At 65.1% G+C, this 54,787-nt stretch carries 59 protein-coding genes and 1 tRNA gene (1 of these 60 cut by a window edge); 32 read left to right on the top strand and 28 right to left on the bottom strand.

Annotated features, from left to right (window positions below):
• Positions 1–1,222: 1,222 nt before the first annotated feature.
• From ASD05_RS30910 to ASD05_RS09060, 4 genes are all read left to right on the top strand, one after another.
• The gene (locus ASD05_RS30910) at positions 1,223–2,131 is read left to right on the top strand and encodes an RHS repeat domain-containing protein (RefSeq protein ID WP_268810530.1); all 909 of its coding nucleotides are present in this window, start codon (positions 1,223–1,225) and stop codon (positions 2,129–2,131) included.
• Between the two features lie 9 nt (positions 2,132–2,140).
• Complete coding sequence (locus ASD05_RS30045; protein ID WP_157610053.1) at positions 2,141–2,614, top strand: hypothetical protein; 474 nt, start codon at positions 2,141–2,143, stop codon at positions 2,612–2,614.
• Between the two features lie 328 nt (positions 2,615–2,942).
• Complete coding sequence (locus ASD05_RS09055; RefSeq protein ID WP_056590687.1) at positions 2,943–4,859, top strand: SurA N-terminal domain-containing protein; 1,917 nt, start codon at positions 2,943–2,945, stop codon at positions 4,857–4,859.
• 114 nt (positions 4,860–4,973) lie between these two features.
• A complete protein-coding gene (locus tag ASD05_RS09060) occupies positions 4,974–5,648 on the top strand; it encodes a histidine phosphatase family protein (protein WP_007830713.1) in 675 nt (224 codons plus the stop codon).
• Between the two features lie 16 nt (positions 5,649–5,664).
• On the opposite strand, the gene ASD05_RS09065 is transcribed toward ASD05_RS09060, so the two are convergent.
• Together ASD05_RS09065 and ASD05_RS09070 are read right to left on the bottom strand one after the other, a co-directional pair.
• The gene (locus ASD05_RS09065; RefSeq protein WP_007830714.1) at positions 5,665–6,000 is read right to left on the bottom strand and encodes a hypothetical protein; all 336 of its coding nucleotides are present in this window, start codon (positions 5,998–6,000) and stop codon (positions 5,665–5,667) included.
• Between the two features lie 40 nt (positions 6,001–6,040).
• Positions 6,041–6,289 carry a GlsB/YeaQ/YmgE family stress response membrane protein gene (locus tag ASD05_RS09070; RefSeq protein WP_007830716.1) on the bottom strand — a complete coding sequence of 83 codons (249 nt, stop codon included), beginning with the start codon at positions 6,287–6,289 and terminating at the stop codon, positions 6,041–6,043.
• Between the two features lie 275 nt (positions 6,290–6,564).
• Between ASD05_RS09070 and ASD05_RS09075 the strand changes: the two genes are divergently transcribed.
• Positions 6,565–6,640 (top strand) — tRNA-His (locus ASD05_RS09075).
• Between the two features lie 286 nt (positions 6,641–6,926).
• Positions 6,927–7,271 carry an H-NS family nucleoid-associated regulatory protein gene (locus ASD05_RS09080; protein ID WP_056590690.1) on the top strand — a complete coding sequence of 115 codons (345 nt, stop codon included), beginning with the start codon at positions 6,927–6,929 and terminating at the stop codon, positions 7,269–7,271.
• An 84-nt stretch (positions 7,272–7,355) separates the two neighbouring features.
• Here the strand turns inward: ASD05_RS09080 and ASD05_RS09085 are convergent, their stop codons facing one another.
• Positions 7,356–8,342 carry an NADPH:quinone oxidoreductase family protein gene (locus tag ASD05_RS09085; RefSeq protein WP_007830720.1) on the bottom strand — a complete coding sequence of 329 codons (987 nt, stop codon included), beginning with the start codon at positions 8,340–8,342 and terminating at the stop codon, positions 7,356–7,358.
• Positions 8,343–8,469: 127 nt separating this feature from the next.
• On the opposite strand from ASD05_RS09085, the gene surE reads away from it, so the two are divergent.
• The 5 genes from surE to rlmD are packed head-to-tail and all read left to right on the top strand — an operon-like array spanning position 8,470 to position 13,456.
• Positions 8,470–9,228: a 5'/3'-nucleotidase SurE gene (surE, locus tag ASD05_RS09090; RefSeq protein ID WP_056590693.1), complete on the top strand. Its 759-nt coding sequence runs from the start codon at positions 8,470–8,472 to the stop codon at positions 9,226–9,228.
• Position 9,229: 1 nt separating this feature from the next.
• On the top strand, positions 9,230–10,003 hold the full coding sequence (locus ASD05_RS09095) for a protein-L-isoaspartate(D-aspartate) O-methyltransferase (protein ID WP_056520707.1): 774 nt from the start codon (positions 9,230–9,232) through the stop codon (positions 10,001–10,003).
• An 11-nt stretch (positions 10,004–10,014) separates the two neighbouring features.
• On the top strand, positions 10,015–10,926 hold the full coding sequence (locus tag ASD05_RS09100; protein ID WP_056590696.1) for a peptidoglycan DD-metalloendopeptidase family protein: 912 nt from the start codon (positions 10,015–10,017) through the stop codon (positions 10,924–10,926).
• 4 nt (positions 10,927–10,930) lie between these two features.
• Positions 10,931–11,977 (top strand): sigma-70 family RNA polymerase sigma factor, encoded by a 1,047-nt coding sequence (locus ASD05_RS09105; RefSeq protein WP_056590699.1) that lies wholly within the window; start codon positions 10,931–10,933, stop codon positions 11,975–11,977.
• Between the two features lie 30 nt (positions 11,978–12,007).
• Positions 12,008–13,456: a 23S rRNA (uracil(1939)-C(5))-methyltransferase RlmD gene (rlmD, locus tag ASD05_RS09110; protein WP_056590702.1), complete on the top strand. Its 1,449-nt coding sequence runs from the start codon at positions 12,008–12,010 to the stop codon at positions 13,454–13,456.
• A gap of 45 nt (positions 13,457–13,501) precedes the next feature.
• On the opposite strand, the gene ASD05_RS09115 is transcribed toward rlmD, so the two are convergent.
• Positions 13,502–14,203, bottom strand: a complete 702-nt coding sequence (locus tag ASD05_RS09115; protein ID WP_056590706.1) for a Bax inhibitor-1/YccA family protein — start codon at positions 14,201–14,203, stop codon at positions 13,502–13,504.
• Between the two features lie 165 nt (positions 14,204–14,368).
• On the opposite strand from ASD05_RS09115, the gene ASD05_RS09120 reads away from it, so the two are divergent.
• Complete coding sequence (locus ASD05_RS09120) at positions 14,369–14,776, top strand: GlcG/HbpS family heme-binding protein (protein ID WP_007830736.1); 408 nt, start codon at positions 14,369–14,371, stop codon at positions 14,774–14,776.
• A gap of 181 nt (positions 14,777–14,957) precedes the next feature.
• On the opposite strand, the gene hemP is transcribed toward ASD05_RS09120, so the two are convergent.
• The 13 genes from hemP to bfr all read right to left on the bottom strand — a co-directional run bounded on the left by hemP (position 14,958) and on the right by bfr (position 26,023).
• On the bottom strand, positions 14,958–15,170 hold the full coding sequence (gene hemP, locus ASD05_RS09125; protein WP_056590709.1) for a hemin uptake protein HemP: 213 nt from the start codon (positions 15,168–15,170) through the stop codon (positions 14,958–14,960).
• 93 nt (positions 15,171–15,263) lie between these two features.
• Positions 15,264–15,677 (bottom strand): ExbD/TolR family protein, encoded by a 414-nt coding sequence (locus ASD05_RS09130; RefSeq protein ID WP_007830740.1) that lies wholly within the window; start codon positions 15,675–15,677, stop codon positions 15,264–15,266.
• Positions 15,678–15,682: 5 nt separating this feature from the next.
• On the bottom strand, positions 15,683–16,396 hold the full coding sequence (locus ASD05_RS09135; protein WP_056590712.1) for a MotA/TolQ/ExbB proton channel family protein: 714 nt from the start codon (positions 16,394–16,396) through the stop codon (positions 15,683–15,685).
• Positions 16,397–16,418: 22 nt separating this feature from the next.
• Complete coding sequence (locus ASD05_RS09140; protein ID WP_414930041.1) at positions 16,419–17,102, bottom strand: energy transducer TonB; 684 nt, start codon at positions 17,100–17,102, stop codon at positions 16,419–16,421.
• Between the two features lie 125 nt (positions 17,103–17,227).
• Positions 17,228–17,500: a bacterioferritin-associated ferredoxin gene (locus tag ASD05_RS29420; RefSeq protein WP_081502622.1), complete on the bottom strand. Its 273-nt coding sequence runs from the start codon at positions 17,498–17,500 to the stop codon at positions 17,228–17,230.
• 116 nt (positions 17,501–17,616) lie between these two features.
• Positions 17,617–18,297, bottom strand: coding sequence for a Fe2+-dependent dioxygenase (locus ASD05_RS09145; protein ID WP_056590715.1), 681 nt, complete (start codon positions 18,295–18,297; stop codon positions 17,617–17,619).
• Between the two features lie 47 nt (positions 18,298–18,344).
• Complete coding sequence (locus ASD05_RS09150) at positions 18,345–20,741, bottom strand: catecholate siderophore receptor Fiu (RefSeq protein WP_056590719.1); 2,397 nt, start codon at positions 20,739–20,741, stop codon at positions 18,345–18,347.
• A gap of 234 nt (positions 20,742–20,975) precedes the next feature.
• The gene (locus ASD05_RS09155; RefSeq protein ID WP_056590880.1) at positions 20,976–22,337 is read right to left on the bottom strand and encodes a sulfite reductase subunit alpha; all 1,362 of its coding nucleotides are present in this window, start codon (positions 22,335–22,337) and stop codon (positions 20,976–20,978) included.
• A complete protein-coding gene (locus ASD05_RS09160; protein ID WP_056590721.1) occupies positions 22,334–23,338 on the bottom strand; it encodes an FAD:protein FMN transferase in 1,005 nt (334 codons plus the stop codon). The genes ASD05_RS09155 and ASD05_RS09160 overlap by 4 nt, the downstream gene beginning before the upstream one ends.
• Positions 23,339–23,355: 17 nt before the next feature.
• Positions 23,356–24,165: a DUF4198 domain-containing protein gene (locus ASD05_RS09165; RefSeq protein ID WP_056590723.1), complete on the bottom strand. Its 810-nt coding sequence runs from the start codon at positions 24,163–24,165 to the stop codon at positions 23,356–23,358.
• 50 nt (positions 24,166–24,215) lie between these two features.
• A complete protein-coding gene (locus ASD05_RS09170) occupies positions 24,216–24,716 on the bottom strand; it encodes a DUF2271 domain-containing protein (RefSeq protein WP_371127353.1) in 501 nt (166 codons plus the stop codon).
• Positions 24,717–24,781: 65 nt separating this feature from the next.
• On the bottom strand, positions 24,782–25,426 hold the full coding sequence (locus ASD05_RS09175) for a PepSY-associated TM helix domain-containing protein (RefSeq protein WP_056590727.1): 645 nt from the start codon (positions 25,424–25,426) through the stop codon (positions 24,782–24,784).
• A 120-nt stretch (positions 25,427–25,546) separates the two neighbouring features.
• Positions 25,547–26,023, bottom strand: a complete 477-nt coding sequence (gene bfr / locus ASD05_RS09180) for a bacterioferritin (protein ID WP_007830763.1) — start codon at positions 26,021–26,023, stop codon at positions 25,547–25,549.
• A gap of 263 nt (positions 26,024–26,286) precedes the next feature.
• Here bfr and ahpC point away from each other — a divergent pair, with 263 nt between their 5' ends.
• Positions 26,287–26,850: an alkyl hydroperoxide reductase subunit C gene (ahpC, locus tag ASD05_RS09185; protein ID WP_007830764.1), complete on the top strand. Its 564-nt coding sequence runs from the start codon at positions 26,287–26,289 to the stop codon at positions 26,848–26,850.
• A gap of 89 nt (positions 26,851–26,939) precedes the next feature.
• On the top strand, positions 26,940–28,511 hold the full coding sequence (ahpF, locus tag ASD05_RS09190; RefSeq protein WP_007830766.1) for an alkyl hydroperoxide reductase subunit F: 1,572 nt from the start codon (positions 26,940–26,942) through the stop codon (positions 28,509–28,511).
• Positions 28,512–28,571: 60 nt separating this feature from the next.
• Here the strand turns inward: ahpF and ASD05_RS09195 are convergent, their stop codons facing one another.
• Positions 28,572–29,393, bottom strand: coding sequence for a pyruvate, water dikinase regulatory protein (locus ASD05_RS09195; RefSeq protein WP_007830768.1), 822 nt, complete (start codon positions 29,391–29,393; stop codon positions 28,572–28,574).
• A 185-nt stretch (positions 29,394–29,578) separates the two neighbouring features.
• On the opposite strand from ASD05_RS09195, the gene ppsA reads away from it, so the two are divergent.
• From ppsA to dnaB, 7 genes are all read left to right on the top strand, one after another.
• Entirely contained in the window at positions 29,579–31,972 is a 2,394-nt protein-coding gene (gene ppsA, locus ASD05_RS09200; protein ID WP_056590729.1) for a phosphoenolpyruvate synthase, read from the top strand.
• A gap of 164 nt (positions 31,973–32,136) precedes the next feature.
• On the top strand, positions 32,137–32,613 hold the full coding sequence (locus tag ASD05_RS09205; RefSeq protein ID WP_056590731.1) for a hypothetical protein: 477 nt from the start codon (positions 32,137–32,139) through the stop codon (positions 32,611–32,613).
• Positions 32,614–32,727: 114 nt separating this feature from the next.
• Positions 32,728–33,102: a 30S ribosomal protein S6 gene (gene rpsF / locus ASD05_RS09210; RefSeq protein WP_007830775.1), complete on the top strand. Its 375-nt coding sequence runs from the start codon at positions 32,728–32,730 to the stop codon at positions 33,100–33,102.
• Between the two features lie 4 nt (positions 33,103–33,106).
• Positions 33,107–33,421, top strand: coding sequence for a primosomal replication protein N (priB, locus tag ASD05_RS09215; RefSeq protein WP_056590733.1), 315 nt, complete (start codon positions 33,107–33,109; stop codon positions 33,419–33,421).
• Between the two features lie 21 nt (positions 33,422–33,442).
• On the top strand, positions 33,443–33,724 hold the full coding sequence (rpsR, locus tag ASD05_RS09220) for a 30S ribosomal protein S18 (RefSeq protein WP_007830781.1): 282 nt from the start codon (positions 33,443–33,445) through the stop codon (positions 33,722–33,724).
• 12 nt (positions 33,725–33,736) lie between these two features.
• Complete coding sequence (gene rplI / locus ASD05_RS09225) at positions 33,737–34,189, top strand: 50S ribosomal protein L9 (RefSeq protein ID WP_007830783.1); 453 nt, start codon at positions 33,737–33,739, stop codon at positions 34,187–34,189.
• 178 nt (positions 34,190–34,367) lie between these two features.
• A complete protein-coding gene (gene dnaB / locus ASD05_RS09230; RefSeq protein WP_056590735.1) occupies positions 34,368–35,774 on the top strand; it encodes a replicative DNA helicase in 1,407 nt (468 codons plus the stop codon).
• Positions 35,775–35,783: 9 nt separating this feature from the next.
• On the opposite strand, the gene ASD05_RS09235 is transcribed toward dnaB, so the two are convergent.
• The 8 genes from ASD05_RS09235 to ASD05_RS09265 all read right to left on the bottom strand — a co-directional run bounded on the left by ASD05_RS09235 (position 35,784) and on the right by ASD05_RS09265 (position 41,098).
• A complete protein-coding gene (locus ASD05_RS09235) occupies positions 35,784–36,533 on the bottom strand; it encodes a helix-turn-helix transcriptional regulator (protein WP_056590738.1) in 750 nt (249 codons plus the stop codon).
• Complete coding sequence (locus ASD05_RS30915; protein WP_268810529.1) at positions 36,533–36,664, bottom strand: hypothetical protein; 132 nt, start codon at positions 36,662–36,664, stop codon at positions 36,533–36,535. The genes ASD05_RS09235 and ASD05_RS30915 overlap by 1 nt, the downstream gene beginning before the upstream one ends.
• Positions 36,661–37,110 carry a GyrI-like domain-containing protein gene (locus ASD05_RS09240; RefSeq protein WP_056590742.1) on the bottom strand — a complete coding sequence of 150 codons (450 nt, stop codon included), beginning with the start codon at positions 37,108–37,110 and terminating at the stop codon, positions 36,661–36,663. Before ASD05_RS09240 ends, ASD05_RS30915 begins: the two co-directional genes overlap by 4 nt.
• Positions 37,111–37,121: 11 nt before the next feature.
• Positions 37,122–37,571 (bottom strand): EVE domain-containing protein, encoded by a 450-nt coding sequence (locus ASD05_RS09245; protein ID WP_056590745.1) that lies wholly within the window; start codon positions 37,569–37,571, stop codon positions 37,122–37,124.
• Between the two features lie 7 nt (positions 37,572–37,578).
• Positions 37,579–37,956 (bottom strand): VOC family protein, encoded by a 378-nt coding sequence (locus tag ASD05_RS09250; RefSeq protein WP_007830797.1) that lies wholly within the window; start codon positions 37,954–37,956, stop codon positions 37,579–37,581.
• Between the two features lie 145 nt (positions 37,957–38,101).
• Entirely contained in the window at positions 38,102–39,877 is a 1,776-nt protein-coding gene (locus ASD05_RS09255; RefSeq protein WP_056590748.1) for a PhoH family protein, read from the bottom strand.
• Positions 39,878–40,088: 211 nt separating this feature from the next.
• Positions 40,089–40,565: a peroxiredoxin gene (locus ASD05_RS09260; RefSeq protein WP_007830801.1), complete on the bottom strand. Its 477-nt coding sequence runs from the start codon at positions 40,563–40,565 to the stop codon at positions 40,089–40,091.
• A 149-nt stretch (positions 40,566–40,714) separates the two neighbouring features.
• On the bottom strand, positions 40,715–41,098 hold the full coding sequence (locus ASD05_RS09265) for an Mth938-like domain-containing protein (protein WP_056590750.1): 384 nt from the start codon (positions 41,096–41,098) through the stop codon (positions 40,715–40,717).
• A 121-nt stretch (positions 41,099–41,219) separates the two neighbouring features.
• Between ASD05_RS09265 and ASD05_RS09270 the strand changes: the two genes are divergently transcribed.
• Genes ASD05_RS09270 through ASD05_RS09295 form a run of 6 tightly spaced genes read left to right on the top strand, consistent with a single transcriptional unit; the run spans position 41,220 to position 47,345 of the window.
• Positions 41,220–42,452, top strand: coding sequence for a pyridoxal phosphate-dependent aminotransferase (locus ASD05_RS09270; protein WP_056590753.1), 1,233 nt, complete (start codon positions 41,220–41,222; stop codon positions 42,450–42,452).
• Between the two features lie 58 nt (positions 42,453–42,510).
• Positions 42,511–43,833, top strand: coding sequence for a homoserine dehydrogenase (locus ASD05_RS09275; RefSeq protein WP_056590756.1), 1,323 nt, complete (start codon positions 42,511–42,513; stop codon positions 43,831–43,833).
• Positions 43,830–45,245, top strand: a complete 1,416-nt coding sequence (thrC, locus tag ASD05_RS09280) for a threonine synthase (protein ID WP_056590761.1) — start codon at positions 43,830–43,832, stop codon at positions 45,243–45,245. Before ASD05_RS09275 ends, thrC begins: the two co-directional genes overlap by 4 nt.
• A gap of 18 nt (positions 45,246–45,263) precedes the next feature.
• Positions 45,264–45,809, top strand: a complete 546-nt coding sequence (gene mobB, locus ASD05_RS09285) for a molybdopterin-guanine dinucleotide biosynthesis protein B (protein WP_056590763.1) — start codon at positions 45,264–45,266, stop codon at positions 45,807–45,809.
• Entirely contained in the window at positions 45,802–47,088 is a 1,287-nt protein-coding gene (gene glp, locus ASD05_RS09290) for a gephyrin-like molybdotransferase Glp (RefSeq protein ID WP_056590766.1), read from the top strand. Before mobB ends, glp begins: the two co-directional genes overlap by 8 nt.
• Before the next feature lie 5 nt (positions 47,089–47,093).
• Positions 47,094–47,345 (top strand): MoaD/ThiS family protein, encoded by a 252-nt coding sequence (locus ASD05_RS09295; protein ID WP_056590769.1) that lies wholly within the window; start codon positions 47,094–47,096, stop codon positions 47,343–47,345.
• Here the strand turns inward: ASD05_RS09295 and dapA are convergent.
• Entirely contained in the window at positions 47,332–48,228 is an 897-nt protein-coding gene (dapA, locus tag ASD05_RS09300) for a 4-hydroxy-tetrahydrodipicolinate synthase (RefSeq protein ID WP_056590771.1), read from the bottom strand. The two genes, ASD05_RS09295 and dapA, sit on opposite strands and share 14 nt — an antisense overlap.
• Before the next feature lie 255 nt (positions 48,229–48,483).
• Here dapA and ASD05_RS09305 point away from each other — a divergent pair, with 255 nt between their 5' ends.
• Complete coding sequence (locus tag ASD05_RS09305; protein ID WP_056520632.1) at positions 48,484–48,960, top strand: molybdenum cofactor biosynthesis protein MoaE; 477 nt, start codon at positions 48,484–48,486, stop codon at positions 48,958–48,960.
• A 133-nt stretch (positions 48,961–49,093) separates the two neighbouring features.
• On the opposite strand, the gene ASD05_RS09310 is transcribed toward ASD05_RS09305, so the two are convergent.
• Positions 49,094–50,086, bottom strand: a complete 993-nt coding sequence (locus tag ASD05_RS09310) for a Bug family tripartite tricarboxylate transporter substrate binding protein (protein ID WP_056590882.1) — start codon at positions 50,084–50,086, stop codon at positions 49,094–49,096.
• 109 nt (positions 50,087–50,195) lie between these two features.
• On the opposite strand from ASD05_RS09310, the gene clpB reads away from it, so the two are divergent.
• The 4 genes from clpB to arfB all read left to right on the top strand — a co-directional run.
• Entirely contained in the window at positions 50,196–52,817 is a 2,622-nt protein-coding gene (gene clpB, locus ASD05_RS09315) for an ATP-dependent chaperone ClpB (RefSeq protein WP_056590775.1), read from the top strand.
• Between the two features lie 9 nt (positions 52,818–52,826).
• Entirely contained in the window at positions 52,827–53,168 is a 342-nt protein-coding gene (locus tag ASD05_RS09320; RefSeq protein ID WP_235507915.1) for a hypothetical protein, read from the top strand.
• 109 nt (positions 53,169–53,277) lie between these two features.
• A complete protein-coding gene (locus ASD05_RS09325) occupies positions 53,278–54,462 on the top strand; it encodes an acetyl-CoA C-acyltransferase family protein (RefSeq protein WP_056590782.1) in 1,185 nt (394 codons plus the stop codon).
• 4 nt (positions 54,463–54,466) lie between these two features.
• Positions 54,467–54,787 carry the 5' portion of an alternative ribosome rescue aminoacyl-tRNA hydrolase ArfB gene (gene arfB, locus ASD05_RS09330; RefSeq protein ID WP_056590785.1) on the top strand. It continues 87 nt past the right edge of the window, so only the first 321 of its 408 coding nucleotides appear in the window; its start codon is at positions 54,467–54,469; the stop codon falls past the right edge of the window.

The raw sequence follows: 54,787 nt of genomic DNA on the forward strand, positions 1-54,787 counted from the left end.
CAGCTACGACACCGCGGGCCGCCTGACCGCCACCGAGTTCAGCAGCTACGTCTACGACGCAGCCGGGCGCATCACGAGCCTGACGCAGAACCTCTGGCAGCCCGGCGACGCCGATCCGACCCACAGCACCCTCGCCAATGCCGACGTGACCTGGAGCGTGGGCTACAACGCCGTGGGGCGCCTCACCGGCTTCAACGCCACGGGCAACACGGCAGGNGACCCACAGCACCCTCGCCAATGCCGACGTGACCTGGAGCGTGGGCTACAACGCCGTGGGGCGCCTCACCGGCTTCAACGCCACGGGCAACACGGCAGGAGATACAACAAGTCTTGGCTACGACGCCAACGGCAACAGGGCCAACAGCACGCGACTGCTGAACGGGCAGACCACCAGCCGCACCTACACGGTGGGCTCGACCAGCAACCAGCTCACGGGCTTCAGCCAGACCCTCAACGGTGCGAGCAGCACGAGCGTGGCTTACGGCTACAACGCCAACGGCGACATGCTCACCGATGGGCTGCGCAGCTACGCCTACGACGCCGAGGGGCGGCTGGCGGCGGCGACGACAGGCGCCACCGACACGAGCCCGACCACGCGCTACGCGCACAACGCGCTGGGGCAGCGGGTGTTCAAGACCGAGCCGCTGTATCCGCCTAGCCAGGGGGACGAGGCCGATCCCACCTTCATGCAGAGCTTGATTGCGTTCTTCTCGAAGCTGTGGAATCCGAGCACCTTACGGCTACAACGCCAACGGCGACATGCTCACCGATGGGCTGCGCAGCTACGCCTACGACGCCGAGGGGCGGCTGGCGGCGGCGACGACAGGCGCCACCGACACGAGCCCGACCACGCGCTACGCGCACAACGCGCTGGGGCAGCGGGTGTTCAAGACGGAGCCGCTGTATCCGCCTAGCCAGGGGGACGAGGCCGATCCCACCTTCATGCAGAGCTTGATTGCGTTCTTCTCGAAGCTGTGGAATCCGAGCACCACGCAGGCCGAGCAGCTCGGTTATGCCTATACCTACGATGAGCAGGGCAGCTTGATCGCGGAGGTGGGCAGCGGGGGNGAAGCTGTGGAATCCGAGCACCACGCAGGCCGAGCAGCTCGGTTATGCCTATACCTACGATGAGCAGGGCAGCTTGATCGCGGAGGTGGGCAGCGGGGGCACGAACAGTGCGGGGCAGGCCAGCTACATCTACCTGCCGACGGCCAATGGGCCGATGCCGATTGCGGCAGTGATCAATGGCGCCATCTACGCGGTGCACAGCGATCACCTGAACACGCCACGCCGGCTCACCAACGCGGATGGACAGGCGGTCTGGCAGTGGACCTACAGCGCGTTCGGGGAAGACAAGCCCACCACGGCCGGGAACCGCTTCGCCAACAAGGAGACAACACCCAACCCGGGCACGACCGGCACCGCCGAAGTGAAGTTCAACCTGCGGTATCCGGGGCAGTATGCGGATGAGGAGTCGGGACTGTTCTACAACTACTTCCGCAGCTATGACCCAAAGACAGGGAGATATCCACAGTCTGATCCGATAGGGTTGCTCGGAGGCGGAAACCGCTATCTCTATGCCAACGGCAGTTCGTTGATATACACGGACCCGTACGGGTTGTGGCCTACCTTAGACGACATTGGGTTCTTGACACCTAAGAAAGCTGCAAGTGCGGCTGATTATTGGGCTGGTAAACAGAACGAAACGGGCAACTGGGGATATGCCATTCCTGGTATGGCAGCGGCCCTGGTGGCCGACTACTACGACACCGCTATGATGGCCATGTGCTCTGTGCGTGGCGTGGGTGCCGCGAAGGGCGGCCTTGCCGAGGCACGTTCTGCGCGTGACGCTCTAGCCGCCGAGTTGGCGCCGCTGGGGTCCAAAGCACCAGCGACGGTGACGGGCGGGTACAACGTCAAAACCGGCGATGTTGCCGCGCGTGCGTGTAGCGGTGGAAAGTGCGCGGAGGACCACGTTGTCGACGCGTTGGGTGGTGCGAAAGGTGACGTGCGATTCAGCGAGGCAATTCGTCCTAGAACGGGGAGAGAGGTGCCTGTATGTCCCCGCTGCGAAGCAAATTTCGGGCGTTCGCCGTTTCCTCGGAACACTCGCTTCAAATCTGACGAATAAGGGGAAAGAATGATCGTGCGACCTTACCCGGAAGGGATCGACTGCGTGTGGCTGGCCTCTGATAAAGACGGTCATTTAGGGGCGTTTATTACTGCCGGCGTTGGGCCGATCCCGGCACCAATGCTCGATCCCCTCTGCATGCTCGTCGAAGAAATCGAAGGTGAACTTCATAAGCTACCTACGATTTCACAGGCTAGGCTCTTGTTGGCGGTCCCGCGTCCGGATAGCTACATAGAGTTGGCTGAGCGTGGAATGTTCGTGTACGACTGGAATGATGTACACCGGACCGTTCGAGAATCACTGCACGTCTATGAACCCGTGGCTGTTCCTACCAAGCCGGCGACTATCGGCTCGCTCCCCTCTGATTTGATGGCCTTGGTCAAGATGCTGAATCTCCCGGGTGTGGCTTTTTCAGCGGAAAAGGAAGTAGACGTTCACAAGCATTTCAAGTGCGTCGAAGTAGGGTCGTCTGGCTCATCTTGATTCTTAGGGTCACTTGGGTCGAGTCGCGCGGGATGTCTGGTCTTCGAAAGAGAGCGGCGAACTGCTGCTGAAAAGGATCGAAGCCTTGATATGGGGTCTTTGGAGCGAGCCTCACGAGTAGAATCTGCCGTCGCTACATGCCTGAGTTGGTAGCGAATGGCTGGCAGGGTTTCTATGTCATTGATTCATATGGGGATTCTGATCCCTTACAAGGCGTAGGTCGGGGGTTCGAGCCCCTCAGCACCCACCACCCACCCGATGCAAAGGCGAACCGCAAGTTCGCCTTTTTTATTGCCGTCCGACAGCCGTCGAAAAAGAGTGTTCAAGCATGTTTGATACCTTCCGCAAGTACAACAAGGTCGTCATGATTTTCTTGTTCTTGCTGATCATTCCCTCGTTCGTGTTCTTCGGCGTCGAGCGCTATCAGGGATTCGGCCGCGATGAGAAGGTCGCCCGCATCGAAGGGCACGACATCACGAAGCCCGAATGGGATCAGCAGCACCGCGTCGAGACGGACCGCATTCGCCAGCAGTCGCCCAACGTCGACCCGACCTTGCTCGAGTCGGATGCATTGCGCTACGCCACGCTGGAGCGCATGGTGCGCGACCGCGTGCTGGCCGCCGCGGCGGCCAAGGTCAACATGACGGTATCCGAAGAGCGCCTGTCGCGCATCTTCGCGCAGGACCCGGGCCTGGCCGCATTCCGCACACCCGACGGCAAGTTCGATCGCGAGGCCTTCCAGCGCGTGACCGGCCGTACGCCGGAGCAGTACGAAGCTTCGGTGCGCTCCGACATGGCAACGCAGCAGGTGCTGCTGGGCGTCTCCGGCACTGCCTTCACACCGCCTGCATTGGCCGCCACGACCATCAATGCCTTCTACGACAGCCGCGAAATCCAGGTGGCGCGCTTCGGCCCCGACAGCTTCGCTTCGAAGGTGACGGTGAGCGATGCCGACATCGAGGCCTACTACAAGGGCCACACGGCGCAGTTCCAGGCGCCCGAGCAGGCCAGCATCGAATACCTCGTGCTCGACCTCGACGCGGCCAAGAAGAACGTCGTCGTGAACGAGGCCGACCTCAAGACCTACTACGAACAGAATGCCTCGCGCTTCGGCACCAAGGAAGAGCGCCGTGCAAGCCACATCCTGATCACCGCGCCGTCCGGCATGCCCGCGGCGGATCGCGAAAAGGCCAAGGCCAAGGCCGAGCAGTTGCTGGCCGAAGTGAAGAAGTCGCCTGCCAGCTTCGCCGACGTTGCACGCAAGAATTCGCAGGACCCGGGTTCGGCGGAGAAGGGCGGCGACCTCGACTTCGTGACGAAGGGCGCCATGGTCAAGCCTTTCGAAGACGCGATGTTCGCGCTCAAGAAGGGCGAGACCAGCGGCGTCGTCGAAACCGAATTCGGCTATCACATCATTCGCCTGACCGACATCAAGCCGGCCGTGGTGCCGCCTTTCGAGCAGGTGCGCGCGACCATCGAGAACGACATGCGCTCGCAGCAGGCCACGCAGGAGTTCGCGAAGGCTGCCGAAGCATTCACCGACGCCGTCTACCAGTCGCCCGACAGCCTCAAGCCCGCTGCCGAGAAGCTGAAGCTCACGATCCAGACGGCCAACAACGTTGCGCGCGTGCCCGCACCGGGCAGTACCGGCCCGCTGGCCAGCCGCAATTTCCTGAGCGCGCTTTTCGCAACCGATTCGCTCGAACGCAAGCAGAACACCGAGGCGATCGAAGTCGGCCCGAGCCAACTCGCATCAGGCCGCGTGACGAAGTACACGCCTGCACATCCGGTGCCGCTGGCCGACGTCAAGGACAAGATCCGTGCGCAACTCATTGCCGAGCGCGCCTCGGTGCTGGCCAAGACCGAAGGCGAAGCCAAGCTCGCCGCGTGGACTGCCAAGGCGGATGGTGCGACCTTCGGCGCGCCCCTGACCGTGTCGCGCCGCGAAGCTCAATCGCAGCCACTGCCGGTCATCGATGCTGCGCTGCGTGCTGACCCTGCCAAGCTGCCCGCACTCGTGGGCGTGGACCTCGGCGCGCAAGGCTATGCCGTGGTCCGCGTCACCAAGGTCGTTCCGCGCACGCCGCCTGCGCCCGAACTCGCGAAGCAGGAACAGGCACAGGTCGGCCAGTCCGTGGCTGCCGCAGAAGACGCTGCCTACTACAACCTGCTGAAGGACCGTTTCAAGGCCGAGATCCTGGTGCCGAAGCCGACGGAGACGCTGCCGCCCGCCGCCGGCCGCTGACGTACACAGCGCTGCCAGACAGCCCGAGCCGACCGCTCGGGCTTTTTTTTGGGCCCCATGAGCCGGTCGCCCGAGGGACAAGCTGCGCTTCGGCTTCTTGCCAGAATCCTGTGCATGGGAACCCTCTATCTCGTGCGCCACGGACAGGCCAGTTTTGGCGCTGCCGACTATGACAACCTGAGCGAACTCGGACACCGGCAGTCCGTTCGCCTCGGCGAGTACTGGCGTGAGCGCGGCATGAAGTTCGATGCCGTCATCACCGGCACGTTGAAGCGCCATCGCCAGACTTGGGAGGGCATCGCCAAGGGCCTCGGCCTGGAGCGCGACGACGTGCTGCCGTGGCCCGGCCTCAACGAATACGACAGCGAGGCGGTCATCGCCACCATCCACGAAGGCAAGCTGGAGAAGCCCGATTCGCCGGAGATGTACCGCCATCACTTTCGCCTGCTGCGCGAGGGGCTGGGCGCGTGGATGCAGGGCAGGACGACGCCGGCCGGAATGCCGAGCTATGTCGACTTCATGGCGGGCGTGACGACGGCGCTCGATCATGTGCGCGGCAAGCACCATGGCGCAAAGGTGCTGGTGGTGTCGAGCGGGGGGCCGATCAGCACTGCGGTGGGCCATGTGCTGGGGACGAGCGCGGAGACGACGATCGAACTCAACCTGCGTATTCGCAACACCTCGGTGACGGAGTTCGCCTTCACACCCAAGCGGCACATGCTCGTGACCTACAACACGCTGCCGCATCTGGACGGCCCCGCCTACGAAAGTTGGGTCACCTACTCCTGAAGTCCTTGCCGTCGCGTCAGGCCTGCCACACGCCGTAGCCGGCCTTGCGCAGTGCGATGCCGAGATCGACCTCCATCAGGCGCGCGTCCTCGTAGGTCATGGGGTTGTAGCGTTCGTAAAGCGCCGGCAGCAGGTGCAGGCCGAACTCCTGAACGAAGCTGTTGGCCTGGATGCCGGCCTTGTGCTTGTCGAAGCGGATGTCGGGGTCCAGGCCGGTCATGCCGACGTAGACGAAGGGCTTGCCGAGTTGGTAGTCGGGGTTGGCCCGCCTGAAGCGGCGGTTGTTCCATACGCGGTCATCGAGCTCGACCACGTAGACATGATGCTTGGCGCGCGCTTTGCGGGGCATCATGATGGCCGTGCGCGTGAAGCGGCACGGCCCATTCTTCGCATCAGCTCTTGCGCTTGATCAGGCCGTAGATGATGAGCAGCACGATCGCGCCCAGCACCGATGCGATGAAACCCGCGCCCTGGCCGGCGGTGTACCAGCCCAGCGATTGGCCGACGTAGGTGACGATCAGCGAACCGGCAACGCCGATGATGGTCGTGACGATGAAGCCGGCGGAGTCATCGCCTGGCTTGACGGCCCGCGCCACAAGACCCACGACGAACCCGATCAGGATGGTCCAGACGATGCTCATGAAGAAATTCCTTTGAGATGTGGTGAAGTGGAGATGGCCAGAAGCCATGCCCGTCGGCGCGGGTCGCATTCATGATAGCGGAGCAATATGCCTGTCGGCGCCGGCGATGAAGATCGGACAGGGGGGCGAGAATTTTTGCCGATCACTGCGATCGCGAGAGGCATCGAAGCGCCAGCGCCGATCCCGGCGGGGAGGCAAAATGTAGCTTTCGAGCCTCGCCATTGATTGCCGTCGTCAAAACAGCGATTTTTAACGCTACAATCGTAGGCTCTACGGTGGCTGTAGCTCAGCTGGTAGAGTCCCAGATTGTGATTCTGGTCGTCGTGGGTTCGAGTCCCATCAGCCACCCCAAAATATCTCCTTTGTGCTATTGCGCAATAGCGCTCAAAAGGACAGCAACGCCGGGTTTTCCCGGCGTTGTCATTTCCGGCCGCCGCATCTTCTTCTGCCTGCGCGCCGCTCTCCTCTCTCTTTTTTCTCGTCTTGCTCGTATATAAAGCGCCCGTGGCGGCTGGCTTTATGTTGCGAGTTGTTGCAATAACGCAATGTGCCGCCGTTTTTTTCGCCCGGCAGGACGCTTGTGGCAAATGTAAACTGAATTAAAATCCACCCGTTTTCAATTTTCAGGAGTCCAACAATGGCTTCGACCCTCGCCGATATCAATTCCCAGATCAAGAAGCATGACGAGCAGATTGCGCAATTGCGCAAGCAGGCCGAAGACCTGCGCAACCAGGAACGCGCGGGCGTGGTCGAAGAGTTGCGCAAGAAGATCGCCGAATACGGTTTGACGGCCTCCGATCTGAAACTCACCGGCCGTGCGGGCGCCATGAAGCGCAGTGCAGGCGTCGCACCCACCAAGGCTGCCGCCAAATACCGCGGCCCGACGGGCGAAACCTGGTCGGGTGGCCGTGGCCGCAAGCCGCGCTGGGTGACCGAGGCATTGGCTGCGGGCAAGTCGCTTTCCGAGTACGAGATCAAGTAAGCGCCCCTGGCTTCCCCGGGCTGTGGCCCAATAAAAAAGCCCGCATGCGCGGGCTTTTTTATTGGGTGTTCGCGGGTGGGGCGCTCAGTTCACCATCACCAGTTTTCCTTTGACGCCGCGCGAGCCCATGTGCGCGTATGCAGCCTTCAATTCCGCCATGGGCATCGTACTGTCGATCACCGGCTTGATCTTTCCTTGGCCGTACCACTGTGCCAATTCGGCCATCATCTGTGCATTGGCCTTGGGCTCGCGCCTGGCGAAATCGCCCCAGAACACGCCGACCAGCGAAGCGCCTTTCAGCAGTGTCAGGTTCAATGGCAGTGATGGAATCGGGCCGGACGCAAAACCGACGACCAAATAACGGCCGCGCCACCCAATGGAGCGAAAGGCAGGCTCTGCAAAATCGCCGCCTACCGGGTCGTAAATGACATCCGGTCCTTTGCCGTCGGTGGCGGCCTTGACGGCATCGCGAAAACCGTTGGGCAGTGCATGCGTCGTGTAGTTGATCGTCGCGTCGGCGCCGATGGAACGGCAAAGCTCGCATTTTTCGTCGGTGGAGGCTGCTGCAATCACTCTGGCCCCGGCAGCCTTTGCGATCTGGATGGCTGCCGTGCCCACGCCGCCTGCCGCGCCGAGCACCAGCACGGTTTCGCCGGCCTTGAGTTGCGCTCTGTCCATCAGTGCGTGCCACGAGGTGGCGTAGATCATGATGAAAGCCGCGGCATCGACGTGGCCGAAACCTTCGGGCAACGGCATGCACAAGGCCGCGGGTGCCAGTGTGTGGGTGCCGAAGCCGCCGGTGCCCGACAGGCAGGCCACGTTCTGCCCGACCTTGAGGTGCGTGACGCCGTCGCCGACCGCCTGGACCACGCCCGCGTATTCGGAGCCCGGCACGAAGGGCAGGGGTGGCTTCATCTGGTATTTGTTCTGCACGATCAGCAGATCGGGGAAATTCAGGCTCGCAGCCTTGATTTCGATCAGCACCTGGCCCGGGCCCGGGGTCGGGGTCGGCAGTTCCTTCCAGGTCAGCGCGTCGACGCCGGTGGGGTTTTCGCAAAGCCATGCGTGCATGCTCGAGTCTCCTTCGTGTGAGTCGGATGGGGCCAAAGAATGCGGGCGATGATAGGCGGCGCGGCAGGGTGGGCTTGTCCCTGCTGCGACGCACCCGGCGCCTACAATCCCGGGCATCCAGGACACCATGAAGATACTAATTTCCAACGACGATGGCTTTCAGGCGCCGGGCATCGTCGCACTGCACGACGCGCTCAGGGACATCGCCGATGTCGAGGTGGTCGCGCCCGAGCACAACAACAGCGCCAAATCGAACGCGCTGACCCTGGCGGCACCGCTCTATGTGCGCGAGGCGCACAACGGCTTTCGCTACGTGACGGGCACGCCGGCCGACTGCGTGCACATCGCGCTCAAGGGCCTGCTCGACTACCGGCCCGACCTGGTGGTCTCCGGCATCAACAACGGCGCCAACATGGGCGACGACACCATCTATTCGGGCACGGTCGGCGCGGCGATGGAGGCCTATCTGTTCGGCATTCCGGCCATCGCGTTCTCGCAGATCGAAAAGGGCTGGGCGCATGTGGATGCGGCCGCCCAGGTGGCGCGGCGGCTGGTGCAGCAGATCGAGCGCGAGCGCATGCTGGGGGGCGCCGCCTTCCTGCTCAACGTGAACGTGCCGAACCTGCCTTTCGACGAGCTGAAGCCCGTCAAGGTCTGCAGGCTCGGCCGCCGCCATGCGGCGGAGAAGGTAATCACCCAGGACAGCCCGCGAGGCGAAACCATGTACTGGATCGCCGGCGCAGGCGGCGCCAAGGACAGCGGCGAAGGCACCGACTTCCATGCCGCTGCAGCCGGCCACGTCGCGCTGACACCGTTGCAGGTCGATCTGACCGACCACGCCAACCTTGGCCAATGGCGCGAGACGGTGGCCCGTCTCGGCAATTGACATGGCCACGCAGCGGCCGAGTTTCCCAGTTCGCCTGACACCCACCGCTTCGGCCGCCACGCGAGGGCGCATGCCCGCCGTGCCGGCCAAGCCCATGGTGCCGTCCACGCCTTCGATGGCTTCCGATGCCGTGCGCGCGCGCATGGTGCAGAGGCTCGCGGCGCAGGGCATCTCCGATCCGCGGGTGCTGCGCGCAATGGGCGCCGTGGAGCGGCATCGTTTTGTCGACAGTGCGCTGGTCAACCAGGCCTACGAAGACACGAGCCTGCCGATCGGGTTGGGACAGACCATCTCGAAGCCCAACGTGGTGGCCCGCATGATCGAGCTGCTGATGGGCGCACCCGCGCTGGCTGGAAAGCCGCAGGACAAGCTCGGCCGCGTGCTCGAGATCGGCACCGGTTGCGGCTATCAGGCTGCGGTGTTGAATCATGTGGCCACCGAGGTCTACAGCATCGAGCGCCTGCGCGGCCTGCACGAGCGCGCGCGCGCCAATCTGCGGCACTTCCGCCTGGCCACGGTTCATCTGATGCTGGGCGACGGGATGATCGGCTATGCCAAGGGCGCGCCCTACGCCGGAATCATTGCCGCGGCTGGCGGCGAAGCCGTGCCCGAGGCCTGGATTGCGCAGCTCGCGGTGGGTGGCCGCATCGTGGCACCGACCCATTCCGCAAGTGGTGGCCAGGCCCTTGTCGTCATCGACAAGACCCCACGGGGACTGGAGCGCCTCATTCTTGAGGCGGTTCACTTTGTCCCCCTAAAATCAGGCATCGCTTGAAGGAATAACAAATGCAGGGTTTTGGCAATCGGAGTTGGTTCGCTGGCGTCACGTTGGCCTTTGTGCTCGTGATCGCGGGCTGTTCCACACCGCGCGGGCCGGCGCCGGTCGAAGACCGCGGCACCATGTCGCGCGCGCCTGGCGCAGCAGTGCCCGGCGGCCCGCCCATCACCACCGACGCCAACGGCAAGCCGCTCGCCGGCATCGAAAATTATGGCAAGCCCGGCTACTACGCCGTGCGTCCCGGAGACACCATTCGCCGCATCGGTGCCGACACCGGCCAGCGCTGGCAGGACATCGTTCGCTGGAACAACATCGAGAACCCCGACCTGATCGAAGTCGGCCAGGTGCTGCGCGTGATTCCGCCGGCAGGTTCGGGAACGGTCGTCGCGGCCGCGCCTGCAACGCCGCCCGCTGCTTCGCCCGAAGGTGTGGTCACGAAGCCCGTGACGCCGCAGCCTGCGGTGGTGCCCTCGGCGCCCGCCAGCAGCGCGACGACCAAGCCGCCGGTCACGGCTTCGCCGGCCGGTCCCGGCAGCGGAAATGTGGGTGATGAAGACATCGGCTGGATCTGGCCTGCGAGCGGTTCGCTGATCGCGGGCTTCGATGAGGCCAAGAACAAGGGCTACGACATCAGCGGCAAGGCGGGCGACCCCGTGCTGGCCGCCGCCGACGGTCGCGTGGTCTATGCGGGCGCAGGCCTGCGTGGCTACGGCAACCTGATCATCCTGAAGCACAACAACACCTACCTCACGGCGTATGCCCACAACCAGACGCTGCTCGTGAAGGAAGACCAGTCGGTTCAGAAGGGCCAGAAAATCGCCGAAATGGGCAACAGCGACGCCGATCGCGTGAAGCTGCATTTCGAGATTCGCCGCCAGGGCAAGCCCGTCGATCCTTCGCGCTACCTCCCCGGCCGGTGATGCCATGGCTGCCTCCCGCCCCCGCCGCACGCTGTTGCCCGTGCGCGGGTTGGCGGGCAGGGGCAGCCCTTCTCCCGACAACGGTCGGCATGAGTTCAACGGTGAGAGCGTTCACCCGGCACCGGAAGAGGGCTTAGAACCACCAACGGCAGACAGCGTGCTGCCTGCAGGCACTGCGAGCGAACAAATCGGCGGCGAGGGCGCGGATGCATTGACCATCTACCTGCGCCAGGTCCGTCGCACCGAACTCTTCACGCCTGCGCAGGAGTATCAGACCGCATGCGCCGCGCGAGCCGGCGACTTCGCGGCGCGGCAATCGATGATCGAGCACAACCTGCGGCTCGTGGTCAATATCGCCAAGAGCTACCTGGGCCGTGGCGTGCCGCTGTCGGACCTCATCGAGGAAGGCAATCTCGGACTGATGCACGCCATCACCAAGTTCGAGCCCGAACGCGGTTTTCGCTTTTCCACTTACGCGACCTGGTGGATCCGGCAATCCGTCGAGCGCGCGGTCATGACGCAGGCGCGCGCGATCCGGTTGCCGGTGCATGTGGTGCGTGAGCTGCAGCAGGTGCTGCGGGCCCGTCGCACACTCGAAGGCGATGCCGAATTCCTCGCGCACCGGCCCGATGGCGTGCGTGTGGAAGACATCGCTGCGCTGCTCGGCCGCGAGGTGCAGGCGGTGGCCGACCTGCTGGCCCTGTCCGAAGCCCCGCGTTCGCTGGACGCGGGTGACGCGCGCGGGGACGAAGGCTTCACGCTGGCCGACACCGTGGCTTCCGAGGACGGGCAGGGCAGCCCGACTGACGTGACGCACATGCACGAGGTGGAGCGCCTGCTCGACCAGTGGGTGCTCGCCCTTGATGCACGCGAACGCGAGGTGCTGGAGGGGCGTTACGGCCTGCACGACCGCGAGCCCGAAACGCTGGAGGTGCTGAGCGTGCGCCTCGGCCTCACGCGTGAGCGCGTCAGGCAGATCCAGAACGAGGCGCTGGCCAAGATGCGTCGCCAACTGGCCCGCTCCGGCGTGGGGCGCGACGCGCTGTTCTAGCTGCCTCGGCCACGCTGAGACAATGGGGGGATGACGGAATCCATCGAAGAAAACAAAGCCCCCGCGAAAGTCCCCACGAATCCTGGTGAAGAGTGGCTGCAGGTCGAGTCTCTCGACCTCGACGCGCAGGGCGTATCGCACAAGGCCGACGGCATGGTCGTGTTCATCGAAGGCGCACTGCCTTTCGAGGAAGTGCAGTTCAATGTCCATCGCCGCAAGAACAACTGGGAGCAGGGCACGGTCACGGCCATCCGCCACGAATCGTCGCAGCGCGTGCGTCCGGGCTGCCCCCATTTCGGCCTGCACACGGGCGCCTGCGGCGGCTGCAAGATGCAGCACCTGGATGCAGCCGCCCAGGTGGCCGTGAAGCAGCGCGCACTGGAAGACAACCTTTGGCACCTCGGCAAGGTCAAGCCCGAGAACCTGCTGCGGCCGCTCGAAGGGCCGACCTGGCACTACCGCTACCGCGCGCGCCTCTCGGTGCGCCACGTGGTCAAGAAGGGCACGGTGCTGATCGGTTTCCACGAGCGCAAGAGCCGCTACCTGGCCGACATGCAGGTGTGCCCCGTGCTGCCGAAGCAGGTCAGCGAGATGCTGATGCCGCTGCGCGCGCTCATCGGTTCGATGGATGCGCGCGAAACCTGCCCGCAGATCGAACTGGCCTGCGGCGACGCCCCCGACTCAACGCGGCTCGGCACCATCGCGCTGGTGCTGCGGCATCTTGAACCGCTCTCGCGCGCGGACATTGATAGGCTGAAGGCCTTCGCCGAGAAGAACGAGGGCGTTCAATGGTGGCTGCAGGCCAAGGGGCCGGACACCGTGAAGCTGCTGGAAGAGGGCGGCACGCCGCTGGCATACCGGCTGCCCGAGTTCGACGTCACGATGCCGTTCAAGCCCACTGACTTCACGCAGGTCAATCCGCACATCAACCGGGCGCTGGTGGGCAAGGCACTGCGTTTGCTCGACATGCAGCCCGACGAGCGCGTGATCGACTGGTTCTGCGGTCTTGGCAACTTCACCTTGCCGCTGGCGAGCCGGGCCCGCGAGGTGCTGGGCATCGAGGGCAGCGACACGCTGGTGGCACGCGCAACCGACAACTTCAACAGGAATCAGCCTGCGACGTCGGCCCGGCGGGCACTGTCGCCCGCCGCTTTCGTGGCGCGCAACTTGTTCGACATGACGCCGGCAATGCTCGTGGCCGACGGCAGTGCCGACAAGTGGCTGGTCGATCCGCCGCGCGAAGGCGCCTTCGCGCTGGCCAAGGCCATGGCCGACCTTCATCAGCAGCCCGAACTACGGACCGATGGCTGGACACCGCCGAAGCGCATCGTGTACGTGAGCTGCAATCCGTCGACGCTTGCGCGCGATGCCGGCTTGCTGGTGCACCAGGCGGGCTACCGCTGCACCTTCGCGGGGGTGGTCAACATGTTCCCGCACACCGCGCACGTCGAGTCGATTGCAGTCTTCGAGCTGGAATGAAAAAAGGGCCCTTCCGGGCCCTTTTTCTTGCTGCGCGTTATTCGCTCAGTCGCGTTCGCCGCCGAAGATGCCCAGCAGTGCCAGCAGGCTCTGGAACACGTTGAACAGGTCGAGGTACAGCGCGAGCGTGGCGCTGATGTAGTTGGTTTCGCCACCGTCCATGATCTGCTTCAGGTCATAGAGCATGTAGGCCGAGAAGATGCCGATGGCGGCCACCGAGATGACCAGCATGCCCGTGGTCGAACCGACGAACACGTTGATGATGGCGCCGAACATCAGCACCAGCGCGCCGACGAACAGGAACTTGCCCATGCCCGACAGGTCGCGCTTGATGACCGTGGCCAGCGAGGCCATCACGAGGAACACGCCAGCGGTGCCGCCAAAGGCCGTCATGACGAGTTCGGAGCCGTTCTTGAAGCCCAGCACCATCGCGATCAGGCGCGACAGCATCAGGCCCATGAAGAAGGTGAAGCCCAGCAGCACGGGCACGCCGGCGGCGGAGTTCTTGGTCTTTTCGATGGCGAACATGAAGCCGAACGCGCCGCCGAGGAAAACCATGAGGCCCAGCCCGCCCGTGAGCGAGCGGGTGATGCCGGTGCTGACGCCGATCCATGCGCCCAGCACGGTGGGCAGCATGCTCAGCGCGAGCAGCCAGTAGGTGTTGCGCAGCACGCGCTGGCGTTCAGCCTGCGCCAACGGCTGGCCATAGCCAGCGGAAGTGTCTAGGGTGGTAACGCGGTCGTTCATGGCCGGAGCTCCTGTGGTTGCTGCAGTGACGCAGTTTGGGCGCATTCTAGGGGGCTGCAAGAGGGGGAGTCGAAAAGACCGTATGCGGGGTGTTCCCAAGCCCCGAAGACACCCCTGGCGGCAGGGCCGTTATGCTGTCGGGTTTTCACGAAACCAGAGCCCATCATGAAGACCAAGTCATTCCTCGAACTTGCCGACGTCAAGGCCGTGGCCGCAGCGGCCGAAGCCGAGGCCCTCAAGAACAACTGGGCGGTGACCATCGCCATCTCCGACGACGCGGGCAACCTGCTCTGGCTGCAGCGGCTGGATGGTGCTGCGGCATTGTCTTCGCACATTGCGCCTGCCAAGGCCCACACGGCAGCCATGGGCCGGCGCGAAAGCAAGGTCTATGAAGACATCATCAACGGCGGCCGCACGGCGTTCCTGACGGCGCCTGAAGTGCAGGGCCTGCTCGAAGGCGGCGTGCCGATCGTCAAGGACGGCCACGTGATCGGCGCCGTCGGCGTGAGCGGCGTGAAGTCGAACGAAGACGCGCAGATCGCCAAGGCAGGCATCGCCGCCCTCGGCCTCTGAGTTTTTCTTCCGCACCAAGCAAAACGCCGACTTCGAGGTCGGCGTTTTCTTTTTGGTGCTTCAGCGTGAAAAAAAGCTTGGCTAGTCGGCGAACCGTTGGCTAGCAAAAAACGACCCTTCGGAGATGAATCTCCTCGAGTCGCCCCACGATGAAACTTGCGCGAAGGGCGGACTGGACGACCTACTTGGTCAGGATCAGCTTGCCGAGTTTGGTGGCCTGAAGCCGGTAGAGGGAGCCGTTGTGCATGATGCTCACGGTCTTGCTTCCCTTCAGAAGCTCGGTGCTCTCGAGCATTGGCGCCGGACGCATTGCCTGGATGGACGCATGGCCGCCACCCGACTGGTCGAGCGAAGGATGGTTCAGGACAGAAAAGGCATTCGGTGTGGCTGGCATCTGGATTTCCCTATCGAAGCGATGAGTTAATGATAATGATTCGCAATAAAAAGTCAATCGTCGCGATCGACTTTTTTGACTTGCGATGTCAGATCACTTCGCTTCGGGCTCCGTGATGAAGCCGATCTTGCGCACGCCGGCTTCGCGGGCTTCCGACATCGCCTTGGCCACGCGCTCGTAGCGCACGGCCTTGTCGCCGCGGATGTGCAGCTCGGGCTGCGGTTCCTTGGCGGCTTCGGCGGCGAGGCGGTTGGGCAGCTCGCTGTCGTCGATCTTCTGTTCGTTCCAGTAGTACGAGCCGTCGGCCGTCACGCTGAACAGGATGTTCTGCGGCTTCGGCTGCTCGGGTTCGCTGCTGGCGCGCGGCAGGTCGATGTTGACCGCGTGCTTCATCACCGGCACGGTGATGATGAAGATGATGAGGAGCACCAGCATGACGTCGACCAGCGGCGTCATGTTGATCTCGTTCATCACCTCATCGGGTTCGTCCTGTGTACCGAAGGCCATGGTGCTCAGCCCTTCTTGAGCGGAACCACGACGGCGTCGCTGCCGCTTTGAACGCGGGCGCCGGTCACGAAGTAGGCATGCAGGTCGTGCGCGAAGGCGTTGAGCTTGGTCAGCACGAACTTGTTGCCGCGCACCAGGGCGTTGTAGCCCAGCACCGCGGGGATGGCCACGGCCAGGCCCAGGGCCGTCATGATCAGCGCTTCACCGATCGGGCCGGCCACCTTGTCGATGGTTGCCTGGCCGACCGAGCTGATGCTCATGAGCGCGTGGTAGATGCCCCAGACCGTGCCGAACAGGCCGATGAAGGGGGCGGTCGAGCCCACCGATGCCAGCACGGCCAAGCCGGTTTGCAGGCGAGCGGTGAAGGCGTCGATGCCGTTGCGCAGGGCGCGCGTGATCCAGTCGCTCACGTCGAGCGCGTCATGCAGATGGGCCTTGGTGTTGCGGTGGTGCGCTGCTGCTTCGCGGCCTTCGAGGGCCAGCGCACGGAACGGGTTGCTGTCGTCCTTGCCGAGCTTGTTCAGCGCGGTGGCGAAGTCTTCGCTGTGCCAGAAGTCTTGCGAATGCTTGGCGAGGCGCTTGTATTTGATGACGTCGAGCGCCTTGACGATGATGACGATCCACGACGCGAGCGACATGCCGATCAACAGTACCGCGACGGCCTTGGTGACGAAGTCGCCCTGATGCCAGACGTTCATCAGGCCAAATTGGGAATCCATACGAAGTTGCTCCAGAGAAAAATTAGTTCAGGACGTAGTTGACGGGGGCGTCATAGGACATGGCCTGCACCACGCCGTTGATCTTGCCGGGCACGAAGCGGCATTTCATGATGTATTCGACTGCGGCTTCGTCGAGGCGATCGAAGCCGCTGGATTTCTTGACCTCGGCACTCTTGGGCAGGCCGTCGACGCCGACGAGCACCCGCACGATGACCTTGCCTTGCTCGCCGAGCCGCTTGCTCATGGCGGGGTAGGTTGCCTTGGGGTTTTGAAGGTAGTCGGCGTTGCTCGAGGGCATCTGCACCGCTGGAGGCGCCGGGGGTGCAGGTGGTGGCGCGGGCGGCGTCGGCGGAGCGGGAGGTGCCGGCGGCGTTGCCGGAGGCGGCGGTTCGGTGGTGCCGACGGGCGCCTGGGGCGCCGGCGTGGGCTTCGGCTCGCGGATCGCCTGGGGCCGCGGCGGAGGCGGGGCCTTGGCTTTGGGCTGAGGCGGTGGTGGGGGCGGCGGAGGCGGATCTGCCTTCGGCTTCGGCGGTTCGACGAACTGGCCCAGTATTTCGACTGGAATCACCACCTCGGCGGCGCGGCGTAGCAACCCGCTCTGCAGCGCCCAGAGCGCAGCCGCATGGAACAGGATGACGCCGCCGGCAATGACGACATTGCGCGAAAGGCCGAGGACGGAAGGGGGGGGGGCAAAGCGGTCAGACACGATCAACCATTCGAATGCGGGCGCCGTGAAAGGTGCCCCGATTTCAGCAAAACCGCTACGAAGACAGCACTTGCGCCAGTTGCGCTACTTGCGAAAGATCCACCAGACCGAGCCTGCAACCAGGATCAGGCTGCCGCCGAGTGTCGAGAAGAGTTCCATGCCTTGCTTTCCTTGATGGAGTTGGCAAGCTGGATCGCCCTCGGACCCGATTCGCAGCTCAGTGCTGCGACCGGATGCGAAGCGCTGCACTGCGCGACGATATCTCGCGCGCACCCTTCACATTGGCCACACTGGGTGGCCACGCCAAGTTCGAACTGAACCTCGTCGAAAGTCATGCCGGCCCGCACGTGGCGTGCGATTTCTCGGTCGGAGACTCGGCGGCAGACGCAAACGATCATGGCTGTGAAAGCGGCAGTTGGCTGGCTGTTGGATTTGCTTGATTATAAATAAGAATCCGTCGCATTCACAATAACCATGTGTTACTGATTCATGCAGGTGAGCCAGATCCCTGGATTCAGACCTCGGACCAGAGCCGAAGCAGGTTGTGATAGTGGCCGGTCAGCGCCACGGTTTCCTCGCATTCGCCCAGGCGCGCACGAAGTTTCTGGATGTTCTGGTCGAGTTCGAACAGCATGCCGCGCTGCTGGTCGCTGCGCACCATGCTCTGCAGCCAGAAAAACGAACAGATCCGCGCCCCCCGGGTCACGGGGCGGACGCGGTGCAGGCTGCTGGCCGGATAAAGAATGAGGTCGCCGGCCGGCAGCTTCACTTCGTGCGAGCCATAGGTGTCGATGACCTCCAGCTCGCCGCCCTCGTAGTCCTCGGGGTCGCACAGGAAAAGCGTGCACGACAGGTCGGTGCGCAGTTGCTGGTTGACGCCGGGCAAGGCCCGCACCGCACCGTCGACATGAACGCCGTAGTGCTCGCCTCCCTCGTAGCGGTTGAACAGCGGCGGCACGAAGCGCAGCGGCAGCGCGGCCGAGAAGAACAGCGCGTGCCGGGCCAGCGCGGCCAGAACCGTGCTGCCGAGTTGCCGGCCCACCGGGGACTGCTCCGGCAACTGGCGGTTGCGCTTGACCTGTGCGCCTTGTGCACCGACCGTCTCGCGACCGTCGGTCCATTGCGTGGCGTCGAGTGCGGCGCGCATTTCGCGCACCTGGTCGGGACTCAGCACATCGGGCACATGCAGCATCATTTTTCAGGATCTCCGCAATGAGAAAAGCCTCGGCGCGCGCAGGACCGTCAGAACGCGAAGTTCGCGGTGATCTTCGCCGAGCGCGGCGTGCCCGGCGTGTAGCGGTAGCCGCTCTTGTTGACGGCTGCCACGTAGTCCTTGTCGAACAGGTTGTACAGGTTCAGCTGGATGTCGATGTTCTTGTTGATGCGATAGGACGCCATTGCATCGACCACCCAGTATGAATCGACGTAGGCCGGCGTTCCCACCGCGCTGTCGGTGCCGCGCTGCAGCTTGCCGTTGTAGCGTGCGCCGCCGCCGATGGTCAGGCCGAACGGAAACTGGTAGGTGGTCCAGAGCGTGAAAGCCTTCTTCGGCGTGTAGGCGAGGGCGGTCGATCCATCCGCCAGCACCGAAGAGCCGCTCAGCACGCGGGTGTTCATGGTGGTGAAGCCCGAGCTCACGCCCCAGTTGTCGGTCAGGGCGCCCGACAGGCCCAGCTCGACGCCCTGCACGCGCTTCTTGCCGGTCTGGAAGTACTGCTGCGAGACCGTGTCCTGCACGACTTCGTTGCTGACGTCGGTGCGGTACAGCGCTGCAGTCAGCGCCACGCGCTTGTTCATCACGTCCCACTTGGTGCCGACTTCGTAGGTCTTCGCCTTCTGCGGCAGGAAGTCGGTTCGCCCGGTGCTGTTGCCGGTGCCGCCGGCGGCCAGCTGGAAGTTGGCGCCGCCCGGTGGCTGCGCGGCGGTGCCGTAGGCCGCGTAGATGCTGCTGTTCTCGGTCGGCTTGTAGACCAGGCCGATCTTGCCGGACAGCAGGTTGTCCGACAGCTTCAGGTTGGTCGGCGTGATCGTCGAGGTCTGGGGGCCGTTGCCGGTGCGCGCCAGCGTCAGCGCGGTGGCGTTGTACGTGGTCGAGTAGTGGTCGTAGCGCAGGCCGGCGGTCAGCTGCCACTGCTCGTTGAACTTGAGCGTGTCGAAGGCGTAGAGGCCGATGGTGTCGGTGCTGCCGTCGGAACCCGTTCCGTTGGCGATGCGGTTGTAGCCGCTCACGTACGGATTCGGGTTGTACAGGTTGGCGGCAGGCCACGAGCCGGCCGCGGCCAGCGTGGTGCCCACGCTCGGGTAGCCTGCGGCGTAATAGTTGTTGGCGCGCTGCGTCTCGCGGACGAATTCGAGGCCGCCATTGAACGAGTGGCCGATGCTGCCCGTGTTGAACTTGGCCGACACGCTCGTCTGGTTCGTGAAGATCGTGTTTTCCTGGTCCTTGTTGGTGGGCAGGTTGCGCGTGATGGTCCAGCTGGCGGGAATCGTCGGGATGACCGTGTTGATGAAGCCCGCGTTCGCGGCCGGCAGCTGGCCCACGCCGCTTGCCGACGCCGTGAGGCCGCCGCCCGTGAACGACGTCAGCATGTAGTCCTGCGAGGTCTTGCCGTAGCGGGTGGTGTTGCGGAGGGTGATGTCCGGCGTCAGGTCGTGCTCGATGCGCGCGGTGAACATGTCGGCCTTCACGTTGTCGAAGTCCGAGCTGGTGCCGTAGAAGTTGCTCGAGGCCACGCGCGCGGCGGAGTTCAGGTAGGTGCGGCGCGCCAGGCCTCGCGTGATCGCGGTGGCATCCGGCGTGCTGTAGCCCGGCAGTCCGATGGTGGGCACGCCGCCGTCGGGAATGTTGTTCTGCTCGACGTGCAGGTAGTCGAGGAAGATGCGCGTCGGGCTGTTCAGCCCGAGTGCCAGCGACGGGGCGATCGCCGTGCGCTTGTTCTTGACGAAATCGCGGCCGGCAACGCCGCCGTCTTCGGTCACTGCGTTCAGGCGGAAGGCCGCGCCGATGCCGTTGGCGCTGCTCAGCGACTTGTTCCAGTCGACGCTGCCGCGCTTGAAGTCTGCGCTGCCGAAACTCATCGAACCCAGGAAGCTGTCTTCGAGCTTGGGCTTCTTCGTGACGAGATTGATGTAGCCGGTAGGCGAGGTGCGGCCCACGTCGGTGCCCGACGGGCCCTTCACGACCTCCAGCTGTTCGATGTTGAACACGTCCCGCGACACGGAGCCCAGGTCGCGGATGCCGTCCACGAAGATCGCGCTCGAGCTGTCGAAGCCGCGCATGAAGACGGCGTCTCCAGTGTTGGTGTTGCCGTTCTCCCCGAGGAAGAAGGTGCCCACGCCGGGCGTGTTGCGTAGCGCCTCGGTCAGCGTGGTTGCACCCTGTTCGCGAATGATCTGTTCCTTGATGACCTGGATGGTCTGGGGCGTGTTCACCAGCGGGGCCGTGAACTTGGGATTCGACGAGTTGTCGGCCTTGTAGTCGGCGGCGGTGCTGTCCTGCACCCGGACTTCAGGCAGTGCACTACTCGACTGGGCGAGGGCCGCCGGGGCTGCGATGGCGATCAGTGTGGCGGCGGCAGCGCTCGAAAGGTGTGGAACGGCGCGCACAACGGTGTGTTTGCGGCTCTTGATGTAGGCCATGAAGTTTTCTCCGGAAAGGACAGGCGTCAGGACTCGACTGGCGATGTCTTGGCGGCCTGCGTTCTCCGGGAGAAGCGGGGCAGACTGGCTGGGTGAGTCGATTTGCAAAGTGCTTGTAAATCGCCTCAAATGATATTGCTTCTCAATACGTAAGTTCGCAGCCGAAGCCGTATTAATTCAAAAGTTGTCTCGGTTTGTTGCTGCCACGCAACTGGTGCGTGCGGCAGCGAGGGCTCAGTAGACATCGCGGCGATAGCGTCCGCTTGCCGCCAGTTCGCTCATCAGCGTCTCGCCAGCGACCTGCCGCAGTGCGGCGTCGACACCGGACGCCATGCCCTGCAGGCTTCCGCAGACATAGACAGCCGCGCCGTCGTGCAGCCACTGCAGCAGGGTGTCGGCCGACTGCAGCAACCGGTGCTGGACGTAGAAGCGCTCTGCCTGATCGCGTGAGAACACCATGTCGAGCCGCTGCAGCACGCCGCCGGCCTGCCAGGCTTCGATTTCTTCGCGGTACAGGAAATCGTGCGCGGCTTGGCGTTCGCCGAACACCAGCCAGTTGTCGTGCCTGCCCGCGGCGGCACGGGCTCGCAGGTGGGAGCGCAGTCCAGCCAGCCCGGTGCCGTTGCCGATGAGGATCAGGGGTCGCGTCTCGTTGCCGTCCAGGCGGAAACCTCGATGGGGACGCAAACGCAGGGCGACGGTGTCGCCAACGCTGAGGGTGGAGGTGAGCAGCCCCGATGCTGCTCCCAGCGTGCCGTCGGGATGCTGCTCCTGCCGGACGAGCAACTGCAATTCGCCATCGGCGTGTACGGATGCGATCGAGTAGTCGCGCGGGCGCGCTGGATCGCTCGCCGTGGCCACCTGCGCCAGGTCGCCCGACATCCAATGGGGCATCGCACCCATCTGCGGAACCAGTCCGAGATGGAACACCGGTGCGCCGACGCTGCCCGGATTGAGCCGCTCGCGCGCAATCAGCCGCCACTGCGTGAAGCTGGTTGCCGCCCCTTCGATGCTGACCGTCGGCGCTTCGCCCCATTGCGCGTGCCACGCAGCCAGCGCGGCGGGCTCGCTGTTGTCGACCTCGATGCGATCGAACTCGCGCGTGGCGCCCGTCGCAAGAAGCCACTCGTCGAGCGCGCGACCGAAGCCGCAGAAGTTGGCGTACTGGCGGTCGCCCAGGGCCAGTACGGCGTAGCGCAGCGAGGGTAGGGCAGGCTGCGAATCCATCACGCGCTCGGCGAACACGCTGGCCCCATCGGGCGCATCGCCTTCGCCGTAGGTGCTGGCGATGAAGAGCGCCCGCCGCGCAGCGGCCAGGGCAGAGGCATCGAGCGCGTTGAGTTCCATCACGCGTGCCGGCGTGCCTGCCGCGCTCAATTGCCGTGCGGTCTGCCAGGCGATGGTTTCTGCCTGGCCGGTCTGGCTCGCGAACAGCACAAGGACGGGGGACTCGCCGCTGCCTTCCGAAAGCGCTGCCGCATCGCGCACGGCGGCCGCTTGCCGCCTGCGCTCCCGCAGGTAGACCGATGCGCAGAGCGCCGCATACGCAGCCACGGTGGAACCCGCGCCAAGTGCGCGCCAGCCAATGTCGTTCATGCCCCGGCCGGTGCGGGCCACGCGCGCGTAGCCCGCACCGCAGGCGATGCGTCGCCGTGGCTCACGAGCAGTGCGGCAATGTCGTGCCGCTGCGCGAAGTCGAATCCTTCGTCCGGCCCCAGTACCGTCAGCACGGTGGCCAGCGCGTCGGCCTGCATGCATTCGACGTGCAGCACGGTGACGCTGGCCAATGCATGAGTGGCCGGTTCACCGGTGCGCGGATCGATGGTGTGCGACCAGTTGCGTCCCTGATGCGTACGGCGGTGCCACCGATCGCCCGAAGTGGCGATCGCCATGTCGGCAAGCGCCACGCGCTGCGCCACGGCCGGGTCGCCGTCGACGAGCACCTGCCAGGGCTGGCCACCGGGGCGTCGCCCGATGCCGCGCAATTCGCCGCCGACTTCAAGGAGAAGGTCCGCAAGGCCGAGCGCGCGCAAGGCTTCGACGCCACAGTCGACCGCGAAACCCTTGGCGATACCTGAAAGATCGAGCGCAACACCACCCGGCTGCAGCAGCGAGCCATCGGCCGCATCGAACGCCAGCCGTGGCCAGCCGACGCACGCACGCGCATCGGCCAGGACCTGCGCAGAAGGCAGGCCGCCTTCGTGTGCTTCAGGGCCGAAGCCCCAGCAGGCGACCAGCGGACCGATCGTCGGATCGATCGCGCCACCGCTGGCCGTTGCCCATCGGTCCGCACAGCGCATCACTTCGGCGAACTCCGCGGGCAGCACGTGGCGTGACCCGGCTGGCGCCCGGTTGAACCGGCTGATGTCGGAGTCCGGCTCCCAGTTGCTCATCTGCGTGACCACGCGGCCAAGCGTCGATTCGACCGCCGCGCGAACCTCCGCCAACGGCAGCATCCGCGGATTGTCGAAGCGCAGCGACCAGGTGGTGCCCATGGTCTGCCCGCCCGACTGCTGGAGCGTGGCGGGATCGGCGGCGCGTGGGACGGCAGCGTTGGCGTAGCCGCCAGCGCGCCAGGTGCTGAACGAAAGGCCCAAGGTGGTCGGCTGCCGCGTCAGGGCATCACTTCAAGGGTTGCCGCGTAGCTCAGGCGGCGTTCCTTGGCTTGCGGCACCGTGGTCTTGGTGTCCTTGGTGCTGGCGTCGAGCCAGTACATCCCGGCGGCGGGCCAGGTCACGCTGAACTGGCCCTTGTCGTCGGTCTTGAGCTTGATTTCCTCGAGCTTGTCGCGGTACTGGGTATTGCCTGCCGTTACGGTCACTTCGAGGCCCTTGGCGGGCTGGCCGTCGAGGTTCAGCGTGAAGGTGGCCTTCTCGCCCTTGACTAGGTCGGTCGGGCTGCCGGTGGAGATCAGTTCCAGCCCCTGGCCGACCGGCTTGAGCGCCGAAGGCTTGCCGACGGTCACGAAGGTCTCGATGCGGCCGGACGATTGGGTGATCGTCACCTCCTGTGCATCGGCCGGGATCTCCTTGCCGATGGTTTCGGCCGTGCCGCGCGCGCGCTTGGCCTGGCCCGTGGCCTTGTCCTTCCAGCTTGCGAAGGCGCCGGCGTTGGTCACCGCGATGCGGTAGGTGCCCGGTTGTGCCACGTTCACGTCGAACACGTTGCGCAGCTTGAGCTTGGCTTCGGTCTCGGGCTTGACGGTGCTGCCGTCGGGCGCGGTGATCTGCAGGCCGTCGAGCCGCAGCGGCGCGTGGTTCGCGACGAACAGGTCGTTCGATACCGCGGCATCGACGGTCACGGTGTCGGCCTTGGAGAACACGGTGGACGAGGGCAGCAGCCAGGCGTTGTGCGCCTGGGCGAGCGAGGCGACAGCCGACAGGGCAATGGCGAGGGAGGCGGCGCGCAGTGTGAAGCGGGTCATGGCAGTTCCTTGATGGGGGCTGGCGGTAAGGCGGTAAAAGGGGGGGGCGGTCAGGGCTTGAGTTCGAGCTTGATCTCGCCGAGCTCTTCCTTGCCCGTGGCGGTCGGCTGCGCCGCTGCCGTCGGGGGCCACTGGAAGGGAATGCTCACGACCTCGCGTCCGCCGACTTCGCGTGCGGCTTCCACCACGAGCTTGTAGGCGCCCGGCGCGAGCTTGGGCATGGGCGCCGTGCCTTCGGTGAAGCTCAGCTGGTGCTTGCCGGCCGGCTTGGTCGCGCCCGTCACGCCATCGACCGGCACCGCGAGTTCGCGGCCACCGCGGCGCCACCACTGGCGCATGTCCTTCAACCACTTCGTGCCTTCGCCCTCGGGGTTGTTGGTCTTGGTGCGCACGTCGTACCAGACGGCCAGCGTACCGGCAACGGTGTTGTCGGCGCGCTCGATCCAGGTCGCCACGTAGGGGCGGTGGTACTCGGACACGTTCAGCCGCGGGATCTCGATGTTGACGGCCAGCCCCGACGCGAAGGCCGGGGCCGCGAACAGCGCCGACATGGCCAGCGGCGCGAGTGAATAGCGAACGTGCACGGGAAACCTCTTTTCCTGGATCGATGAATGAATCAGTGAATGAACAGCAGCGCGAGCAGCACCGGCACGACGAGCCCCATGCCCACCATCGGCCACGTGAAAGGCCGGTTGCCCGCGTGCATCTTGAGAATGAACAGGCCGGTGATCGAGAAGACCAGTGCGGCGCCCGCGAAGATGTCGATGAACCAGCTCCACGCGGCGCCGGTGTTGCGGCCCTTGTGGAGGTCGTTGAAATAGGAGAGCCAGCCGCGGTCGGTGCGCTCGTATTCGATCTCGCCGTCGGCCAGGCTCAGGCGCAGCCAGGCGTCGCCGCCAGGGCGGGGGAGCGAGAGATAGATTTCGTCGTCCGACCACTCGGCCTCGCGGCCGGCGGTGCCGACGTCCCAGTGCTTCTGCACCCAGGCCTGCAGTTCGGCGGGCAAGGGCGCCTTTCCCTTGAGGGCCTTGGCGGCTGGCAACTGCTTTTCGAGTTGCGCGCGCAGGGCTTCATCGACCGAACCGCTCAGCTTCGTTACGGCCGGCCGGGCCTCGATCTGCCCCGCGTGATTGAGCGTGAAGCCCGTGACGCTGAACAGGATCATGCCGATCAGGCAGATCGCCGAGCTCACCCAATGCCATTCGTGCAGGGTCTTGAGCCAGTAGGCACGGCGGCGGTTGTCGGGGCGGGGGGCAGTCATCGAAGGCGCGGATTTTATCCGTGCGAATGAGAATGACTGTTATTCGTGACGGGTTAAGTTACGTAAAGCAATAAAAAACGGGACCGAAGTCCCGTTGACCGACAGCTGCGAAGGCTTCGCTTACTCGAGCTCGCCCATCTGCGACTGCAGGTAGTTCTGCACCCCGACCTTGTCGATCAGGTCGATCTGGGTTTCGAGGAAGTCGATGTGCTCTTCCGTGTCGTCCAGGATCTCCTGGAGCAGATCGCGCGAGACATAGTCGCGCACCGATTCGCAATGCGCGATGCCGTCCTTGATGGTCGCTTGCGCGCCGGTTTCGGCGCCGAGGTCGCAGCGCAGCAGTTCGGGCACGTCTTCGCCGATGTTCAGCTTGCCCAGGTCCTGCAGGTTCGGCAGGCCGTCGAGCATGAAGATGCGGTCCATCAGCTTGTCGGCGTGTTTCATTTCGCCGATCGATTCCTCGTATTCCTTCTTCGCCAGCTTGTCCAGGCCCCAGTGCTTGAGCATCCGGTAGTGGAGGAAGTACTGGTTGATTGCGGTGAGCTCGTTCTTGAGCTGCGCCTGCAGATGTTCGATGACCTTGGGGTCGCCCTTCATGATCGTTTTTCCTTGTTCTGAAAGAGGCGATTGTCCGGGTCCTCGCAGGGCCCGCGCAAGCATTCCCCTGCGCAGTCGGTCTGCATGCGTACGAGGGTGATAGGCGTTCGTATTCGGGCGGGAAGCGAAGGCGAGGACGCCTTTGTTTTTCATAGGCCGCACCGATGTTATTGATAGCTCAATGCTATGAGAGTGTCATATTTGGTAGTTATACTCATGGCTCGCACTTATTTTTGTCCACCCGCAGCATCCAAGGAATCACCATGTCCCTGATCAACACCCAAGTCCAACCCTTCAAGACCCAGGCCTACCTCAACGGCAAGTTCATCGATGTGTCCGACGAGACGCTCAAGGGCAAATGGTCCGTGCTGATCTTCATGCCGGCGGCCTTCACCTTCAACTGCCCGACCGAAGTCGAAGACGCGGCCGACAACTACCCCGAGTTCCAGAAGCTGGGTGCCGAGGTCTACATCGTGACCACCGACACGCACTTCTCGCACAAGGTCTGGCACGACACCTCGCCGGCCGTTGGCAAGGCGAAGTTCCCGCTGGTGGGCGACCCGACCCACACGCTGACCAACGCTTTCGGCGTGCACATCCCCGAAGAAGGCCTGGCACTGCGCGGCACCTTCGTGATCAACCCCGAAGGCATCATCAAGACCGCCGAAGTGCACTCCAACGAAATCGCCCGCGACGTCAAGGAAACCCTGCGCAAGCTCAAGGCAGCGGTCTACACCGCCGCCCACCCGAACGAAGTCTGCCCGGCCAAGTGGAATGAAGGCGACAAGACCATCGCACCGTCGTTCGACCTCGTCGGCAAGATCTAAGCGCCCCGCGCGAAAGCCCGGGCGCTCACGAGGCCCCGGGCTTTTTCGTCCCCAGTTGATAGTTTCCAGTTATCGAAAGAGAGTCCCTCATGCTCGACGCCAGCACCAAAGCCCAATTGAAGAGTTACCTCGAACGCGCCACGCAGCCGATCGAGATCGTCGCCTCGCTCGACGACGGCAAGGCCTCGGGCGAGATGCTGTCGCTGCTGAAGGATGTCGCCGAAGCCTCGCCGCTGGTCAAGCTGACCGAAAGCCGCGACGACAACCACCGCAAGCCCTCGTTCTCGGTCAACCGCCCGAGCGAAAACCACGGCCCGCGTTTTGCCGGCCTGCCGATGGGCCATGAATTCACGTCGCTGATCCTTGCCTTGCTGCAGATCGGCGGCTATCCCCCGAAGGTCGAGCAAGCCGTGCTCGACCAGATCAAGGCGCTCGACGGCGATTTCGAGTTCGAGATCTACGTCTCGCTCACCTGCCACAACTGCCCCGACGTGGTCCAGGCGCTGAACCTGATGGCAGTGCAGAACCCACGCATCCGCACCACGATGATCGAAGGCGGCACTTTCCAGGACGAAGTGAAGGAACGGCAAGTGATGGCCGTGCCGACCGTGTTCCTGAACGGCACCGAGTTCGGCCAGGGCCGCATGAGCCTGGAAGAAATCCTCGCCAAGATCGACACCAGCGGCGTCGAGCGCGAAGCGAAGAAGATCGCCGCCAAGGATCCGTTCGACGTGCTGATCGTCGGCGGCGGCCCTGCCGGCGCCGCTGCGGCCGTCTACGCGGCACGCAAGGGCATCCGCACCGGCGTCGCCTCGGAGCGCTTCGGCGGCCAGGTGCTCGACACGCTGGGCATCGAGAACTTCATCTCGATCAAGGAAACCGAAGGGCCGAAGTTCGCGCATGCGCTTGAAGAACATGTGCGCGACTACGACGTCGACATCATGAATCTGCAGCGTGCCAAGGCGCTGGTGCCCGGCAATGGCCTGATCGAAGTGCAGCTCGAAAGCGGCGCCTCGCTCAAGAGCAAGTCGGTCATCATCTCGACCGGCGCGCGCTGGCGCAACATCAACGTGCCTGGCGAGCACGAGTTCAAGAACAAGGGCGTGGCCTACTGCCCGCACTGCGACGGCCCGCTGTTCAAGGGCAAGCGCGTCGCGGTGATCGGCGGCGGCAACTCAGGCGTCGAAGCGGCGATCGACCTGGCCGGCATCGTGGGCCACGTCACGCTGATCGAGTTCGACACGGCCCTGCGCGCCGACGCCGTGCTGCAGCGCAAGCTCCAGAGCCTGAAGAACGTCGACATCTTCACCAACGCACAGACCACCGAGATCACCGGCGATCAGAAGGTCAACGGCCTGGTCTACAAGGACCGTGCGACGGGCGAGCTGAAGAAGGTCGAGCTTGAAGGCGTGTTCATCCAGATCGGCCTCGTGCCCAACACCGACTGGCTCAAGGGCACGGTCGAGCTGTCGAAGCACGGCGAGATCCTAGTCGACGCGCGCGGCCAGACCTCGGTGCCCGGCGTGTTCGCGGCAGGCGATGTGACGACCGTGCCGTTCAAGCAGATCATCATCGCGGCCGGCGACGGCGCGAAGGCGGCGCTCGGCGCGTTCGACCACCTGATCCGCACTTCGGCGCCCGCCGCGCCGGCGGCCGCCTGACCGGCTGCCCGATGCAAGAAGGGGTCATCGCAAGTCGATGGCCTCTTTTTCTTTGAAGCCTCAGTAGTTCAGCCGCTCCGGCCGCAGTTCCTGCAGGATCGTCGTCGCGATCTCCTCGATCGACTTGGTGGTGGTCGAGAGCCAGCGGATGCCGGCGCGTCGCATCATCGCCTCGGCCTCGCTCACCTCGTGGCGGCAGTTCTCGAGGCTGGCATAGCGCGAATCGGGGCGCCGCTCGTTGCGGATCTCGCTCAGGCGCTCGGGCTGGATCGTCAGGCCGAAGATCTTCTTGCGGTGCGGCATCAGGGCCGGCGGCAGCTGGCGGCGGTCGAAATCCTCCGGAATCAGCGGGTAGTTGGCGGCCTTGAGGCCGTGCTGCATTGCCAGGTAGAGCGAGGTGGGCGTCTTGCCGCTGCGGCTCACGCCAACCAGGATCACGTCGGCGCCCTGCAGGTCGCGGTTGCTCTGGCCATCGTCGTGCGCCAGGCTGAAGTCAATGGCCGCGATGCGGGCGTTGTATTCCTTGCTCTTGCTGACGTCGCTGAAGCGGCCGATGCGGTGGTTCGACTTCACGGCCAGCTCGATTTCCAGGGGCCGCACGAAGGTGCCGAACATGTCGAGCAGCATGCCCTTGCAGCCGGTTTCGATCACTTCCAGCACGTCCATGTTGGCCAGCGTGGTGAAGACGATGGGGCGAACGCCCTCGATTTCGGCGGTGTGATTGATCTGCCGCACCGCCTGGTGTGCCTTGTCGACCGTGTCGGTGAAAGGCAGCCGGACATGGCGCGGTTTCATCTCGAACTGGGCCAGAACGGCGTTGCCGAAGGTCTCGGCGGTGATGCCGGTGCCGTCGGAAATGAAGAAAACAGTGCGTGTATGCATGGTCTTGCGGTCTTGTCCTGCGGCGCGCGCGACCTTGCCACGCCTACAATCCGGGCCATTATCGGGAATCCGCTTTCCCAACCCCCAATTCTTTCCATGCACACCGCGCCCGCACCCAAAGCAACGACAACGATCGTGCCGCGCCGTCTGCATGCGGCACCGGTTTCAACTTCTGGAGCTTTCCCATGTCTGCACTTTTCGACGCGACCGCCCTGGTCGTACCGTTTGAAAACCTGAGAATGACCGACGTCGAGGCGGTTGGCGGCAAGAACGCCAGCCTCGGCGAAATGATCTCGCAGCTGCCGCAGGGCGTGCGGGTGCCGACCGGTTTCGCGACCACGGCCCACGCATTCCGCCAGTTCCTGGCCCACGACGGCCTGGCCGACAAGATCAGCAAGCGCCTCGCCGCGCTCGACACCGAAGACGTGCGCGCGCTGGCCGCCGCCGGCGCGGAGATTCGCGCCATGGTCGAGGCCCAGCCTTTCCCGGCCGACCTGCAGAAAGCCATCGGCGAGGCCTTCGCCACGCTGAGCGCCGGTAACCCCGCCGCCTCGTTCGCCGTGCGTTCCTCGGCCACCGCCGAAGACTTGCCCGACGCCTCTTTCGCCGGCCAGCAGGAAACCTTCCTGAACGTGGTCGGCATCGACGACGTGCTGCACAAGATGAAGGAGGTGTTCGCCTCCCTCTACAACGATCGTGCCATCAGCTACCGCGTGCACAAGGGCTTCGAGCACGACGTGGTCGCGCTGTCGGCCGGCGTGCAGCGCATGGTGCGTTCCGACCTCGGCGCTGCCGGCGTGATGTTCACCATCGACACCGAGTCGGGCTTCGAAGACGTGGTGTTCATCACCTCCAGCTACGGCCTCGGCGAAACGGTGGTGCAAGGCGCCGTGAATCCCGATGAGTTCTACGTCCACAAGCCGACCCTCAAGGCCGGCAAGAAGGCCGTGATCCGCCGCAACCTCGGCTCCAAGCTGATCCAGATGGAGTTCGCCACGCCCGAAGAGAAAAAGGCGAGCGGAAAGCTGGTGAAGACCACCGACGTCAAGGCCGAGCAGCGCAACCGCTATTCGCTGAGCGACGCTGACGTCGAACAACTCGCCAGGTACGCACTGGTCATCGAAGAACACTATGGCCGTCCGATGGACATCGAGTGGGGCAAGGACGGCACCGACGGCCAGCTCTACATCCTGCAGGCGCGCCCCGAGACGGTGAAGAGCCAGCAACAGGGCAAGGCCGAGCAGCGCTACAAGCTGCTGGGCAAGGGTGCTGTGCTGGCCGAAGGCCGTGCCATCGGCCAGAAGATCGGCACCGGCCCTGTGCGCCTGGTGCACAACATCAGCGAGATGGACAAGGTGCAGGCCGGTGACGTGCTCGTCACCGACATGACCGACCCCAACTGGGAACCGGTCATGAAGCGCGCCGCCGCCATCGTCACCAATCGCGGCGGGCGCACCTGCCATGCGGCCATCATCGCGCGCGAACTGGGCATTCCGGCCGTGGTCGGCTGCGGTGACGCAACCGACCTGCTGAAGGACGGCACGCTGGTCACCGTGAGCTGCGCCGAGGGCGACACCGGCTTCATCTACGACGGCCTGCTCGAGACCGAAGTGACGGAAGTGCAGCGCGGCGTGATGCCCGAGATCGACATCCAGCTGATGATGAACGTGGGCAACCCCCAGCTCGCCTTCGACTTCGCGCAACTGCCGAACCACGGCGTGGGCCTGGCGCGGCTCGAATTCATCATCAACAACAACATCGGTGTGCACCCGAAGGCGATCCTCGACTACCCGAACGTCGACAACGACCTGAAGAAGGCCGTCGAGTCGGTGGCCCGTGGCCACGCCTCGCCGCGTGCCTTCTATGTCGACAAGGTCGCCGAAGGCATCGCGACCATCGCGGCGGCCTTCTGGCCCAAGAAGGTCATCGTGCGCCTGTCGGACTTCAAGTCGAACGAGTACCGCAAGCTGATCGGCGGCAGCCGCTACGAGCCGGAAGAAGAGAACCCGATGCTGGGCTTCCGCGGCGCCGCGCGCTACCTGAGCGCTGATTTCGGCGAAGCCTTCGCGATGGAATGCGAAGCGCTCAAGCGAGTGCGCAACGACATGGGCCTGACCAACGTTCAGATCATGGTGCCCTTCGTGCGCACGCTGGGCCAGGCCGAGCGCGTGACCGGCCTGCTCGCCGAGCACGGCCTGAAGCGCGGCGAGAACGAACTCAAGCTGATCATGATGTGCGAGGTGCCGAGCAATGCCATCCTAGCGGATGAGTTCCTGCAGTACTTCGACGGCTTCTCGATCGGCTCGAACGACCTGACCCAGCTCACGCTGGGCCTGGACCGCGACTCGGGCCTCGAACTGCTGGCCGCCGACTTCGACGAACGCGACCCGGCCGTCAAGGCGATGCTGAGCCGCGCCATCAAGGCCTGCAAGGACCAGGGCAAGTACGTCGGCATCTGCGGCCAGGGCCCCAGCGACCATCCGGACTTCGCACTGTGGCTGGCGGAGCAGGGGATCGAATCGATCTCGCTGAATCCCGACAGTGTGATCGACACCTGGCAGCAGCTCGCCAAGCGCTGACCCGCAAAAGGCATTGGGCCATGGGCCCGCCGCGCTACAGACTGCGGGAATCCCCACTGGGGGATTTCCCGCGTCAGCTTGGTGTCATTGAAACAAAATGCGTTTCCGATGTCAGACTTGTGGCTTAACGGGGCGCATCCCGGCAGCTCGCGGGGGACACCATCATGATTCTTGTAAAGACAGACGCCGGCCAGCAGGTCCTCAAGGATCGCTCGGTGCCGCTCACGCCGCGCCAGCGATCGGCATTCATCCTGTTCGACGGCAAGCGCTCGGTCGATGACGTGATCGCCGCCGGCACGGGCATCACGGCGGAAGACATCAGCCAGATGGTGGAACTGGGCGTGCTGGCGCCGGTGGGCGGCAAGCCTGCGGCGGCGCCGGCCGGGGAGGCCGCGGCCCCCGAAGTTCCGAAGCCGGCTGCGGATGCCGCCGGCTCCGGGCGCAGCAAGCAGCAGCGATACAAGGACGCCTATCCGATCGCCACACAACTCACCGGCAGCCTGGGGCTGATGGGTTTCCGGCTCAACCTGCAGGTCGAGGGCACCACCAGCTACGAGGACCTCGTGGCGCTGGCGCCGAAGATCCGCGCCGCCGTCGGGCCCGAGAAGGCCGCGGCGCTCGACAAGGCTCTCAACGACTGAGTTCTTGCCGGGATGGCCGATACAGGGCTATAATCGCCGGCTTTGCCTTGCCACACTGCGCCCGACGCTGCAGGTGGCTTTTCCTCTTCTTCGGAAGAATCCACAAGGAGTGCCATGCGTCACTACGAAATCATTTTGCTGATCCACCCGGATCAGAGCGAACAAGTTCCGGCCATGCTGGAGCGCTACAAGGGCCTGATCACGGCCGGCGGCGGCAAAGTCCACCGCGTTGAAGACTGGGGCCGCCGTCAGCTGGCCTACCAGATCAACAAGCTCAACAAGGCTCACTACCTGTGCGTCAACATCGAAGCTGAACAAGCCGTGATGGGCGAACTGGAACACGCGTTCAAGTTCAACGATGCCGTGCTGCGTCACCTCACCGTCCAGAAGAAGAAGGCCGAAACCGGTCCTTCGTCGATGATGAAGACGGTCGAGCGCGAAGAAGCCCGCAAGGCCCAGCAGGCCGAATACGCCGCCAACAACAACTGATGGCGTGACTGCTGCCGCTGCGGCAACCGGGGTCAACCAGCTTCTGCTGACCGCCTCCGTTGCCGAACTCGGAGCCCTGCGATACACGCCAGCCGGCTTGCCCGCCATCGACCTGAAGCTCGAACACGAATCGACGCTCCAGGAGGCAGGCAAACCCAGGCAGGTGAAGACGGCCCTCAAGGCCGTTGCCTTCGGCGCCATCGCCGAACGGCTCGCAAGACAGTCGATGGGAAGTCTCTGGCGTTTTCAGGGCTTCCTGGCGACACCGGGCAACGGCAAGCATCCGGTCCTGCACATCCAGGATTTTCAGCAAGATTAATTTTCGACAAGAGGTCCCCAAATGGCCACGTTCAAGAAATTCAACAAAGACAAGCGCCCGAAGCGCAACACCCAGTCGCTGCTGTTCAAGCGCAAGCGCTTCTGCCGCTTCACCGTCGCTGGCGTCGAAGAAATCGACTACAAGGACATCGACACGCTGCGTGATTTCATCAGCGAAAACGGCAAGATCATCCCCGCACGCCTGACCGGCACGCGCGCGATCTACCAACGCCAGCTGAACACCGCCATCAAGCGCGCGCGCTTCCTGGCCATGGTGCCGTACAGCGACCAGCACCGCGTCTAAGGAGCCGAGACCATGCAAATCATTCTTCTGGACAAGGTTCTGAACGTCGGCGGCCTGGGCGATATCGTCAAGGTCAAGGACGGCTACGCACGCAACTTCCTGATCCCGACGGGCCGCGCCCGCCGCGCCACCGCCGCCAACAAGGCCGAATTCGAAGCCAAGCGCGTCGAACTCGAAAAGGCTGCGGCTGCCAAGCTGGCCGAATCGCAAGCCCAAGGCGAAAAGCTCGGCGGCACGACTGTCAAGCTGACGCAAAAGGCTGGCGTCGACGGCCGTCTGTTCGGCTCGGTCACCAACGGCGACATCGCCGAAGAACTGGGCAAGCAAGGCTACAAGGTTGCCAAGTCGCAAGTGCGCCTGCCCAATGGCCCGATCAAGGTCGTTGGCGACAGCACCGTGAGCGTTGCGCTGCACACCGACGTGGTGGTCGACATCACCGTGACGGTCTACGGCGAAACCGCCTGATCGTCCACGGCGCCTCCGTGCGTTGCAAAGAAGCCGCCTTCGGGCGGCTTTTTTGTTCCCCAGTTCCCAGGGTTTGTTCAGCGACTGTCCACAGGGTTTTGCACAGCACGTGCACAGCGTTATGCATGGCGCCACAGTCGCGGCGCGCGTAGCATGCCCCGTTCACTATTAAGCTCCCATGTCCGCCGTTTTCTCCTATGCCGACAATGACCCGTCGGCCGATCGCCAAGTCGCTCAACTGCGCATTCCGCCTCACTCCATCGAGGCCGAATCGAGCGTGCTCGGCGGCCTGCTGCTCGACAACGGCGCCTGGGACCGAATGGGCGACCTGCTGGTCGACGGCGACTTCTATCGCCACGAGCACAAGCTGATCTATGCCGCCATCGGTGGGCTGATCAATGCCAGCAAGCCAGCCGACGTGATCACGGTCTACGAGCAACTGCAGAACCTCGGCAAGGCCGACGAGATCGGCGGGCTGGTGTACCTGAACTCGCTCGCGCAGTATGTGCCCAGCGCGAGCAATATCCGCCGCTATGCCGAGATCGTGCGCGAGCGCTCGATCCTGCGCAAACTCGTCACCGCCAGCGACGAGATTGCGACCAACGCCTTCAACCCGCAGGGCAAGGCGGTCGACAAGATCCTCGACGAGGCCGAGCAGAAGATCTTCAACATCGGCGAAGAAGGCACGCGGATGAAGCAGGGTTTCCAGAGCATGGATTCCCTGGTGGTCGAGCTGCTCGACCGCGTGACCGAAATGGCCGAGAACCCGAACGACATCACGGGCATTCGCACCGGCTTCTACGACTTCGACAAGATGACCTCCGGCCTGCAGCCGGGCGACATGATCGTGCTGGCCGCGCGTCCATCGATGGGCAAGACCTCGCTCGCGATCAACATCGCCGAGCACGTGGCGCTCGAGGAGGGGCTGCCGGTGGCGGTGTTCTCGATGGAAATGGGTGCCTCGCAGCTCGCGGTGCGTATCGTCGGCTCCATCGGGCGCATCGACCAGGGCCACCTGCGCACCGGCAAGCTCAGCGACGAAGAATGGCCGCGCCTCACCGAAGCCATCGAGAAGCTGCGCACCGTGTCGCTGCACATCGATGAAACGCCGGGCCTGTCGACCAGCGAACTGCGTGCCAATGCGCGCCGGCTTGCGCGCCAGTACGGGCGCCTTGGCCTGATCGTGGTCGACTACCTGCAGCTGATGTCGACCAGCAGTTCGGGCGACGAGAACCGCGCCACGGCCGTGGGCGAAATCTCGCGCGGCCTGAAGATGCTGGCCAAGGAACTCAAGTGCCCGGTGATCGCGCTGTCGCAGCTCAGCCGCGGCGTGGAAAGCCGCACCGACAAGCGCCCCATGATGAGCGACTTGCGCGAATCCGGCGCCATCGAGCAGGACGCGGACATCATCATGTTCATCTACCGCGACGACTACTACAACAAGGAGTCGAAGGAGCCGGGCGTGGCCGAGGTGATCATCAGCAAGCACCGCAACGGTCCGACCGGCACTGTCAAACTGGCCTTCCTGAAGCCGATCACCAAGTTCGAGAACCTGGTGGGCTACAGCAACAACGACCAGTACTGACGCAGCGCGTCAGCCAGCGTTGCTGCCGGACCAGGGCGGCGAGGCTGGTGGCTTTTGCTTTATCGCCTTGCCGTGCGCCGTCTCGGCCTTCACCTGCCGCAGCAGGTCGGCCAGCGTCTTGCCGGGTTCGTCGCGAAAGCGCTCGGGCAGCATTTCGATCGTGTCCATGCGGTCGAGGCGAAAGCCTCGGAAGTCGTTGCGCAGCTCGCACCAGGTCGAGAGCGTCCAGACCTTGCCCCAGTAGAAGCAGCCGAGCGGCCGAACCGTGCGTTCGCTCGCATCGCCCGACACATCGTGGTAGCTCAGTCGCAGCTTGTTGTGCGACTGCACCGCCTCGCGCAGCGTCTGCAGCCGCGTGCGCAGCGTGTCGTCCAGGCCCATTGCGGGGGCATAGAGTGCCAGCGCCTCGGCCGAGACGCGTGCCGCCGGCGGCAGCACCGACAGGATCTTGCCCAGCCCGGTCTCGATGTCGCGCGCCAGTGCCGGATCGACCCAGCTCTGCGCGAGCCGCGCCGCGGCCATCAGCGCTGAGGCCTCGTCCTGCGTGAACATCAGCGGCGGCAGCTCGAAGCCCGCGCCCAGCCGGTAACCCACGCCGGCCTCGCCCTCGATGGGCACACCCTGGTGCTGCAGGTCGGCCACGTCGCGGTACACCGTGCGCTCCGACACCTCGAGGCGCTGCGCCAGGAACGCAGCCGTGGTGAGCCGGCGTCCGCGGATGAGCTGCACGAGTTGGAAGAGGCGGTCGGCGCGGCGCATCAGCGGGTTTCGGTGAGCTTCTTCGCGAAGCCTTCGACGAAGCAGTGCTTGCCGCGCTGCATGGCCGCCTTGACGTTCGGCAGATGAAGGCAGCCAGCCAGCCGGGCGCGCCGGTTTTTCCTGATGTTCATGAAACTCCGATGTAGACCGCCACCCTGTCAGGCCCTTCGTAGGCTTCGAAATCGCTGCGGTAGCTGCGCGCGATTTCCGGGTGAGCTTCGAAATACTGCCAGATGCGCTGCCAGGTGGCGATGATCATCTGCGGCATCTTGCCCTGGCCGGTGAACACGAGGTAGTTGCCAGCCTCGATGGCAAGGCTGCCTTCGCCGCCCGAGACGGCGACGCCCGTCGTCACGTCGAAGGCGTCGCGGGCGTCCGACTCGTAGGCCGAGTAGACACCGAAGAGGCGGACGTCAGTGGTGCGGTGCGGCGTCGACTCGTATGTCTGTTCGCCGAAGAACCGATCCCACAGCGCGCCGATGCGGGCCGTGGCGGGGTCGTTTTCTTCACGGTTGGTGGTGCGGGCGGTGAGGCCCGCGACGCGGAAGGCGTCCTGGTGTTGGCGGATGGGTTCCATAGGGCTTGTCCTCAAAGTGCCAGCGTCTTCGGATCGGCCTTCATGGCCCGGACGATCAGCTTCATGTCGGCATCGGTGATGTCGAACATGCCGAAGCGAAACTTGTAGCCCCATTGCCTGGGGTTCTCGATGAAGGCCAGGCGCTCGATCAATGGCGCGATCGGCGCCTCGCACCCGGCCGCGTAGGCCACGTCGCGCCGCCACGGCACGAAGCCGTCGCCCATGTCGAACTCGTAAGGCTCGCCGGGCTGCACGACGCCGATCGACACGAAGCTCTGCAGCTTGTCCGTGCCGCCGAACACCGTGGCCGGCGAGTAGTAGACGACGCGGTCGCCCGCCGCGACCCGCTTGAGCGGCGCATGCTTGCCATGGCCGACCTGCATGAAGCCGAGCGGCCGGTGGTCGCGGCCGCGCCGTGCATGCTCGGCGCTGGCCACGGCGATCCAGTTGCGTTGCGTCATGACGGAATCACTCCAGGGAGTGGAGGCCGACCTCGTTGCCTTCGGTGTCGCGCAGGTGGGCGATGAAGCCCATGCCGGGCGGCAGCGCGGACTTGGGCGCCACGATCTGGCCCCCGGCCGCCTCGACCCGCGCGAGCACGGCGTCGATGCTGGGCATGCAGTCGAGGTAGATGCGGATGCCCGTGCCGGCGCGCGCGCTCGCGTTGGCACCGGCCTGCAGGGCGCCGCCGGTGGCGGGATCGTCGTAGGGGAACACGGCCAGCGTCTGGCCGCCGAAGTTCTCGCGGCGCAGCTTGCGGGCCAGCACGGTTTCGTAGAAGGTTTGCGCACGGTCCATGTCGGCGACGGGGATCTCGAACCAGCTGATGGCGTTCTGCTTGTACATGGGTGTTCTTTCGTGTGGTTGAAGGAGCCCCGATGGTGCGGGCCGGCTCCTGACAACGTCTTGTCAGCAGGCTGTCATCGCAGGCGAAAAAAAGCCCGCGATGCCCCTTGGGGCACGCGGGCTCTTGTCGGCCAGGGGCCGCGGCTTAGAGCACGTCGCTCGCGAAATCCGCCAGCCGCGAGCGTTCGCCGCGCGCCAGCGTGATGTGCCCGCCGTGCGGCCAGCCCTTGAACTTGTCGACGGCGAAGGTGAGGCCCGAGGAGCCTTCCGTGAGGTACGGCGTGTCGATCTGCGCGAGATTGCCCATGCAGATGATCTTGGTGCCGGGGCCGGCACGGGTGATCAGCGTCTTCATCTGCTTGGGCGTGAGATTCTGCGCCTCGTCGATGATCACGTACTTGTTGAGGAAGGTGCGCCCGCGCATGAAGTTCATGCTCTTGACCTTGATGCGGCTGCGGATCAGCTCGTTGGTGGCCGCGCGGCCCCATTCGCCGGCACCGCCGCCGTCGCCCTTGGCCAGGAACTCGAGGTTGTCGTCGAGCGCGCCCATCCAGGGGCCCATCTTTTCTTCTTCGGTGCCGGGCAGGAAGCCGATGTCCTCACCGACGCTCACGGTCGCGCGGGTCATGATGATCTCGGTGTAGCGGCGGTCGTCGAGCACCTGCGTGAGGCCGGAGGCCAGCGCCATCAGGGTCTTGCCGGTGCCGGCGGTGCCGGTCAGCGTGACGAAGTCGATCTCCGGGTCCATCAGCAGGTTCATCGCGAAGTTCTGCTCGCGGTTGCGCGTGTTCACGCCCCAGACCGCATTCTTGCCCGAGCTGTAGTCCTTCAGCGTCTTGAGCACCGCGGTCTTGTCGCGGATCTCGGTGACGCGGGCGTACATGCTCGGCTCGCCGGGCGCCTCGAAGTACACGAACTGGTTGATGTACAGGTTGGGCACCAGCGGGCCGCTGATCCGGTAGAAGGTGTTGCTGCCGCTCTGCCAGCTCTCGACCGTCTTGCTCTGGCGGGTCCAGAAGTCGGGCGGCAGCGCCAGCGAGCCGGCGTACAGCAGGTCGCCGTCTTCCAGCGTCTTGTCGTTCTGGTAGTCGTCGGCGGCCAGGCCCAGCGCACGCGCCTTGACGCGCATGTTGATGTCCTTCGACACCAGCACCACTTCCTGCTTCGGCTTGCCCGGTCGGTCCTTGGCGTACTCGTCGCGCAGCGCGTGCACCACGCCGAGGATCTGGTTGTCGGCCTTGCCCTGGGGCAGGCTGATCGGCAGCGAGTAGTCGAGCGGGGCGGTCTGGAAGAACAGCCGGCCGCCGGCCTCGCGGTGGCCGGTGGTGTCGAGCTTCAGGCCCCTGTCGATGTCGGCGTCCTGCGCGGCGGCCAGCGCGTCGAGCGTGCGGCTGGTCTGGCGGCCGTTGCGCGCGACTTCGGTGGTGCCTTTCTTGTGGCCGTCGAGCTCTTCCAGCACGATCATCGGCAGGAAGATGTCGTGCTCCTCGAAGCGGAACAGGCACATCGGGTCATGCAGCAGCACGTTCGTGTCGAGCACGAACAGCTTGGCGGGGCCGGTGGATTTGCTGCGTTTGGGCCGCGCCGGTGCCTGCGGCGCCGGGGCGGGAGCAGGGGAAACGGCGACGACCGGTGCCTTCGTCTCAACCTGGATGAGGGCTTGCGGCTGGGGCGCGCTCACGGGCGCGGGCGCCGGTTTCGACTTGGCCCGGCGTGCCGGACGCACGGTCTCGCCGCCGCCGGCACCGTCGGTGCCGAGGCTGTCGAACAGTTCCAGCGGCTGCGGGCTGCGCGCCGTGGTCTCGTCAGCGCGCGAATCGCCGGAGCGGCGCGAACCCCTGTGCGAGGACCGGGCGGGTGCGTCGATCGCGTCCGGCGAGAGCAATGCAGCGCGTTTCGTGGGGGCGGGAGGCAATGGCATGTGTCAGATCGCTCGCAGAAAGTGGGAACCAGAAAACAAAAAAGCCGCCTGAAGACCAAGGCGGCTTTGTTCGGGGGATGCGGTCGTGGAGCTCAACGGCATGAGCCCATTATGCACACCGCGGATGACGCGCCGGGGGCACTTTACGCACTGCGTTGGGCATTTCCCACGCAAGAGCGGAAAAGCGCACGTCCGGCTCGCCGGGAGGCGGTCAGGCGGCCTTCTTGAGCGCCTTGACGGCCTTGAGCACGTCGTCGACATGGCCAGGAACCTTGAGCCCGCGCCATTCGGCCTTCAGGATGCCGTCGGCGCCGATCAGGAAGGTGCTGCGCTCGATGCCCTTGACCTTCTTGCCGTACATGATCTTGTTCTTGACGACACCGAACATGTGGCACATTTTTTCTTCGGTGTCGGCGATGAGTTCGAAGGGCAGCTCGAGCTTGGCCTTGAATTCGTCGTGCGACTTCATGTTGTCGCGGGATACGCCGAACACCGTGGCACCGGCCTTTTCGAAGTCCTTATAGCGGTCGCGGAACTGCATGGCTTCGGTAGTGCAACCCGGAGTGTTATCTTTCGGGTAAAAATACATGACCAGCACATGGCCGAGATGCGAGGTATTCGAGACCTTGAGGCCGCCCGTGGCGTTGGCGTCGAATTCAGGAATGGGTTTGTTGACAACGATCGCCATGAAACTTGTTTTCTCCGTTAGATTCCGCTCCTGAGCCCTCTCGCCCCGTTTCGGACGGGGCTTGCTCAAGGAATGGAGGATTGGTCGTTGCTAACTTAGGGGTAGCTGGCCTGTTCGCAACCCGGTATTTTACCCCGAAAACACCTCTCTCAGCCACGCGGCGGGCTCTCGACCAGCAGGGCGGCGATCACGTGCCGGCCTTCTCCAGCCAGGATGTTGTAGGTTCGGCAGGCGGCAGCGGTGTCCATGGTCTCCACACCGGTGCGTTGCGCCATCAGGGGCTTCAGCCAGCCAGGCTGGGGAAAGCGGATGCGGTTTCCGCTGCCGAAAATGATCAATTCCGCGCCCAGGGAGGCCAGTTGCTCGAAATGTTCGGCGCCGAGCTGGTCGAAGCTCGAGCAATTCCATTCGAAGCGCTCGCCGCGCGAGCCCACCACTACGCTGCCTTCGACCTTTTCGTTGTTGATCGCAACCCAGCCGGGGCCGTGCGCGGTAAGGGACTGGGCGTCGGATTTGTCGGGCTGGAGCTTCATCTGGGCACTGGGAACTGTGGTCAAATTATAGGTTTTCCCTAGTGCCACGGGGCTCGCAAGGGCCTTTGCCTTCGAGTAAGCAACCCGTTTCAACCCGTTAATCCGCGCCCGGGAGGGCCCTTTGAAGCAGCTCAAGAAATCGGCCAAGCTGGCCAACGTTCTCTATGACATCCGCGGTCCCATCATGGATGCCGCCAAGCAGATGGAAGAGGACGGCCAGAAGATCATCAGGCTCAACATCGGCAACCTCGCCGTGTTCGGCTTCGATGCTCCCGAGGAAATCCAGCAGGACATGATCCGCAACCTGCCCGCATCGGCCGGTTACTCGGATAGCAAGGGCGTCTTTGCCGCGCGCAAGGCGGTGATGCACGAGACGCAGAAGCAGGGCATTGCGGGCGTCACCCTCGACGACATCTACCTGGGCAACGGCGCCAGCGAACTTATCGCCATGTCCACGAACGCGCTGCTCAACGACGGCGACGAACTGCTGCTGCCAGCCCCCGACTACCCGCTGTGGACCGCCTCCACGAGCCTGTCGGGCGGCACGCCGGTGCACTACCTGTGCGACGAGGCCAACGGCTGGATGCCGAACCTTGACGACATCCGCGCCAAGATCACGCCGCGCACCAAGGGCATCGTGGTCATCAACCCGAACAACCCGACCGGTGCGCTGTATTCCGACGAACTGCTCAAGAGCATCGTGGGCATCGCGCGCGAACACGGCCTCGTGATCTTCGCCGACGAGGTCTACGACAAGGTCCTGTACGACGGCATCAAGCACACCGCCATCGCCAGCCTGTCGAGCGACGTGCTCACGCTCACCTTCAATTCGCTTTCCAAGAGCTACCGCTCGTGCGGCTACCGCGCCGGCTGGCTCGTGGTGTCGGGCGACAAGCGCAGCGCGCAGGACTACATCGAGGGCCTGAACATGCTCTCGAACATGCGCCTGTGCGCCAACGTGCCGGGCCAGTGGGCCATCCAGACCGCGCTCGGCGGCTACCAGAGCATCAACGATCTCGTGTGCGAGGGCGGCCGCCTGCGCCGCCAGCGCGACCTGGCCTACGAACTGATCACCGCCATTCCGGGCGTGAGCTGCGTCAAGCCCAGCGCCGCGCTCTATATGTTTCCCAAGCTCGATCCGGAGGTCTATCCGATCGACGACGACCGCCAGTTCTTCCTCGAGCTGCTGAAGGACACCCGCGTGATGCTGGTGCAGGGCACCGGCTTCAACTGGGCCACGCCGGATCACTTCCGCATCGTGTTCCTGCCCCATGAGGACGACCTGCGCGAGGCCATCAACCGCATCGCGAGGTTCCTGGAGCAGTACCGCCTGCGCCGCAAGTCGCGCCCATGAAGCCTGCCTGCATCGCTGCTGCCGCCACACCATCGAAACCATGAACGCGACCATCCCAATGAAACCCATCCAAGTAGGCCTGCTCGGTGCAGGCACGGTCGGCAGCGGCACCTTCAAGGTGCTGCAACGCAACCAGGAAGAGATCAAGCGCCGCGCCGGCCGCGGCATCGAGATCACCATGGTGGCCGACCTCGACACCGCCCGCGCTCGCGAAGTGGCCGGCGAGGGCGTCAAGGTGGTTGCCGATGCGCGCGAAGTCATCGCCAACCCCGACATCGACATCGTCATCGAGCTGATCGGCGGCTACGGCATCGCCAAGCAGCTGGTGCTCGAGGCCATCGCGGCCGGCAAGCACGTGGTGACGGCCAACAAGGCGTTGCTCGCCGTGCACGGCACCGAGATCTTCGCGGCCGCGCACGCCAAGGGCGTGATGGTGGCCTTCGAGGCTGCGGTGGCCGGCGGCATCCCGATCATCAAGGCGCTGCGCGAAGGCCTCACGGCCAACAGCATCCAGTGGCTGGCCGGGATCATCAACGGCACCACCAACTTCATCCTGTCTGAGATGCGCGACAAGGGCCTGGACTTCGCGACCGTGCTCAAAGAAGCGCAACGCCTGGGCTACGCCGAAGCCGATCCGACCTTCGACATCGAGGGCGTGGACGCCGGCCACAAGGTCACGCTGATGAGCGCCATCGCCTTCGGCATTCCGGTGCAGTTCGACAAGGCCCACATCGAGGGCATCACCAAGCTCGCCGCGCAGGACATCAGGTACGCCGAGCAGCTGGGCTACCGCATCAAGCTGCTGGGCGTTACCAAGCGCACCGCCAAGGGCATCGAGCTGCGCGTGCACCCGTCGCTGGTGCCGTCCAAGCGCCTGCTTGCCAACGTCGAAGGCGCTATGAACGCGGTGGTGGTGCACGGCGACGCCGTGGGCACCACGCTCTACTACGGCAAGGGCGCGGGCAGCGAGCCGACCGCCAGCGCCGTGATCGCCGACCTCGTCGACATTACCCGCCTGCACACGGCCGACGCCGCGCACCGCGTGCCGCACCTGGCCTTCCATCCCGACGCAATGAGCGACCTGAAGGTGCTGCCGATGTCGGAAGTCGTCACCAGCTACTACCTGCGCCTGCGCGTGGCCGACCAGGCCGGCGTGCTCGCCAAGGTCACGGGCCTGCTGGCCACCGCCGGCATCAGCATCGACGCCGTGCTGCAGCGCGAAGCCGACGAGGTGGGCGGCGAAGGTTCCACGCAGACCGACCTGATCATCCTCACGCATGACGCGCGCGAAGGCACCGTCAACGACGTGATCGCCGAATTGCAAGCACTGCCGACCGTGCTCGAACCCATCGTGCGCATCCGCAAGGAAGAGTTGAAGTGAACTACCTGAGCACCCGCGGCCACCCGGACCGCAAGCGCTTCTGCGAAATCCTCCTCGAAGGCCTTGCGCCCGATGGAGGCCTCTATCTGCCCGAGGCGTATCCGCAGGTCGACACTGCCACGCTCGCCAAATGGCGCGCGCTGCCGTACGCCGAACTGGCCTTCGAGATCCTCTCGCTCTACATCGACGACATTCCGCCGGCCGACCTGAAGGCGATCTGCGCGAAGACCTACACCGCCGAAGTGTTCGGCACCGACGAGATCGTGCCGCTGCGCGAGCTCGAGGACGGCGTGTACCTCGAAGCCCTGTCCAACGGCCCCACGCTGGCCTTCAAGGACATGGCGATGCAGCTGCTGGGCAACCTGTTCGAGTACGAGCTGGCCCGCCGCGGCGCGGAGCTCAACATCCTCGGCGCCACCAGCGGCGACACCGGCAGCGCGGCCGAATACGCCATGCGCGGCAAGAAGGGCGTGCGCGTCTTCATGACCTCGCCCGACGGCCGCATGAGCCCGTTCCAGCAGGCGCAGATGTTCAGCCTGCAGGACGAGAACATCCACAACATCGCCATCACCGGCGTGTTCGACGATTGCCAGGACATCGTCAAGGCCGTGTCGAACGACCTGGGCTTCAAGCGCAAGTACCGCATCGGCACCGTCAACTCGATCAACTGGGCGCGGCTGCTGGCGCAGGTCGTCTACTACTTCGCCGGCTATTTCCAGGCCACGGCGAGCAACGACAAGCCGGTGAGCTTCACCGTGCCCTCGGGCAACTTCGGCAACGTCTGTGCGGGCCACGTGGCGCGTTCGATGGGCCTGCCCATCCAGACGCTGGTGGTCGCCACCAACGAGAACGACGTGCTCGACGAGTTCTTCCGCACCGGCGTCTACCGCGTGCGCGCGGCCGTCGACACGCACGAGACCTCCAGCCCGTCGATGGACATCAGCAAGGCCAGCAACTTCGAGCGCTTCGTGTTCGACCTGGTCGGGCGCGATGCGGCCAAGCTGCGCAAGCTGTTCGTGGACGACCTGGGCCTGCAGGGCAGCTTCGACCTCAGCGCCGACCCGGCGTTCAAGCAGGCCGCCGAACGCTTCGGCTTCAAGAGCGGCCGCAGCACGCACGCCGACCGCCTGGCCACCATTCGCGACACCGACAAGCGCTTTGCCACGCTGGTCGACCCGCACACGGCAGACGGCCTGAAGGCCGCGCGCGAACAGCTCGTGCCCGGCGTGCCGATGGTGGTGCTCGAAACCGCGCTGCCGATCAAGTTCGCGGCCACGCTCGTCGAGGCGCTCGGCGCGGAGCCCGCGCGGCCGAAGAAGTTCGAAGGCATCGAGGCGCTGCCCAAGCGCGTCGTCAAGCTGCCTGCGGATGCCGAGGCCGTCAAGGCTTACATCGCCGAAAACTGTGACTGATCGCGGTCGCGCCGGGACATGAAAGTCGTCGGTTTCGCCGGCTATTCGGGCGCGGGCAAGACCACGCTGCTGGAGCGCCTGATCCCGGCGTTCAAGCAGCTCGGCCAGCGCGTGTCGGTGGTCAAGCACGCGCACCACAAGTTCGACATCGACCATCCAGGCAAGGACACCTATCGTCACCGCGAGGCGGGTGCCTTCGAGGTGGTCGTCGCCTCCGACAAGCGGCTGGCCGTGATGCGCGAGTTCGAGGCTCCCGTCGAACTCAGCGTGCACCAACTGCTGGCCGAGGTGCACCCGGCTGCCGACTGGGTGCTGGTCGAGGGCTTCCGCCACAGCGACGTGCTCAAGATCGAGGTCTGGCGGCTGCCGGAAGCGGGCGAGCCGTCGCGGCCTGTGCTGTACGCGGACGATCCTTTCGTCATCGCTGTGGCCACCGATGCGCCCGCCAGCCTGCCGTCGCCCACCGAGCGGCCGTTGTTCGACCTCAACGACGCCGAGGCCATTGCGAGGTGGTTGATCGACAGCGGCGACCGCTTCGAATACAACCCCGATCACCATGGCTGATTCACCCGTTCCTTTCGCCGCTTCTTCCTCGCGCCCGCCGCTGATGCCGCTCGATGAGGCGATCGCGGTCCTGCTCGCGAAGGCATTGCCGAAGCTGCCCGCCGAGAGCGTCGGTACCTTCGACGCCGACGGCCGTGTGCTTGCGCAGGACCTCGTCTCCGGCCTCACCGTGCCGCCGCGCGATAACAGCGCGATGGACGGCTACGCCGTACGCGCGGCCGACTGTGCCGCATCGGGCGCCGAACTGAAGGTGACGCAGCGCATCCCCGCAGGTACCGTCGGCACGCCGCTCGAGGCCGGCACCGCGGCGCGCATCTTCACGGGCGCGCAGATCCCCGAAGGCGCCGATGCCGTCGTGATGCAGGAAGACACCACGGCCACGCCGCAGGAAGGCAGCCTGGGCTCGGTGCGCATCGCCATCGTTCCCGCTGTCGGCCAATGGATCCGCCGCGCAGGCGAAGACGTGGCCTCGGGCGACGTCGTGCTGAAGAAGGGCGAGCGCCTCACGCCCGCCGCGCTCGGCCTCGCGGCCAGCGTGGGCTTCGACCGCCTGCAGGTGGCCCGCAAGCCGCGCGTGGCCATGCTCTCCACTGGCGACGAATTGGTGATGCCCGGCGAGGTCGCGCCCGACGCGATGAAGCCCGGCGCCATCTACAACTCCAACCGCTTCTTCATGCGGGCCCTGCTGCGCCGCCTGGGCTGCGAAGTGAACGACCTGGGCATCGTGCCCGACGACCGCGAAGCCACCATCGCCGCGTTGCGCGATGCGGCGGAGACGAGCGACTTGATCATCACCACCGGCGGCGTCTCCGTCGGCGAGGAAGACCACATCCGCGCGGCACTGCAATCGCTGGGCGAGTTGCAGCTCTGGTCGCTGTCGATGAAGCCCGGCAAGCCTTTCGCCTACGGCTCCATCGCGCGCCGCAACGGGCAGGGCGCCTGCCATGTGACGGGGCTGCCCGGCAATCCGGTGTCGAGCTTCCTGACCTTCCTGATGCTCGTGCGGCCCTTCCTGTTGGCGCTGCAGGGCGCCACGCGCGTCGCGCCGGAAGCGGTGAAGATGCGCGCCGATTTCGACTGGTTGCGCGCCGACAAGCGCCGCGAGTTCCTGCGCACGCGGCGCAACGCGGACGGTGGCCTCGACCTGTTCGGCAACCAGAGTTCGGGCGTGCTGACCTCGATGGTCTGGGGCGATGGCTTGATCGATAACCCGGCCGGCCGGACGATCAAGGCGGGCGACACCGTCGACTTCATTCCGTTCGCGTCGTTGCTGGGTTGAGTCACATGAAGATCCAGATCCGTTACTTCGCCTCGGTGCGCGAAGCCCTTTCCAGCAGCGGCGAAACCGTCGACACGAAGGCCGGGACGCTTTCGGCCCTGCGCGACGAACTCATCGCCCGGGGCGGCGCCTACGCCACCGCGCTTGCACGCGGCAAGGCGGTGCGCATGGCGCTCGATCAGGCGATGAGCGACGAAGCCGCCGCCTTGGGCGAAGGCTGCGAAGTCGCTTTCTTTCCACCCGTCACGGGCGGTTGAGCGAGGCGTCGAGCGTCACCAGGCGCTCGCGCAGGCCGTCGGATGCGCGGGTCATCGGCGAGCGCAACTCGTCCTGCATTTCGCCCGCATGCGCCAGCAGCGCCTTCAGCGGGCCGGGATTCGGTTCGGCAAAGAGCATCTCCACCAGCGGTTGCAGCGCCTGCCATTCGGCGCGCGCCTCGGCCAGGCGGTTGTCCGCCAGCAAACGCACCAGCCGCACGAAGCGGCGCGTCTGCACATTGCCGCTGGCCGCGATGGCGCCCGCGCCGCCTTCGGCCATGGTGCCGAAGATCTGGTGGTCCTCGCCCGTCAGAACCTGCAGCCGGCCGTCGGCGATCACGGCGCGCGTCTTGGCCATGTCGCCGCCGCAGTCCTTGATGCCGCGGATGCGCGGATGTTCGGCCAGCGCCAGCAGCGTGTCGCGAGCGATGGTGACGCCGGTGCGATAGGGAATGTCATAGACCAGCACCGGCACCGTGCTGGCATCGGCGATGGCGCGGAACCATTCGAGCAGGCCGGCCTGCGACGGCCGTACGTAGTGCGGCGCGGCCACCAGCAGGCCCGCCAGCGGGCGTTCCGAGAGCTTGCGAGCCCAGGCCGTGGCCTTGCCCAGGTGGTAGCCGGAAATGCCCATGATCACCGGCAGTTCGCCGGCCGCGGCCAGCACGGTATCGAGCACGGCCAGTTGCTCGGCTTCATCGAGCGCGGCGGCCTCGCCGGTCGAGCCGCAGGGCACGAAGCCCGTCACGCCATCGTCGGCGAGCCGCCGCGTCAGCGCGGCGAGGGCGGCATGGTCTACCGCGCCATCGCGGAACGGGGTAACGAGGGCCGCCCAGAAGCCGGAGTAATCAGGGGTGGTGGAGCTTGGTTGTTGTTGAGGCACGCGGGCTTCCTTTCAGGAATCGACCGATGGAATGAACCATCGCCCGATGCGCGCACAACCCGAAAGGGGCCAAAGCCTTTTGCAGGTTCCGTCGCTCATCCGACGACGGAACCTCGGCTCCGGTCAGACGAGCTTTGGTTTTTTGGCTTTGTTGCTGCCCTGGCGCGCGCAACGGCTCTCGGGGTGCGAAAGCACTGAGGAGAGCGTGGCGAGGCAAGGCATTGCCGCAGTCTATCGCGATGCCACAATCCGGAGATGAGCGTTGCGCGTGTTTCGATCCAGACAGCCGATTTCGACCTGGGCCAGGAGGTCGCCGCGTTGCGTGCCGGCGACAAGCGCGTGGGTGCTGTCTGCAGTTTCGTGGGAACCGTGCGAGATCGAAACGACGGCAGCAGCGTGGCTTCGATGGAGCTGGAGCACTACCCCGGCATGACCGAGAAGGCCATCGAGGCCATGATCGACGAGGCGCACAAGCGCTTCGATATCCTGGGCGCGCGCGTGATCCACCGCGTGGGCCTCTTGCAGCCGCTGGACCAGATCATGATGGTGGCGGTGGTGTCGGCGCACCGCGGCCAGAGCTTCGAGGCCTGCGAATTCTTGATGGACTATCTCAAGACCCAGGCGCCGTTCTGGAAGAAAGAGCAGACGCCCGAAGGCGCCCGCTGGGTCGATGCGCGCGTGGCCGACGACGCGGCGCTGGCGCGCTGGGGCATCAGCGCTCCGAACGCCTGACTTGTCTTGTTCCCTCTCCCCTTGGGGAGAGGGTTAGGGTGAGGGGGCCGCAGCGCTCATTCGACAACTCGCTCTTGCGAAGGCCGCCGGCCCTCACCCCAACCCTCTCCCCGAGGGGAGAGGGAGCAAGAGGTTAGAGGGGTTTGAAGCCGCTCGCTTGAATGATCCGTTCCCAGGTCTGCGTGTACGTGCGCACGCGGCCCGCGAACTGGCCCTGCGGCTCGTAGCCGACCGTCAGCCCCATCGTCGTCAGCTTCTGCTTCACGTCGGGCATCGCCAGTACCTTCTGCAGCGCGTCGCCGTACTTGTCGATGATCGGCTGCGGCGTGCCCACCGGCGCGAAGATGCCGTAGTAGGGCAGGTCTTCCAGGTTCGCGAAGCCCAGCTCGGTGAAGGTCGGCACGTTCGGAATCACCGCCTGACGCTTGGCGCCGATGGAGGCGACGATGCGCACCTTGCCCGCCTTGTGGTTCTCGATGAAGTCCGGCACCGAGGCGATGCCCGCGGTGATCTGGTTGCCCAGCATGTCGGCCGTCATGGGCGCGCTGCCGCGATAGGGCGCGGGCTGCACGTCGATCTTGTACTTCTCCGAGATCATCTTCACCAGGAACTCGGGGATCGAGGCCGGCGCCGGGATGCCGATGGTTTCCTTGCCGCCCTTCTGCGTGCGGACCCACTTCACGTACTCGTCGATGCTCTTGGCCGGCGTGCCGCCCGACACCGCCAGCACGTTGGCGAAGGTGGCGAAGCCGGCCACGGGCACGAAGTCGGTGGCAGGGTTGAAGCCCGGGTTCTTCACCACCTGCGGCAGGATCGAGATGGTGTGGTCATGCGACAGGAACAGCGTGTGGCCGTCGGCCGGCGAAGACTTCAGCACCGTCGCCGCGATCTGCCCGCCCGCGCCGGCGCGGTTCTCGACCACCACCGGCACGCCCAGCACGTCCTTGAGTTTTTCGCCCAGCGTGCGTGCAATGGCGTCGCTGCCGGCCCCGGCGGGGAAGCCCACCAGCAGGCGGATCGGCGTGCCGTTCTGGGCCTGTGCGGGAGCCAGTACGGCACCCGACAAACCCAGTGCCAGCAGCAGCTGCACCCCGCGCGACACGACATTGCGCCTTGAAAAGAACATGATGGACTCCAAAAACAGCCGAAGGGAAAAGAACCTGAAAAAGCCCCGCAAGCGGATTTGCACTTGAAGGGACTGCGAACGGCCCTATTTTGAATGCAGGAATCAAGCCATGCGACAAGACAAACTCACCACCAAATTTCAGGAAGCACTGGGCGACGCACAGTCGCTCGCGCTGGGCAACGACAACGCCTACATCGAGCCGGCCCACCTGCTGCTCGCGATGCTGCGCCAGGACGACGGCCCGCGCGCCCTGCTGGAGCGTGCCGGCGTCAACGTACCGGGCCTGACGCAGGCGGCCGAAGCCGCCATCAAGAAGCTGCCGCAGGTGCAGGGCCACGACATCGTCCAGGTCGGCCCCGAACTGGGCAAGTTGCTGCAGGCCACCGAGAAGGAAGCCATCAAACGCAACGACCAGTTCATCGCGGGCGAACTCTTCCTGCTGGCGCTGGCCGACAGCAAGGCCGACATCGGCAAGATCGCCAAGGAGAATGGCCTGAGCCGCAAGTCGCTCGAATCGGCCATCGACGCCGTGCGCGGCGGGCAGGGCGTGAACAGCGCCGATGCCGAAGGCCAGCGCGAAGCCCTCAAGAAATACTGCCTCGACCTCACCGAGCGCGCCCGGCTGGGCAAGCTCGACCCGGTCATCGGACGCGACGAGGAAATCCGCCGCGCCATCCAGGTGCTGCAGCGCCGCACCAAGAACAACCCCGTGCTCATCGGCGAACCCGGCGTGGGCAAGACCGCCATCGTCGAAGGCCTGGCCCAGCGCATCGTCGCGGGCGAGGTGCCCGAGTCGCTCAAGGGCAAAAGGGTGTTGTCGCTCGACATGGCCGCGTTGCTGGCTGGTGCCAAATTTCGCGGTGAGTTCGAGGAGCGGCTGAAGACTGTTCTGAATGAACTCGCGAAGGACGAAGGCCAGACCATCGTCTTCATCGACGAGCTGCACACCATGGTCGGTGCCGGCAAGGCCGAAGGCGCCATGGACGCGGGCAACATGCTCAAGCCCGCGCTCGCGCGCGGCGAGCTGCACTGCGTGGGTGCCACCACGCTCGACGAATACCGCAAGTACATCGAGAAAGATGCCGCCCTGGAGCGCCGCTTCCAGAAGATCATCGTGGGCGAGCCGAGCGTGGAGGCCACCATCGCCATCCTGCGCGGCCTGCAGGAGAAGTACGAAGTGCACCATGGCGTGCAGATCACCGACCCGGCCATCGTGGCCGCGGCCGAGCTGTCCGACCGCTACATCACCGACCGCTTCCTGCCCGACAAGGCCATCGACCTGATCGACGAGGCTGCGGCCAAGATCAAGATCGAGATGGACTCCAAGCCCGAGGTCATGGACCGGCTCGACCGCCGCCTGATCCAGCTGCAGATCGAGCGCGAGGCCGTGCGCCGTGAGAAGGACGAGGCCTCGCAGAAGCGGCTCGGCCTGATCGAAGGCGAGATCGAGAAGCTGCAGAAGGAGATCGCCGACTACGACGAGATCTGGCAGGCCGAGAAGGCCCAGGCCCAGGGCAGCGCGCAGGTGCGGGAAGACGTCGACAAGATCAAGTTCCAGATCGAGGAATGGAAGCGCAAGGGCGACTTCAACAAGGTCGCCGAGCTCCAGTACGGCCAGCTGCCGGCGCTCGAGAAGCGCCTGAAGGAAGCCGAGGCCAGCGAGGCGAGCAAGGGCAAGTCCAGCGCGCCCACGCTGCTGCGCACCCAGGTCGGTTCGGAAGAAATCGCCGAAGTCGTGGCGCGCGCCACCGGCATCCCGGTCGCCAAGCTGATGCAGGGCGAGCGCGACAAGCTGCTCGTGATGGAAGACAAGCTGCACGAGCGCGTGGTCGGCCAGGACGAGGCCATCGGCGCGGTCGCCAATGCGATCCGCCGCTCGCGCTCGGGCCTGTCCGACCCGAACCGCCCGACCGGCTCGTTCCTCTTCCTCGGCCCCACGGGCGTGGGCAAGACCGAGCTGTGCAAGGCGCTCGCGGGCTTCCTGTTCGACAGCGAAGACCACCTGATCCGCATCGACATGAGCGAGTTCATGGAGAAGCATTCGGTCGCCCGCCTGATCGGCGCGCCGCCGGGCTACGTGGGCTACGAGGAGGGCGGCTACCTCACGGAAGCCGTGCGCCGCAAGCCCTACAGCGTGGTGCTGCTCGACGAGGTCGAGAAGGCCCACCCCGACGTGTTCAACGTGCTGCTGCAGGTGCTCGACGATGGGCGCCTGACCGACGGCCAGGGCCGTACCGTGGACTTCAAGAACACCGTGATCGTGATGACGAGCAACATCGGCTCGCCCATCATCCAGGCCATGGTGGGCAAGCCCTCGGAGGAGATCAAGGAAGCGGTGTGGGACGAGCTGAAGAACTACTTCCGCCCCGAGTTTCTGAACCGCATCGATGAGACGGTCGTGTTCCATGCGCTGGACGCGAAGAACATCGAATCGATCGCTGCGATCCAGCTCAAGGTGCTGCAGGCGCGGCTCGCGAAGATGGATCTGGGGCTGGAGGTGTCGCCAGCGGCGCTGGCGGAGATCGCCAAGGTTGGCTTCGACCCGGTGTTCGGCGCGCGGCCGCTGAAGCGAGCGATACAGCAGCGCATCGAGAACCCGCTGTCGAAGCTGCTGCTGGACGGAAGCTTCGGGCCGAAGGACACGATCGAGGTCACGACCGACCCGATCCGGTCGCCCGGACAGTTTTCCTTCGGCAAGGCGGGGGAACCAACGGCGGCGGCTTCGGCCTAAAGTCGGATGATGAACTTCATTTTTCGCGTCATTCTTCTGCTCCTGGGGCTGGTTTTCGCGGCCAGCCTGGCCGCGGCGGTCGTGCTGCTGGCGGCCGTGTGGGGTGTGCGCTACGCCTGGGGGCGTCTCACGGGCAAGCCCGTGACGCCCTGGATGTCTTCGATGGGCGGGCGCTTCAACCCGCGCTCGGGCTTCGACAAATTTCGCCATGCGGCACAGCCGGCCGAGCCGACCGCCGCCGACGTGGCCAATGCGCGGGCGCGCGGCGAGTCGGTGGAGCGCCCGGTGCGCATCCGCGGCAGCGCCGGCGACGTGACCGACGTGGCGCCGAAGCCGGTTTCGCGCGGCTGAGGCCCCGGTATTCCGGGCGCGACAACCCGTTGCGCCGTTCGCCGTCAGAATCGTCTTCCTGCAGCCGCCGCCGAGCGCGGCTTTCGCTTTCATCCAGGAGAGACATTCCATGACCTCGCGCGACATCTTCGTGGTCGGCACCGCCCGCACCGCCATCGGCACCTTCGGCGGCGCGCTGAAGGATGTGCCCAATACCCAGCTGGCCACCACCGCCGTCAAGGCCGCCATCGAACGCAGCGGCGTGGCCGCCGATGCCATCGGCCATGTGGTGATGGGCAACGTGATTCCCACCGACGTGAAGGATGCGTACCTGAGCCGCGTGGCCGCTATCGACGCGGGCTGCCCGATCGAGACGCCGGCCTTCAACGTCAACCGCCTCTGCGGCTCGGGCCTGCAGGCCATCGTGTCTGCGGCGCAGGCCATTGCGCTGGGCGACTGCGACATCGCCATCGGCGGCGGCTCCGAATCGATGAGCCGCGGCCCGTACTTCGACACCTCGGCGCGCTACGGCGCGCGCATGGGCGATGCGGTGCTGGTCGACTACATGCTGGGCATCCTGCACGACCCGTGGGAGAAGATCCACATGGGCATCACGGCCGAGAACGTGGCGGCGCGCTACGGCATCACACGCGAGCAGATGGACGAACTGGCCGTGACCAGCCAGCAGCGCGCGGCGGCCGCCATCGCGGCGGGCCGCTTCAAGGAGCAGATCGTTCCGGTCGAGGTGAAGACGCGCAAGGGCGTCGTGCTGTTCGACACCGACGAGCATGTGCGTGCCGACACCACCGTCGAGACGCTGTCGAAGATGAAGCCCGCGTTCAAGAAGGACGGCCTCGTGACCGCCGGCAACGCATCGGGCATCAACGACGGCGCCGCTGCCGTGGTGCTGGCCGAGGGCGGCCGCGCGAAGGCGCTGGGGCTGAAGCCGCTCGCGCGCCTCGTCGGCTACGCGCATGCCGGTGTCGAGCCCGCATACATGGGCATCGGCCCTGTGCCTGCCACGCGCAAGGTGCTGGAGCGCACCGGCCTGAAGGTCAGCGACTTCGACGTGATCGAGTCGAACGAAGCTTTTGCAGCGCAGGCCTGCGCGGTCATCAAGGAACTGGGGTTCGATCCGGCCAAGGTGAACCCGAACGGCTCGGGCATTTCGCTGGGCCACCCGGTGGGCGCGACCGGCGCGATCATCACGACGAAGGCGATCGCCGAGCTGCAGCGCGTGCAGGGGCGCTATGCGCTGGTCACGATGTGCATCGGCGGCGGGCAGGGCATTGCCGCCATCTTCGAACGGGTCTGAGCGCATGCTTCGTCCGGCCGTCCTGATCGACCCCGACGAGGTCGACTTCAGCGCCATTCGGGCGCAGGGCGCGGGCGGGCAGAACGTCAACAAGGTGTCGAGCGCGGTGCACCTGCGCTACGACATCCACGCCAGCTCGCTGCCGGCCGACGTGAAAGAGAGGCTGCTCGCGCTGCGCGACAGCCGCATCACGCTGGAGGGCGTGTTCGTGCTCAAGGCGCAGCAGCACCGCACGCAGGAGATGAACCGCGCCGACGCGCTCGCGCGGCTGCAGACTGTGGTCGACAGCGTGGCCACCGCGCCGCGCGTGCGGCGCGCGACCAAG

The organism is Variovorax sp. Root434 (genome assembly GCF_001426595.1).
Lineage (GTDB): Bacteria > Pseudomonadota > Gammaproteobacteria > Burkholderiales > Burkholderiaceae_C > Variovorax.

Coding starts and splice junctions, on each gene's coding strand:
- ASD05_RS30910 (WP_268810530.1), top strand. CDS start 1,223: ATGCCGATTGCGGCAGTGATCAATGGCGCCATCTACGCGGTGCACAGC.
- ASD05_RS30045 (WP_157610053.1), top strand. CDS start 2,141: ATGATCGTGCGACCTTACCCGGAAGGGATCGACTGCGTGTGGCTGGCC.
- ASD05_RS09055 (WP_056590687.1), top strand. CDS start 2,943: ATGTTTGATACCTTCCGCAAGTACAACAAGGTCGTCATGATTTTCTTG.
- ASD05_RS09060 (WP_007830713.1), top strand. CDS start 4,974: ATGGGAACCCTCTATCTCGTGCGCCACGGACAGGCCAGTTTTGGCGCT.
- ASD05_RS09065 (WP_007830714.1), bottom strand. CDS start 6,000: ATGATGCCCCGCAAAGCGCGCGCCAAGCATCATGTCTACGTGGTCGAG.
- ASD05_RS09070 (WP_007830716.1), bottom strand. CDS start 6,289: ATGAGCATCGTCTGGACCATCCTGATCGGGTTCGTCGTGGGTCTTGTG.
- ASD05_RS09080 (WP_056590690.1), top strand. CDS start 6,927: ATGGCTTCGACCCTCGCCGATATCAATTCCCAGATCAAGAAGCATGAC.
- ASD05_RS09085 (WP_007830720.1), bottom strand. CDS start 8,342: ATGCACGCATGGCTTTGCGAAAACCCCACCGGCGTCGACGCGCTGACC.
- surE (WP_056590693.1), top strand. CDS start 8,470: ATGAAGATACTAATTTCCAACGACGATGGCTTTCAGGCGCCGGGCATC.
- ASD05_RS09095 (WP_056520707.1), top strand. CDS start 9,230: ATGGCCACGCAGCGGCCGAGTTTCCCAGTTCGCCTGACACCCACCGCT.
- ASD05_RS09100 (WP_056590696.1), top strand. CDS start 10,015: ATGCAGGGTTTTGGCAATCGGAGTTGGTTCGCTGGCGTCACGTTGGCC.
- ASD05_RS09105 (WP_056590699.1), top strand. CDS start 10,931: ATGGCTGCCTCCCGCCCCCGCCGCACGCTGTTGCCCGTGCGCGGGTTG.
- rlmD (WP_056590702.1), top strand. CDS start 12,008: ATGACGGAATCCATCGAAGAAAACAAAGCCCCCGCGAAAGTCCCCACG.
- ASD05_RS09115 (WP_056590706.1), bottom strand. CDS start 14,203: ATGAACGACCGCGTTACCACCCTAGACACTTCCGCTGGCTATGGCCAG.
- ASD05_RS09120 (WP_007830736.1), top strand. CDS start 14,369: ATGAAGACCAAGTCATTCCTCGAACTTGCCGACGTCAAGGCCGTGGCC.
- hemP (WP_056590709.1), bottom strand. CDS start 15,170: ATGCCAGCCACACCGAATGCCTTTTCTGTCCTGAACCATCCTTCGCTC.
- ASD05_RS09130 (WP_007830740.1), bottom strand. CDS start 15,677: ATGGCCTTCGGTACACAGGACGAACCCGATGAGGTGATGAACGAGATC.
- ASD05_RS09135 (WP_056590712.1), bottom strand. CDS start 16,396: ATGGATTCCCAATTTGGCCTGATGAACGTCTGGCATCAGGGCGACTTC.
- ASD05_RS29420 (WP_081502622.1), bottom strand. CDS start 17,500: ATGATCGTTTGCGTCTGCCGCCGAGTCTCCGACCGAGAAATCGCACGC.
- ASD05_RS09145 (WP_056590715.1), bottom strand. CDS start 18,297: ATGATGCTGCATGTGCCCGATGTGCTGAGTCCCGACCAGGTGCGCGAA.
- ASD05_RS09150 (WP_056590719.1), bottom strand. CDS start 20,741: ATGGCCTACATCAAGAGCCGCAAACACACCGTTGTGCGCGCCGTTCCA.
- ASD05_RS09155 (WP_056590880.1), bottom strand. CDS start 22,337: ATGAACGACATTGGCTGGCGCGCACTTGGCGCGGGTTCCACCGTGGCT.
- ASD05_RS09165 (WP_056590723.1), bottom strand. CDS start 24,165: ATGACCCGCTTCACACTGCGCGCCGCCTCCCTCGCCATTGCCCTGTCG.
- ASD05_RS09170 (WP_371127353.1), bottom strand. CDS start 24,716: ATGTCGGCGCTGTTCGCGGCCCCGGCCTTCGCGTCGGGGCTGGCCGTC.
- ASD05_RS09175 (WP_056590727.1), bottom strand. CDS start 25,426: ATGACTGCCCCCCGCCCCGACAACCGCCGCCGTGCCTACTGGCTCAAG.
- bfr (WP_007830763.1), bottom strand. CDS start 26,023: ATGAAGGGCGACCCCAAGGTCATCGAACATCTGCAGGCGCAGCTCAAG.
- ahpC (WP_007830764.1), top strand. CDS start 26,287: ATGTCCCTGATCAACACCCAAGTCCAACCCTTCAAGACCCAGGCCTAC.
- ahpF (WP_007830766.1), top strand. CDS start 26,940: ATGCTCGACGCCAGCACCAAAGCCCAATTGAAGAGTTACCTCGAACGC.
- ASD05_RS09195 (WP_007830768.1), bottom strand. CDS start 29,393: ATGCATACACGCACTGTTTTCTTCATTTCCGACGGCACCGGCATCACC.
- ppsA (WP_056590729.1), top strand. CDS start 29,579: ATGTCTGCACTTTTCGACGCGACCGCCCTGGTCGTACCGTTTGAAAAC.
- ASD05_RS09205 (WP_056590731.1), top strand. CDS start 32,137: ATGATTCTTGTAAAGACAGACGCCGGCCAGCAGGTCCTCAAGGATCGC.
- rpsF (WP_007830775.1), top strand. CDS start 32,728: ATGCGTCACTACGAAATCATTTTGCTGATCCACCCGGATCAGAGCGAA.
- rpsR (WP_007830781.1), top strand. CDS start 33,443: ATGGCCACGTTCAAGAAATTCAACAAAGACAAGCGCCCGAAGCGCAAC.
- rplI (WP_007830783.1), top strand. CDS start 33,737: ATGCAAATCATTCTTCTGGACAAGGTTCTGAACGTCGGCGGCCTGGGC.
- dnaB (WP_056590735.1), top strand. CDS start 34,368: ATGTCCGCCGTTTTCTCCTATGCCGACAATGACCCGTCGGCCGATCGC.
- ASD05_RS09235 (WP_056590738.1), bottom strand. CDS start 36,533: ATGCGCCGCGCCGACCGCCTCTTCCAACTCGTGCAGCTCATCCGCGGA.
- ASD05_RS30915 (WP_268810529.1), bottom strand. CDS start 36,664: ATGAACATCAGGAAAAACCGGCGCGCCCGGCTGGCTGGCTGCCTTCAT.
- ASD05_RS09240 (WP_056590742.1), bottom strand. CDS start 37,110: ATGGAACCCATCCGCCAACACCAGGACGCCTTCCGCGTCGCGGGCCTC.
- ASD05_RS09245 (WP_056590745.1), bottom strand. CDS start 37,571: ATGACGCAACGCAACTGGATCGCCGTGGCCAGCGCCGAGCATGCACGG.
- ASD05_RS09250 (WP_007830797.1), bottom strand. CDS start 37,956: ATGTACAAGCAGAACGCCATCAGCTGGTTCGAGATCCCCGTCGCCGAC.
- ASD05_RS09255 (WP_056590748.1), bottom strand. CDS start 39,877: ATGCCATTGCCTCCCGCCCCCACGAAACGCGCTGCATTGCTCTCGCCG.
- ASD05_RS09260 (WP_007830801.1), bottom strand. CDS start 40,565: ATGGCGATCGTTGTCAACAAACCCATTCCTGAATTCGACGCCAACGCC.
- ASD05_RS09265 (WP_056590750.1), bottom strand. CDS start 41,098: ATGAAGCTCCAGCCCGACAAATCCGACGCCCAGTCCCTTACCGCGCAC.
- ASD05_RS09275 (WP_056590756.1), top strand. CDS start 42,511: ATGAAACCCATCCAAGTAGGCCTGCTCGGTGCAGGCACGGTCGGCAGC.
- mobB (WP_056590763.1), top strand. CDS start 45,264: ATGAAAGTCGTCGGTTTCGCCGGCTATTCGGGCGCGGGCAAGACCACG.
- glp (WP_056590766.1), top strand. CDS start 45,802: ATGGCTGATTCACCCGTTCCTTTCGCCGCTTCTTCCTCGCGCCCGCCG.
- ASD05_RS09295 (WP_056590769.1), top strand. CDS start 47,094: ATGAAGATCCAGATCCGTTACTTCGCCTCGGTGCGCGAAGCCCTTTCC.
- ASD05_RS09305 (WP_056520632.1), top strand. CDS start 48,484: ATGAGCGTTGCGCGTGTTTCGATCCAGACAGCCGATTTCGACCTGGGC.
- ASD05_RS09310 (WP_056590882.1), bottom strand. CDS start 50,086: ATGTTCTTTTCAAGGCGCAATGTCGTGTCGCGCGGGGTGCAGCTGCTG.
- clpB (WP_056590775.1), top strand. CDS start 50,196: ATGCGACAAGACAAACTCACCACCAAATTTCAGGAAGCACTGGGCGAC.
- ASD05_RS09320 (WP_235507915.1), top strand. CDS start 52,827: ATGAACTTCATTTTTCGCGTCATTCTTCTGCTCCTGGGGCTGGTTTTC.
- ASD05_RS09325 (WP_056590782.1), top strand. CDS start 53,278: ATGACCTCGCGCGACATCTTCGTGGTCGGCACCGCCCGCACCGCCATC.